The sequence below is a fragment of the Micromonospora sp. CP22 genome (assembly GCF_009712475.1).
Classification (GTDB): Bacteria; Actinomycetota; Actinomycetes; order Mycobacteriales; family Micromonosporaceae; genus Micromonospora.
Genome location: NZ_VCJO01000003.1, coordinates 56,160 through 113,417, shown reverse-complemented (window position 1 = coordinate 113,417; position 57,258 = coordinate 56,160). Strand labels below are relative to the sequence as shown.

The window sequence follows — 57,258 nt, the reverse complement described above, 5'->3', positions numbered from 1 at the left end:
CCGGATCGATCCGGATCTCCAGGGCGCGGGGAAGCAACTGCTGCACCTCCTCCCGCAGGCCGGCGCGGGGCTGCTCGCGCACGTACACCCGCAGCCAACCCTCGGGCGGGGTGATCTCGGCGAGCTGGGCGAGGGTGCCGCGTACGGTGCGCAGGGCGGTCGCCGAGGTCACCGGTTCCTCGCGGATGCGCGCCGCCGTCGTCGCGGTGACCTCGACCAGGGTCACCGCCGGGACGTTCTCCTGCTCGCCGAAGTCCACCGCGAGAGGAGCGCCGCTGTAGCGGATCGGGCACGGCCCCTGCACCCGTTGGGAGCGGTGCAGGTGCCCGAGCGCCACGTAGTGGGCGGTGCCGGGAAAGACCGAGGCGGGCACCGCGTACCCCATGATGGTGTGCGCGTCCCGCTCGCCGCCGCCGGTGGCCGCGCCGACCACCGTGAGGTGGGCGGTGACCAGGTGCACCCGGTCCGGCTCGTCGAAACCCTCGGCCAGCCGGGCGAGGATGCGGCCCAGATGGTCGGCGTACGTCTGGGTGGTCTCGGCGGCGGTCAGCTCGTACATCTCCACCGCGCGTATCGCGTACCGCTGAGACAGGAACGGCAACGCGACCAGCCGCCAACGCTCCCCACCGGCGGTGGTGCCGTCGATGACGTGTTCGGCCGGATCCTCCCGTACGCCGCCGCGCAGGGTGATGCCGGCCGCCTCGGCCCACGGCCGTAGCGCGTCCAGGGCCGGGCCGTTGTCGTGGTTGCCGCCGATCGCCACCACGTCTGCGCCGGTGCGGCGCAGCGCGGTCAACGCCCGGGTGACCAGGCGGGTCGCCTCCGGGGTCGGTGCCGCAGTGTCGTAGAGGTCACCGGCGATGACGACCAGGTCGGGCTGTTCCCGCCGGGCGATGTCGATGACCTCGGCCAGCACCTGCTTGTGCTCCTCGGCCCGCGACTGCCCCTTGAGGACCTTGCCCACGTGCCAGTCGGAGGTGTGCAGGATCTTCATGCTGTCATCCCACCCCGGGGCTAGAACGGAATGTCGTCGTCGGTGCCGCCGCCGGACCCGACCACCGCGAACGGGTCGGCGGACTGGGTGATCGAACGCAGGGTCTGCGACGGCGCGGCCCCCGCCTCGGAGACCCGCGTCGCCCAGGCAGGGAACGGGAACTCCAGGCAGAGCGGCACCGGGATGTCCGGCTGGTTGACGAACATCGTGCCCGGCTTGGCCAGCAGCGCGCGTTGTCGCTGGGCGGGCGGGAGGAAGCCGTACTCCGGGCGGGACGCCTCGGCCGGATCCAGCCGGCCCACCACCCGGATGGCCGAGTTGGTGACGATGCGGCGCTCCACCTCGCTGGCGGTCTGCTGGGCACCGATCAGGATCACCCCGAGCGAGCGGCCCCGCTCGGCGATGTCGAGCAGCACCTCCTTGATCGGGGAGGAACCCTCGCGCGGGGCGTACTTGTTCAACTCGTCGAGCACGACGAAGAGCAGCGGCCGGGCCGTGCCGGACTTCTCCTTGCGCTCGAACTCGCTCTTGAGCGTCACACCGACCACGAAACGCTGCGCCCGATCCGGCAGGTTGTGCAGGTCGACGACGGTGAGCTGGGCGCTCTCCGAGGTGTTGATGCTGTGCGGGCGGCGGGTGGCCAGGTCGCCGCGAATGAGCCGGGACAGGTCCTTCTTGCTGCCGATCAGCCGGCGGGCGAAGGCGTTGACCGTGCCCAGACCGACCGCGCTGCCCGCCCAGTCGCCCCGGGTCTCGTCGTCGCTGAGCTGCTCGACGATGTGGTCGACCAGGTCGCCGTAGCTGCCCAGGCGGACGCCGTCGATGCTGACGCCGCCGTCGGCGGGTTGGGCGTACCGGGCCAGGTGAGCGGCGACGGAGTGGACCACCATCGTGTACTGCTGCCGTTCGTCGTCGGCGTCGGCGAAGACGTACGGCAGGAGACGGTCGGCGCAGAACTCGGTGAGCGTCCAGTAGAAGCTGTCCACCCCGGTGAGCCGGCTGCTCACGTCCGGCGTGCCGGACGAGTCGTTGACCCGTGGCGGCGCGTAGACCCGTACGTCGGGGAAGGCGTCGGCGACCAGGCCCAGCCGGGCGTACGCGGCCCGGGTCGCGTCGTCGAGCCGGGCGTTCGGATGGTCGAGGAAGAGTAGGTCCTCACCCTTGACGTTGAAGATCAGCGCCTTGGCGTTGACCGCGTCGCCGCCGAGCTGCCCGGAACGGAACACCGAGTAGAGCAGGAAGGTGGCGAAACTGGTCTTGGTGGCGACCCCGGAGATGCCGGAGATCGACACGTGCGCGCCCCGGCTGCCGTCGAGGAAGTCGGCGTTCAGGTAGACCGGAACGCCGTCCCGGCCGGTGCCCATCGGGATGCGCCGTTCCATTCGGTCGAAGTGCAACGCGCGGGCCCGGGCGTCGCCCTCCGCCCGGTGCACCACGGCACCCGGCTGCGGCGGCACGTAGAACTCGGGGTCGACCCGGGTGGTGGTGATCTCGGCGGCTTCCTGCACCTGCGCCGGGAGGGTGCCGTCGGCGATGGCGAACACGTCGGAGTCGAACTGCGCACCCTCGTGCCGCGCCCGGACCTGGGTGACGACCCCGGCGATCGTCACCGGCTCCCGGTCGGGCAGCTCCCGCCGGGTCACCACCACGTCGTCAAGCTGGAGGTAGCTGCCCGGGGAGACCGCCGTCCAGAACTGTAGGGGAGTGGCGTCGGCGGTGCCCAGCACCCGGCCCACCCCCTCGTCCGGGCCGTCGAACCCCTGGTCGGTCATCGGGCAACTCCGCTCGGCTGGTCGTCGCGGTCGGCATATCCGCCCTGCATCCTGCCGGAGGAGTACGACAGGCCGCCACGCGACGCGGCGCAGGACACCCCGGCACCTTCCGGTGACCGCGTACGGCGACGATCCGCTGACCGGGTGTGCGGGTGTTCAGCCGTCGTGTCCCGCCGTGGCTGCTCCGCTTCCACTGCCCGTTCGGAGCCGCTCGGCCAGCTCCCGCACCGCCGCCTCGTACGCCTCGTCGGTGTGGTAGGGCCAGTGTCTGTTGATCGGCGGTGGGACCGTGTCGTCGGGCGGCACGGTGAGACTGCGGGGGTCGCGCAGTCGTCGGTCGACCTCGCCGGCCGGGCCGGTGACCTGCGGCGGCTGGCCGGGGCGGTGCGCCGAGAAGATCGGCCCGCCGACCGCGTCGGTGTTACGCCACAGGTTCACCCACCGCCAGCCGATCCGCTCGCCCAGCTCGTGCAGGACCGGGTCGCCGAAGAAGGCCGGGAAGATCCGGGAGTACAGCCGGTGCAGCGGGCTGCCGTGGGTCAGCAACGCCACCCGGTCCAGCACCTGGGGTGGCAACTGGAGCAGGGCGGCGGCGGCGAGCACCGAGCCGTGACTGTGCCCGGATAGGATCACCGCACCGTTGCCGGTCAGCGTGGTGACCCGCTTGGCGAGTTCCGGCACCGCGCGTTCGGCGTAACAGGGTGGCGCGAACGGGTGCACGGTTCGCGGCCAGAAGGTGCCCAGATCCCAGACTGCGGCGACCGAACGCCGGGTCTCCTCCGACCGGTAGGACAACAACCCCAGCAGCAGGATCCCGAGCCCGGTCAGCTCGATGAAGAACACGCCGATGTCGGTCGCGATCGCCACCCGCAGGGCCGCGCTGTCGCCGTGGTCACCCAACCGTCGGGCCAACTCCGACGGGCCGATGCCGAAGATGTCCAACGCGACGATGGCCGCACCGAGCAACGACAGCAGCAGGAACACGGCGACGACCGGGCTGAGCTGCTCGATGACCGCGGCTCGGGCGACGGCCTTCTGGACTGCCGTTCGTCGGGACAGGGCCTCTGGCGTCTGGTCGCCGGGGAAGTCCGACTCGACGACCTGGTCGGCGAGCCGCTGACGGTACCGGCGGGTGGCCACGAGCCGCCACAGCGTGGTCGCGGCGACGGCCAGGATGGCGACCAGACCGGCTACCGCCGCCCAGCGGTAGGAGACCGGCGGCTCCAGCGGCGGCGCGTCGGGCCGTCCCGGCCAGGCCGGATTGGGTACGTCCGCCCGGTCGAGGATGTCGGCGACCCGGTAGACCAGAGCGGCGGCGAACCCGTACGCGGCGGCGAACGCTCCGACGGCGAGCGTCGGGGTGCCCAGTCCAGCCAGCCAGGACGGGGAATCGGCCAGGCTGCGACGTCGCTGGTGCAGGGTGGCGACGAAGAGGCCGACCAGCAGGATCGCCTGGACCGTGATCAATCCGGCCACCCCACCCTCGTACCCGGGCAGTTTTCCCTCTGGCTGCTCCGGCCCCGACGACATCGCGCTGTAGCCGAGGGTCAGCACGGTGAGCACGATGGCGGCGATCCGCAACGGCCGGATACCGCGCAGGTTGACCGGGCCGCGACCGGGAGTGTCCTGCACCAACCGGGCCGGGATGCTGAGCAGGACGATGCCCGCCGCCAGCAGCAGGAACACCGCGCCGATGAGCGCGTACCCCACCGGCGTGGCCTGGACGTGCAGCAGCGCGCCGAGCAGGCTCGCGTCCAGTACGCCGAGCCCGACCGCCATGTGGATGGCGCGCAGTCGCTGCACCACGAGCGAGTCGTTCCAGAAACCCGGAGCGTCGACCCGGTCCTCTCCACCGGTGGCGCGGTCCTGCCCGGGAGAGGCCCGGAACCCTTCGAGGGCCCGGGCGGACAGGGTGCCCAGCCACCAGAGCAGCCGCAGCGCGCCGATCGGCACCAGGGCGAGCAGCGCCAGGCGGGGGCCGAGTGGTAGCTCGACCAGCCAGGACAGGTAGCTGCGCCCGGCGCGGCAGGGCTGGTAGGGGACGCACTGCCAGCCGATGATGTCGATCGTCACGCCGATCAGGGAGAGCGTGAACGCGGCGGTCAGGGTGACGGCGAGCAGTCGGCACAGCGAACCGATCACCCCGCCCGCGCCGCCGGTCGCCGGTCGCGCCCAGGTGGCGACGTTGATCAGCATGAACGGCAGCAGGAACAGCAGCGACAGGGTTCGTACCGCCCGACCGGCGGTCAGCGCACCCCAGCGGTAGACCTCCACCCGCAGGTACGAGGGCCGGTCGCTGATGCCGAAGCCGGGCCGGGGTCGGTAGAAGCCGGCGTGTCGGTCACCCGCGACCCGGATCACGACCGGGTGGTCCAGCAGCTTCTCGGCGGAGGTGCCGGAGAGCCCGTGCACCCGTAGCTCGACCACCTCCTGCGTCAACGCCCCCGCCCTCCGGCTGTCACCCATCCGCGCTTCACGCTAGTGAGCCGACCCCGCTCGCACGCAGACTCCGCCAACTTCGGTGACCGGCACCCGGTCGGGCGGGGCGGTCAGGTGCGGGCGTGGCGCAGCAGCAGGGTGCCGTCGTCGGCGAGCAGTACGTGACGCAACGGCAGGGACCGGGCGGCGGGACTCGATTCGCCGGAGGTGATCCGCCCCGGGCCGGCTCCGGCGAGCAGCGGGGCGACCGAGAGGCACACCTCGTCGACCAGGTCGGCGGCGGTGAGGGCGCCGAAGAGCTGTGGCCCGCCCTCACAGAGCAGTTCAGCGAGCCCACGGCGACGCAGTTCGGCCAGCCCGGCCACCAGGTCGACCTGGTCGTCGCCGCAGCGCACCAGGTCGGCCACGGCGGACAGGCCGGCAGGTGCCACCGCGTCCCGGCGGGTGAGCACCACGGGACGCACGGGAGCGTCGGCGAAGGCGGCCTGAGCCGGATCGAGGTCGAGCGTGCCGGAGACCACGACCAGCGTCGGGTACTCGGTCAGCCCGTGCGCGCGTCGCCACGCCCGGCGTCGCTCGTCCAGCCGGATCGCCCGGTAGCCCTCGTGGCGCAGCGTGCCGGCGGCCACCAGCAGCGCGTCGCAGAGCATCCGGAGCAGCCCGAAGACCCGCTTGTCCGGCGCGCCGGACAGCCCGGCCGAGTAGCCGTCGAGGCTGACCGCACCGTCGACACTGGTCACGAAGTTCATTCGCAGGCGCGGCTGGTCGGCGCGGCCGTAGCGGGCGATGAGCGTGTCGTCGTCCACCGGCCCGGAGGATGGTTCCGGCCAGAGGACGGAAATGGCTGCTCCGTTGCTCATTCGCCGGCCGGACCGGTGACAGGAGGGGTGGGTCGGGGGGTACGGTGCTGGCAGTCACACCAGTTCCGGCCCGGGCAGTCGTCGTGCCGCCGCGCCCGGCACGCTCGGCAGATCATGCTCGCAGCCTATGCCGAGGGAGGATGGGACACCCATGCCGCGTCAGATCTTCCAGCTGAGGATGTCCCTGGCCGGGGTCCGTCCGGCGATCTGGCGCCGGGTGCTGGTACCCGGCGGCTACACCCTGGATCGGGTGCACCGGGTGGTGCAGCACGCGATGGGGTGGCGTGACTGTCACCTGCACTCGTTCGAGATCGACGGCGTGCAGTACGGCGAACCCGACCCGGACGGCGAACTCGCCCTGCACGACGAGTTGGACGTTCGCTTGGACTCGGTGGTCGGTAAGGGGAGCCGGTTCCACTACACCTACGACTTCGGTGACTGGTGGGAGCACGATCTGGTGGTGGAGGACGTCTTCACCGCCGAAGCGGACGAGCGCTATCCGGGTTGCCTCGACGGGGAGCGGGCCTGCCCGCCGGAGGACGTTGGTGGGCCGCAGGGCTACCTCGTGCTGCTCGCCGCGCTGGCCGAGCCGAGCCACCCGGAGCATCAGACGATGCGGGACTGGGTGGGAGCCGCGTTCGACCCGGAGGCATTCGATCCCGGCCGGGCGGACACCCTGCTGCGTCGGCTCTGCTGAAACCCCGCCGCCCGATGCTCGCCGAGCCGGCGATCGAGGGCTGACAGTGTGGCGGAGGCCACAATCTGTCAGCATTTTCCGTGCACAGCCATGGTTAAACGGGCTGCGTGGTAACGATCTGGGATCGCTCCCACTGGCCTATTGACACTCCCGACACCTCCCGGCAATCTCATGGGAGCGTTCCCAAGAGGCGTGGATCACATGCCCGCCCATGGACGTCGACGCCGACACACCGAGTCGGTGCCGGCAGGCGCTGCGGCACCCCCACCACAAATAATCCAGCAGCCTCACCACTGAAAGAGGGGTCAGGATGAGCCTCACCACGCGGCGTTCCCGCATGGCGGCAGCCACCCTGGCCGCGATCACCGCTGTCGGCGGTCTCGCGGCCTGCGGCAATGACGACGACACGCCGGCCGAGGGCGAGAAGCCCGCGAAGCTGGTCGTCGACACCTTCGGCGAGATGGGTTACGACGAACTCGTCAAGCAGTACGAGAAGGAGACCGGCATCAAGATCGAGCTGCGCAAGACCGCTCAGCTCGGCGAGTACCGGCCCAAGCTGGTCCGTTACCTCGCCACCGGTAAGGGCGCGGCCGACGTGACCGCGCTGGAGGAGGGCATCCTCAACGAGTTCAAGGCCAACCCGCGCAACTGGGCCGACCTTACTCCGCTGGTGTCGTCCGAGATCGCCGACGACTACCTGCCCTGGAAGTGGGAGCTCGGCAAGGCGCCGGACGGCCGTCTGATCGGCCTGCCGACCGACGTCGGCAGCCTCGCGGTCTGCTACCGCAAGGACCTGTTCGAGGCCGCCGGCCTGCCCACCGAGCGGGACGCCGTCGCGGCGCTCTGGCCCGACTGGAACGGCTTCCACCAGACCGGCCAGAAGTACAAGCAGGCCACTGGCAAGGCGTTCGTCGACTCGATCACCGCCGTCTCCAACGGCGTGCTCTTCCAGCAGGGCACCGATCTGTTCTACGACAAGGAGAACAACATCATCGCGGACTCCAGCCCCGCGGTGAAGGCCGCCTGGGAGACCGCGACCTCGATGGTCGACATCTCCGCCAAGGCGTCCACCTGGTCGCCGGAGTGGTCCGGTGGCTTCAAGCAGGGCACCTTCGCGGCCACCTTCTGCCCGTCCTGGATGCTCGGCATCGTCGCGGACAACTCCGGCGAGGCCAACAAGGGCAAGTGGGACGTCGCGGCCGTGCCGGGCGGCGGCGGTAACTGGGGCGGCTCGTGGCTGGCCGTGCCGGAGCAGAGCAAGTACCCGGAGGAGGCGGCGAAGCTCGCCGAGTTCCTGACCAACGCCACCAGCCAGGTGGAGGCCTTCAAGGCCAAGGGCCCGCTGCCCACCAACCTGGAGGCGCTGAAGGACGAGGCCTTCCTCAGCTACACCAACGAGTACTTCAGCAACGCGCCGACCGGCAAGATCTTCGGTGAGAGCGTCGCCAAGATCGAGCCGGTGCACCTGGGCCCGAAGCACCAGGCGGTGAAGGAGAACGCGTTCGAGCCGGCGATGCGGGCGTTCGAGAACGGGCAGGCCAGCAAGGACAAGGCCTGGGAGCAGTTCACGAAGGATGCACAGACTCAGGGTGCCTTCTGAGTGATTCCCCTCCGGTGGCGTTCGGGGCTACCCCCGAACGCCACCGGTCGGTCCCCACCGCGCAGTTTCTGCGCGAGGGCCCACCGGGCCTCGCTGGAAAAGGAAATTCGCATGAGCCTGTCGGCCACAACGGCGCCGCCGTCGCCAGCCGCACCACCCCCCGACACCTCTTCTCGACGCCGCCGGGGATACCTCTTCAACCGCCTGGACCTCAAGTACTCGCCCTACCTCTACATCGCGCCGTTCTTCCTGATCTTCGGGACCTTCGGGTTGTACCCGATGCTGCGCACCGCCTGGATGTCCCTGCACGACTGGGACATGATCGGCGACCACACCTTCATCGGGCTCGAGAACTACCGCGAGCTGGTCACCGATGAGTACTTCTGGAACGCCCTGATCAACACGTTCGGCATCTTCGCCCTGTCGACCATCCCCCAGCTGCTGATGGCGCTGTTCCTGGCGAACCTGCTCAACCAGACTCTGCTGCGCGCCAAGACCTTCTTCCGGATGGCCATCTTCGTGCCGAACGTGGTCTCGGTGGCGGCGGTCGCGATCGTCTTCGGCATGCTGTTCCAGCGCGACTTCGGCCTGTTCAACTGGCTGCTCAGCCTCGTCGGGGTGGATCAGATCGACTGGCGCGCCCAGGAGTGGAGCTCCTGGACCGCGATCGCCACGATGGTCAACTGGCGATGGACCGGTTACAACACCCTGATCCTGCTCGCCGGCATGCAGGCCATCCCGAAGGACCTCTACGAGGCGGCGGCGATCGACGGAGCCAGCCAGTGGCGGCAGTTCTGGCAGATCACCCTGCCGATGCTCAAGCCCACCTTCATCTTCGTGGTCATCCTCTCCACGATCGGCGGCATGCAGCTGTTCACCGAGCCGCTGCTGTTCGCCAACGGCAGCATCATCGGTGGCAATCAGCGGGAGTACCAGACGCTGGCCATGTACATGTACGAGAAGGGCATCTACAACCTGAGTACCGCAGGTTACGGAGCCGCGGTCGCCTGGGCGATCTTCATGATCATCGTCTTGGTGTCGCTGATCAACTTCGTACTCGTCCGCCGCGCGGCCAAGTGAGGAGAGATCGATGATCTCGGCTTCCAAGCGCCTGTGGCGCACCAGTCCTCTGACCTACATCGCGCTCGTCGTGGCGGCGCTGATGTCGATCTACCCCTTCTACTACATGGTGGTCATCGGCACCCGCAGCCTGGAGTCCATCAACGACGTGCCGCCGCCGATGACCCCGGGTGGCGCGTTCGGTGACAACTTCGGCCGGGTGCTCGACAACGACGCGGCCAACTTCCTCAAGGGCATGATGAACTCGATCATCGTCTCCTCGGTGGTCACCGTGTCGGTGGTACTCACCGGCTCGCTCGCCGGCTTCGCCTTCGCGAAGCTGCGCTTCCGTGGTCGCAACGTGCTGCTGCTGTCGATCATCGTCACGATGATGATCCCGACCCAGATGGGGCTCATCCCGCTCTGGAGCATGATGCAGTCGCTCGGGTGGTACGACACGCTCTACGCGGTGACCGTGCCGTTCCTGGTCAGCGCCTTCGGCGTGTTCATGATGCGGCAGTACGCCAGCCAGGCGATCTCCGACGAGCTGATCGAGGCCGGCCGCGTCGACGGCGCCAGCACGTTCCGGATCTACTGGAACGTCGTGCTGCCCGCGCTGCGTCCGGCCGCCGGTGTGTTGGGTCTGCTGACCTTCATGGAGACCTGGAACTCCTTCCTCTGGCCGTACGCGATCCTCACCCCGGAGAACCCGACCCTGCAGGTCTCGCTCTCCTTCCTCTCGTACGCCTACTACACGGACTACTCGCAGGTCTTCGCCGCCACGGCGGTCGGCACCATCCCGCTGGTGCTCGTGTTCATTATCTTCGGCCGCCAGATCATCGGCGGGATCATGGAAGGTGCAGTCAAGTCGTGAGCAACCCCGCCACTCCGCCCGCTGTCGGCGTCCTCGACGAGCGTCCGCCGTTGACCTTTCCGCCCGGCTTCCTCTGGGGCGCGGCCACTGCCGCGTACCAGATCGAGGGCGCGGCGAACGAGGGCGGTCGGACCGCGTCGATCTGGGACACCTTCAGCCACACCGAGGGACGGACGGTTGCCGGGCACACCGGCGACGTCGCCTGCGACCACTACCACCGGCTCAGCGACGACGTCCGGCTGATGGCCGAGCTGGGGTTGAAGTCGTACCGTTTCTCGGTTTCCTGGCCCCGGGTGCAGCCGGGCGGATCCGGTCCGGCGAACGCCGAAGGGCTCGACTTCTACCAGCGGCTGGTCGACGAACTGCTGGCCAACGGGATCGAGCCCTGGCTGACCCTCTACCACTGGGATCTGCCGCAGGAGTTGGAGGACGCCGGCGGCTGGCCGGCCCGGGACACCGCCGCCCGGTTCGCCGACTACGCCCTGCTGATGGCCGACGCCCTCGGTGACCGGGTGAAGTACTGGACGACCCTCAACGAGCCCTGGTGCTCGGCCTTCCTCGGCTACGGCTCCGGGGTGCACGCCCCGGGTCGCACCGACGGCGCCGACGCGGTCCGCGCCGGACACCACCTGATGCTCGGGCACGGTCTCGCCGTGCAGGCGCTGCGTACCGCGGTGCCGCAGGCGCAGCTCGGGGTGACCCTCAACCTGTACCCGGTCACCCCGATCAGCGACTCGCCCGGCGACGCCGACGCGGCCCGGCGGATCGACGGGCTGGCCAACCGGTTCTTCCTCGACCCGATCCTGCGCGGTGCGTACCCGGACGACCTGGTCGCCGACCTGGCCAAGGTGACCGATTTCGATCACGTTCACGAGGGTGACCTGGCGGTCATCTCCTCGCCGCTGGACGTCGTCGGGATCAACTACTACAGCCGGCACGTGGTGGCCGCGCCGGTCCCCGGCGAGCAGCCGGAGGCCTACTGGCGGGACCAGGCGTGCTGGCCGGGCAGCGAGGATGTCCGGTTCGTCACCCGAGGGGTGCCGGTTACCGACATGGGGTGGGAGATCGACGCCCCCGGCCTGGTGGAGACGCTGCGTCGGGTGCACGAGGAGTACACCGATCTTCCGCTCTACGTGACCGAAAACGGGTCGGCTTTCGTCGACGAGGTGGTCGACGGTGCGGTCGACGACGTCGACCGGCTGGCGTACTTCGACGCTCACCTGCGCGCCTCGCACGAGGCGATCAGCGCGGGCGTCCCCCTGCGTGGATACTTCGCCTGGTCGCTGATGGATAATTTCGAGTGGGCCTGGGGCTACACGAAGCGATTCGGCATGATCTACGTCGACTATGACAAGCAGACGCGTATCCCCAAGTCCAGTGCCAGGTGGTACGCGGAGGTGATCCGACGCAACGGTCTGGCCGCAGAATAGGGCGATGGCCAGCCAGTAACGGGCGGCCCGGCACCGACGCTGGTGAAGGTGCCGGGGCCGCCTGATGTCGGAGGAGCACACGATGACAACGCAGCGCACCCGGTCGCTCGGGCGGCCGACGCTCGACGCGGTCGCCGCCCGCGCCGGAGTCGGCCGTGGCACAGTCTCCCGCGTGGTCAACGGCTCTCCCCAGGTGAGTCCGGAGGCCCGGGCCGCCGTGCAACAGGCCATCGCCGAACTGGGGTACGTACCGAACCGTGCCGCTCGGGCGCTGGTCACCCAGCGGACCGACTCGGTGGCCCTGGTGGTCAGCGAGTCCGGTGAGCGGATCTTCGCCGAGCCGTTCTTCGCCGGCATCGTCCGAGGGATCAGTTCCGCCCTGCTGGAGACACCGTTGCAGCTGTGGCTGGCCATGGCACAGTCGCCGCTGGAGCGGGAACGGGTCGAGCACCACCTGACCAACCAGCACGTCGACGGGGTGCTGCTGCTGTCGCTGCACGACGACGATCCGCTGCCCACGCTGCTGGAGGAGCGGGAGTTGCCCACCGTGCTCGGTGGGCGGCCCGCACGGATGCTGCACCCCGATGCGCAGCCCGTCTCGTTCGTCGACGTCGACAACGCCGGTGGGGCCCGGCAGGCCGTCGAGTATCTTGCCGGCCGGGGACGGCGGCGCATCGCCACCATCGCCGGTCCGCAGGACATGGGCGCCGGTCTGGCCCGGTTGTCCGGCTACCGGGAAGCGGTCCGCACCGCCGGGTTCGGCGTCGACCCCGACCTGATCGCGTACGGGGACTTCAGCGAGGAGAGCGGCGCGACGGCCATGCGGCAGCTGCTGGAGCGCTGCCCCGACCTGGACGCCGTGTTCGTGGCCGCCGACCTGATGGCGTTCGGTGCCCTGCGGACGCTACGTGAGTCCGGCTGCCGGGTGCCGGAGGACGTGGCCGTGGTCGGCTTCGGCGACGAGCCGATCGCCCGGCAGGCGGTGCCGCCGCTGACGTCGGTGTTCCAGCCAGTGGAGGAGATGGGCCGGCAGATGGCGCGGCTCCTGGTCGCCCGCATCCGGGGCGACGAGGTCCCCGCGCCACACGTGGTCCTGGACACCCAGTTCGTCGAGCGCGCCTCCGCCTGAACTTCGTGGCGGGGCCGCGAAGGCCCGTGACCCCTCCTGCCCCCGCTCCGTGCGTCGACCCTTGCCTCCCTGCGGTTCCGCAGACCCGGCTACGGCCTCACCTCGTCCTCGCGGGCCGGAGGTCTCTGGCGGAGCAGCCGCCGGCCGCCGCCCGTGAGAATGCCGCCTTACGCTCCGTGAGTCTCACGCTCTGCGATCGCCCGCTCGGGTTCCCTGCGGTCGCCCTGGGCCCTTTGCTCTGCTTCAACCAACGCACAAGCCCGTGACCAGGGACGATGCGGGGCCGAATTTGTCCACCCACCGCGCAGCCGACACTGAGCGTGACTGTTGCGTACGTTGAAGCAGAGCAAAGGGCGTACTACTGCATTAGGGGGAGGGGGCGACGGTCACGGTGGGTGGTGGTGCGGATAGTTGGGTGGCTGGGCGTGGTCGATTCGGCGGGCTCGGTCGCCGCAACGGGTAGGTGGGCGCTGTGGCGGGTAGGTGGGCGGCGCAACGGGTAGATGGGCGGTGCGGTGACGGTCTCGTCGCCACGGTGGGACGCCGTACCGGCGTCAGGGGGTGGTCCAGCGGCGTAGTTCGCGCTTGGCGAGGCTGTTCCGGTGCACCTCGTCGGGGCCGTCGGCGAGGCGCAGCGAGCGGGCCTGGGACCAGAGTGCGGCGAGCGGGGTGTCCTGGCTGACCCCGGCGGCACCGTACGCCTGGATGGCCTTGTCGATGACCCACTCGGCCATCGCCGGTGTGGCGATCTTGATGGCCTGGATCTCGGTGTGCGCGCCCTTGTTGCCGACGGTGTCCATCAACCAGGCGGTCTTGAGCACCAGCAGTCGGGCCTGTTCGATGCGGACCCGGGCTTCGGCGATCCACTCGCGTACCACGCCCTGCTCGGCGAGGGGACGACCGAAGGCGACCCGCTCGACGGTGCGGCGGCAGAGCAACTCCAAGGCTCGCTCGGCCATCCCGATCAGCCGCATGCAGTGGTGGATCCGGCCGGGACCGAGCCGAGCCTGGGCGATGGCGAAACCGGCGCCCTCCGCGCCGATCAGGTTCTCCGCCGGTACCCGTACGCTCTTGAAGTCGATCTCGGCGTGACCGCCGTGCGAGGCGTCGCTGTAGCCGAAGACCCGCATGCCCCGGCGGATGGTGACGCCCGGGGTGTCCCGGGGGACCAGGATCATGCTCTGCTGGCGGTGCCGGTCGGCGTCCGGGTCCGTCTTGCCCATCACGATGAGGATCTGGCAGGCCGGATCCATCGCGCCGGAGGACCACCACTTGCGCCCGTCGATGACGTAGTGGTCGCCGTCGCGGCGGATCGACGTGGCGATGTTCGTCGCGTCGGAGGAGGCCACCTCGGGCTCGGTCATGCAGAACGCGGAGCGGATCTCGCCGGCCAGCAGCGGGGCGAGCCAGCGTTCCTGCTGGGCCGGTGAGCCGAACTCGGCGAGCAGTTCCATGTTGCCGGTGTCCGGAGCGGCGCAGTTGAGCGCCTCCGGAGCCAGGTGCGGGCTGCGGCCGGTCAGCTCCGCCAGCGGGGCGTACTGGAGGTTGGTCAGCCCGGCACCGTGGCGCGGATCGGGCAGGAAGAGGTTCCACAGGCCGCGTCGGCGGGCCTCGGCCTTCAGCTCGGCGAGCACGGGGGGCCGGGCCCACGGGTCACCGGCGGCGGCCACCTGGGCGGCGTGCACCTCCTCGGCCGGGTACACGTGCTGCTCCAGGAAATCGGTCAGCTCCGTGCGCAGCTGCTCGGTCCGATCGTCGTACGCGAAATCCATCAGGCCTCCTTCACCGCGGTCAGTCCGTGTGTGACCAGCGGGGCAACGAGGCCGCCGATGGTGTCGAAACCCTCGCCGACGGTCTGGCCGAGGGTGTGCCGATAGTGGATGCCCTCGCAGATGACGGCGAGCTTGAAGCAGCCGAGCGCGATGTGCCAGTGCAGGGGACCGACGTCGACGTCGCTGCGGCCGGCGTACCGGTCGATCAGCTCGGCACCGCTCGGGAACCCGGCCCGTGGACCGAGGCCGTCGGCGACCGGGTTGCCCTCGGACACCTCGCTGCCCCCGAGCACGTCCCAGTACGTCAGCAGCAGCCCGAGGTCGGCCAGCGGGTCGCCGAGAGTGGCCATCTCCCAGTCCAGCACCGCCGTCACCGTCACCGGCGCCACCACGGCGAGGAGGTTGTCCAACCGGAAGTCCCCGTGCACGATCCGACCGGCGTTGGCCCCCTCGGGCGCGGTGGCGGCGAGCCGGTCGCGCAGGTCGTCGATGCCGGGCAACGGCCGGCTGCGGGAGCGTTCGAGCTGCCCCGACCAGCGTCGCACCTGCCGGGCCAGGAAGCCCTCCGGGCGGCCGAAGTCGGCCAGGTCGACCGCTGCCGGCTCGACCGTGTGCAGCGCCGCCAGGGTGTCCATCATCGCCATGGCCAGCCCGTGCCGCTGCTCAGCGGTGAGCCGGTCGGTCCGCGAACGGCTCCGGAAGACCTCGCCCGGCACCCGTTCCATCAGGTAGAACGGCGCACCCAGCACCTCCGGATCGGAGCAGAGCAGCAGGGCCTCGGGAACCGGGACGTCGGTCGTGGCGAGCGCCGAGATGACCCGGAACTCCCGGGCCATGTCGTGCGCGGTGGCCAGCACGTGCCCGAGCGGCGGGCGGCGCAGCACCACCTCCCGTCCGCCCGCGTGCACCAGGTAGGTCAGATTCGACCGGCCCCCGGCGATCAGCTCGGCGCGCAACGGACCGGTGGCCAGGTCGGGGCGGTGCGCCGCCAGGTAACCGCCGAGCCGGTCGGTGTCCAGACCGGCGGGTGAGCCGGCGGTCGGTTCGATCATCCGGACAGTTCAATGGCAGCTCGGGCGGGTTGTCAAGGTCAGGTTTGACGCTCGGGACATGCCTCCGCAACAGGGACGAAATGGTCAACTGTCAGGCTGGGACGGCCTGCCGGCCATGTTGTCGGCCCGCCGAGCGGAGGGGTTTGAGATGTTGCTGCGTGTTCGGGTCACCCTGCCGGATCGTCCCGGCACACTCGGTCAGGTGGCGCGCACCCTCGGCGTGTCCGGGGCGGACATCGTCCAGGTGGTGGTGCTGGAGCGTCTCGGCGGGCGGGCGGTCGACGACTTCACGGTGGTGTGGCCGGGCGTCGCGCGGGTGGAGCGGCTGCTGGCCGGTCTGGCGGCGATTCCCGGCGTACGCGTCGACGGGGTCTGGCGGGCGATCGGCGCGCCCACCACCACCGGTCAGGACGCCGAGTTGCTGGCCCAGGTCGCCGCCAACCCGGCCGACGGGCTGGCCACCCTGGTCGACGCGGTACCCGGGCTGCTCGCCGCCGACTGGGCGGTCGCCGCAGTGGTGCCGGTCGACTGGGCGTCCCGCACCGGAGGTGGCGGCGCGACGGTGGGGCAGGCCAGTTGGCGTACCCCGGTGCCACCGAAGCTGCCGGAGGTCACCCCGTTGCGCGCCCGGTCGATGACCGCGCCCGACGGTGGCCACTTCGCGGTCGCGCCGTTCGGCCGGGCCGGGTTGGTGTTGGTGGTCTGCCGTGAGTACAGCGAAACCCTCACCCCGGCCGCCTTCCACTCCACCGAGGTGGACCGACTCGCTCAACTGGTCCGTGCCAGCGCGGTGATCCTGGGGGACCGGCTCGACCTGGTCGGCGCGCCCCCGGTCAGCGCCAACCCCTGACCGGGGTCTGTGACGTAGACCGCAGGGCCGGTCGCGGCTGGACATGGTGAGGCAACCGTCCGGCAACAGCCGCGCACGAGGGTGGCACGGGAAAGGAGGCGACGATGACGCTGTGGCGGATCCGAGCCACCGTGGACGACCGGCCGGGCTACCTGTCGGTGCTCACGGCGAGCCTCGCGTTGCGTGGAGTCAACATCCTCACCGTGCAGGTGCACACCACCGAGTGTGGCGCGGTCGACGACTTCCTTGTCGACGCGCCGGACACCCTGGACGAGGCGGATCTGCTCGCCGCCGTCGAACGCGGACGGGGGCGTGACTGCTGGGTGTCGCGCAGCGAGGCGCGCGGCCTGGCCGACCAGCCGACCCGCGTCCTCGGGTTGGCGACCCGGCTGGTGCACGACCTGGACGCGACCGGTGAGGTGCTGCGGGCCCTGCTCGGGGCCGACGAGGTGACCTGGCGGGCGGCCCCGGCGCTGCCCCGTCCGGGGATCGACGGGATGACCATGCTGCTGGCCGACCCGAACGGCGGGTCGTACGCGCTGCGCCGGGTCGCGCCGAGCTTCACCCCGGCCGAGTACGCCCGAGCCCAGGCGCTGCTCGAACTGGGGGCCACGGCGGCCCGCCGCAGTGCCGAGCAGGTCACCGTGGTGCTGCCGGACGGTGCGGAGCTGACCGTACGCCCCGCCGTCGCGGACGACGTGCCGGCGGTGGTCGAGTTGCACCAGGCCTGCTCGGCGCGTAGCCGGCAGCGCCGCTACCTGGGGAGTGCGGGTCTGCCCTCCCCGGCCCGACTGGGTCGGCTCCTGGAGCCCGCTCGTGGGCTGACCCTGGTCGCCGCGACGACCGGCTCCGACGGGGCGGCGGAGTCGGTCGTCGCGATGGCGAACCTGCTCGCCGAGGGCGACGAGGCCGAATTGGCGTTTCTGGTACGCGACGACTGGCAGCGCCGTGGGCTCGGCTCGGTCCTGCTGCGTCGGCTGACCCGACAGGCCGAGTCGGCCGGCTACGCGGCGATGGTGCTGCACATCCAGGCGGACAACGCGCCGATGCTGCGGACGCTGGACCGGTTGTCCCGGCCCACCACCGTCGAGCGGGACGGCAGCCTGCTGACCGTCACCGTGCCGCTGACCGTCGAGGTGACGGCGAGGGTGGAGAACGCCGGCTGACTCCTGCGGTGCTCCCTGGCCGGGAGTGGACGTCCACGCTGCGGCGATGTCGTGGCGGTGAAACCTGTCGGCGGGTACGGCGAGGCTGGTCTTCACAAAGCGGTGACCGGAGCATTACATTGCTGACTATCCATGGGAGCGCTCCCGGTCCTGTTTGGAGCCACCTCGCCACCACCGTCGGCAGCCCGTTCCACCCGACCTGGCCTTGCCTTTGTCGACGCTGCCGGCCACGCATCGACAGGAGTCGTCCATGCACGAACCGACCCGGCCGGGCCGCTCCGGCGGTCATCGAGACCGGCCGGACCAGCCTTGGCCGCACCGCCGTTCCGACCAGCCCTGGCCCCGCCGGATGTTGGCCGCCGCCACCGCCCTCGCCGCCGGTCTGGCGCTTGCCGTCGGGGTACCCGCGACCGGGGCCGCCGCCGCGCCGACGTCCGGCGCCGAGGCCGCCGCCGCAGCACCGGACTTCAACTACGCCGAGGCGCTGCAGAAATCACTGCTGTTCTACGAGGCGCAACAGTCCGGGAAGCTGCCGGACTGGAACCGCGTCTCGTGGCGCGGCGACTCGGCGCTCCGTGACGGTTCGGATGTCGGGCTCGACCTCACCGGCGGCTGGTACGACGCCGGTGACCACGTCAAGTTCGGCTTCCCGATGGCCTTCACCACCACCATGCTCGCCTGGGGCGCGGTCGAGTACCGGGCCGGCTACGCCGCCTCCGGCCAACTGACCCACCTGCTGAACAACCTCCGGTTCGTCAACGACTACTTCGTCAAGGCGCACCCGTCGCCGAACGTCCTCTACGGACAGGTGGGCAAGGGCGACGACGACCACAAGTGGTGGGGTCCGGCCGAGGTGATGCAGATGGCGCGGCCCGCGTACAAGATCGATGCGAGCTGTGGCGGCGCGGACCTGGCGGGGGAGACCGCCGCCGCGATGGCCGCCTCGTCGATGGTGTTCCGACCGACCGACGCGACCTACGCCGACAAGCTGCTCACCCACGCGCGGCAGCTCTACACCTTCGCCGACAACGTGCGCAAGAGCTACCACGAGTGCATCACCGACGCCACCAGCTTCTACCGCTCCTGGAGCGGCTACCAGGACGAACTGGTCTGGGGCGCGATCTGGTTGTACCGGGCCACCGGTGACGCCGCGTACCTGGCCAAGGCGGAGAGCGAGTACGACAAGCTCGGCACCGAGCCGCAGACCGACACCCGCTCGTACAAGTGGACCGTCGCCTGGGACAACAAGCAGTTCGGGGCGTACGTGCTGCTGGCGAACCTGACCGGCAAGCAGAAGTACATCGACGACGCCAACCGGTGGCTGGACTTCTGGACCGTCGGCGTCAACGGCGAGCGGGTGCGGTACTCGCCCGGCGGGATGGCGGTGCTCGACTCGTGGGGCGCGCTGCGCTACGCGGCCAACACCGCGTTCGCCGCGCTGGTCTACAGCGACCAGACCACCGACGCGACCCGTAAGGCGCGCTACAAGGACTTCGCCGTCCGGCAGATCAACTACGCGCTCGGCGACAACCCGCGTAACTCCAGCTACATGATCGGCTTCGGCGCCAACTCCCCGAAGAACCCGCACCACCGCACCGCGCACGGCTCCTGGTGGGACAGCATGACCGTGCCCACCGAGACCCGGCACGTCCTCTACGGCGCACTGGTCGGTGGGCCGTCCTCGCCGAACGACGCGTACACCGACAACCGGTCGGACTACGTGATGAACGAGGTCGCCACCGACTACAACGCCGGCTTCACCTCCGCGCTGGCCCGGCTCACCCAGGAGTACGGCGGCACCCCGTTGGCCAACTTCCCGGTGCCGGAGCAGCCCGACATCGACGAGCTGACCGTGGAGACCACGGTGATGCAGAACGAGACCCGGGCCACCGGGCTCAAGGTCATGATCTACAACAAGTCGGCATTCCCGGCACGGGCACTGACCGACGCCAAGTTCCGCTACTACTTCCGCCCCGACGGCACCGGCCCGGTCACCGTCACCCCCGGCTACACCCAGGGCTGCCCAGCGCCGTCCACCGCCCAGCAGGCCAGCGGTGACCTCTGGTACGTGGAGGTCGACTGCACCGGGCACACCATCGCACCGGCCGGCCAGTCACAGCACCGGATGGAGGTGCAGTTCAAGGTAGGGGTGCCCGAGGGCGGCACCTGGAACACCGCCAACGACCCGTCGTTCCAGGCCACCGCCGGGCCGAACCGCAACGTGCCGCTCTACGCCGGCGGGGTGCGGGTGTGGGGTGAAGAGCCGACGTCCAGCGCGGACACCACCCCGCCCACCACCCCCGGTACGCCGGTCGCCTCCGGGCTCACCTCCCGCTCGGTGAACCTGACCTGGGCGCCGTCCACCGACACCGGCAGCGGCATCGACAAGTACACCGTCAGCATTCAAACGATCGGCAGCGACGCGATCATGCTGCGCGACACCGCCACGAACTCGTTGACGATCGACGACCTGACGCCCGCCCGGACGTACGTGTTCGGCGTGTACGCCCTGGACAAGGCCGGTAACCTCTCGGCCATGTCGCCGACGGTGACGGTGACCACCCCCGCCGTCGACGACGGCGACACCACACCGCCGACCGCACCGAGCAACCTGACGGTCTCGGGCATCACCACCTCGGGCGCGACCCTGAGCTGGTCCCCGTCGACGGACAACGTGGGCGTGACCGGTTACCGGATCTACCACACCCTGCTGGTTGATGTGCTGGTCGCCACGGTCACCGGGACCACGTACACGGTGACCGGGCTGGAGCCGGAGACGCGATACAACTTCTACGTGGTGGCGATCGACGCGGCCGGCAACGCCTCGCCGCCGTCGGAGTCGGTGACGGTGACGACCTCGGCGCCGCTGCCGACCTCGCCCTGCCGGATCGCGTACGGCGTCAACGACTGGGGCAGCGGATTCACCGCCAGCATCACGATCACCAATACCGGTACCTCGGCGATCAACGGCTGGACGCTGGCGTTCACCTTCCCGCACGCCGGACAGCGGGTGGGCCAGAGCTGGTCGGCCGACTTCCAGCAGAACGGCACGTCGGTGACCGCGACGAACCTGTCCTACAACGGCAACCTGGCACCGGGGGCGTCGACCAGCATCGGCTTCAACGGTACGCACACCGGCAGCAACCCGCCGCCGACGAGTTTCACGCTCAACGGCTCGACCTGCACCATCGCCTGAGATCTCCACGGCTGAGCCGCTCGCCGGGCCGGGGCTGCCCCGGCCCGGCGAGCGGGGCGTCGGGTATGGCCCGACGGCCGCTGGTCCCCGGCTGGTCAGCAGGTGAGGCGTCGGCAGCGGTCAGTCGCGCAGGTCGTCGGCGAGGAGATCCATCAGCAGGCCGTCGTGCCAGCGGCCGTCCTCGCCCCGCTCGTAGCGGCGCATCACCCCGACCGTGCGGAACCCCACCTTCGCGTACGCCCGGATGGCGGCGGTGTTCGACGCCGCCGGGTCGATGGTGAAGCGGTGGTGGCCGTGGACGTCGATCAGGTGCCGGACGAGGACGCGGATGGCGTCCCCGGCGAGGCCGGCGCCGCGTACCGCAGGATCGAGGAAGATGTCGATGCCGGCGTGCCGGTAGTCCGGGTCGTCCTCGGCGTGCCAGTGGATCGCGCCGATCACCCGGTCGCCGTGCTCGATGGCGTACACCGAGACGCCCTCGTCGGCGAGGTCCGCCTCGACGGCGGCGACCAGGTCGTCGCCGCCGCGCCACCAGCGGCGGACCTCGGGCGTGGCGCGGATCGCCGCCAACGTGGGCACGTCCTCGGCGGTCGCCGGTCGCAGCGTCACCCGCTGTCCGCGCAGCTTCATGCTCAACCTCGTGATTCGCCGTGCTCGACGCAGGTCGCCGTCCAGCCGCCCGGCAACACCTGCACCTTCATCCGGCGTCGACAGTGGGTGCAGTAGCGCGGTGGCTCCCAGGACCGGGCCGCCGCACAGCTGTCGTGCTCGCCGGCCGTGGCGGCTTCGCCGCACCGGTCACACCACGTGCCCGGCGGCCTGCGGTCGCCCATCGGCGTCACAGGGTCGCCGACAGCGCCTTGACCGGCATCTTCAGCTCGTCGAGCAGTGTGAGGTCCTCGGTGGCCGGGCGACCGAGGGTGGTCAGGTAGTTGCCGACGATCACGGCGTTGATGCCGCCGAGCAGTCCATCACGGGTGCCGAGGTCGCCCAGGGTGATCTCCCGGCCGCCCGCGTACCGCAGGATGGTGCGCGGCATGGCCAGCCGGAAGGCCGCGATGGCCCGCAACGCGTCCTTGCCCTCCACCACCGGACGGTCACCCAGCGGCGTGCCGGGCCGAGGGTTGAGGAAGTTCAGCGGCACCTCGTGCGGGTCGAGTTCGGCGAGCTGCGCGGCGAACTCGGCCCGCTGCTCGACCGTCTCGCCGAGGCCGAGGATGCCGCCGCAGCAGACCTCCATGCCGGATTCGCGGACCATCCGCAGGGTCTCCCAGCGCTCCTCCCAGGAGTGGGTGGTGACCACGTTCGGGAAGTACGACCGGCAAGTCTCCAGGTTGTGGTTGTAGCGGTGCACACCCATGTCGACCAACTCGTCGACCTGCTCCTGGGTGAGCATGCCGAGCGAGGCGGCGACCTGGATGTCGACCTCAGCCTTGATCGCGGCGACGCCCTCCCGCATCTGCTTCATCAACCGGGCGTCCGGACCACGGACGGCGGCGACGATGCAGAACTCCGTCGCCCCGGTCGCGGCGGTCTCCTTCGCCGCCTTCACCAGCGACGGGATGTCCAGCCAGACGGAGCGCACCGGTGAGGTGAACAGGCCCGACTGGGAGCAGAAGTGGCAGTCCTCGGGGCAGCCGCCGGTCTTCAGCGACACGATGCCCTCGACCTCGACCTCCGGGCCGCACCAGCGCATCCGCACCTCGTGGGCGAGCTGGAGCGTGGCGGACAGGTGCTCGTCGGGCAGGTTCAGCACGGCGAGGACACCGGCCTCGTCGAGACCGACGCCGTTGTTCAGCACCTGGTCCCGGGCCTGGTCGAGGATCTCTGGCATGGCTCGTACCCTACAAGGCCACTTCGCGGGCGGTAAACGAGCGCGGACGGGCGGCTCGTACCTGCGCCCGGGTGGCGCGGCGAGCCTCGCCACGCCACGCCGGGAGAGGCACGGCGGGTGGTAACTTCGCCCGGCGGAAGCGCCTGACGGCGGGAACCGGTGGGGGAAGGGACCTGGGGTGGCGGACTGGCTGGCGGCACTGGACCGCCGTGCCGCGCTGCGGGCGAAGGCGGGACTGACCCGTCGGTTGCATCCGCGCGCCGCCACCGATGTCGTGATCGACCTGGCCGGCAACGACTACCTGGGCCTGGCCGCGCATCCGGAGGTGATCGCCGCCGCCAGCGGAGCCCTCGCCGCGTACGGTCTGGGTGCGACCGGCTCACGACTGGTCCGTGGCTCCACCGAGGTCCACCACAGCCTGGAGGAGACCCTCGCCGAGTGGCTCGGCACCGACCGGTCCCTGGTCTTCTCCTCCGGCTACCTGGCCAACCTCGGCGCGATCCGCGCGCTGGTGCGTCCCCGGACGTTGCTGGTCTCCGACGCGCACAACCACGCGTCGCTGATCGACGGCTGTCGGATCTCCGGTGCGGAGACGGTGGTGACCCCGCACGCCGACGTGGCGGCGGTCGCCGCCGCCCTCGCCGCCGCCCCGGGCCGACCGGCGGTGGTGGTCACCGAGTCGGTCTTCTCCGTCGACGGTGACCTTGCCCCGTTGGCGCGGCTGCACGCCGTCGCCCGCGAGCACGGCGCGTTGCTGCTGGTCGACGACGCGCACGCGCTGGGCGTGACCGGCCCGGCCGGTGCCGGCGCGGTGGCCGGGGCGGGGCTGGCCGGGGCCCCCGACGTGGTGATCACCGCAACCCTGTCCAAGGCGCTCGGCGGCGCCGGTGGGGTGGTGGCCGGTCCCGCAGAGTTCGTCCGGCACCTGGTGGAGACCGCGCGTACCTTCATCTACGACACCGCCCTGCCACCCGTGGTGGCGGCCGGGGTGCAGGCCGCCGTCGGGCTCGCCCGCACCGGTGCCGGGCTCCGCGCCGAACTGGCCGAACGGACCGTCCTCGCGGTGGATCGGCTACGCGCGGCCGGCCTGGAGGTCTCCGGTGCCGACGCGGCCGTCGTCTCGGTCACCGCACCGGGGCCGGATGCGGCGACGGCGTGGGCCGCCGCCTGCCGGGACAGGGGGGTGGCCGTCGGCTGTTTCCGCCCGCCGTCGACCCCCGACAGCCGGTCGAGGCTGCGCCTGACCGTCAGCGCCGGAGTGCCGCGGGTGGACTTCGAACACGCCCTGGAGGTCATCGTGGAGTGTGCGCCATGACGGATCAGTGGCGTGGACCGGTGCTGGTCACCGGCACCGACACCGAGGTCGGTAAGACGGTGGTGACCGCGGCGATCACGGCTGCGGCCCAGGCGGCGGGACTGCGGGTCGCGGTGGTCAAACCGGGCCAGACCGGCACGGCCACCGGTGACCCCGCCGATGTCGAGACCGTCACCCGGCTGGCCGCGCCGATGACCGGGCGTACGCTGGCCAGCTTCCCGGACCCGCTCGCGCCGCTGGCCGCCGCCCGGGTGGCCGAACTGCCACCGTTGGAGCTGTACAACGTGGTCGACGCGGTGCGGGAGGAGACGGACAAGCACGACCTGGTGCTTGTCGAGGGGGCCGGTGGGCTGCTCGTGCCGATGGGGCTGCGGCCCTCGGGGGAGCCGTGGACGGTGGCCGACCTGGCCGTGTCGCTGGGCGCCTCGGCGGTGGTGGTGGCCCGCGCCGGGCTGGGCACCCTCAACCACACCGCGCTCACCCTGGAGGCCCTGGAGCGGCGGGCCGTACCGTCCGGCGTGGTGATCGGCGCCTGGCCGAACGACCCCGAGTTGGTGCACTGGGCCAACCTCGCTGATCTGTTGCCGAACCTGCTCGGCGCGCTGCCCGCCGGGGCCGGGTCGATGGACCCGGGAGTGTTCCGGCGTTCCGCGCCGGGCTGGCTCACCCCGGCGCTGTACGGGGTCCTCGACGACTGGCGGGCCTGGGCCGACGAGACCGGCTGAGGCAGGTCCCGACGGGGTGGCTCAGCGCCGCACCACGAAGGTGTCAGGCATCCGGAAGGTGAGGTTGTCCGGGTACCAGGGTGCGCGGAGCACACGGACCCCGGCCAGCAGCGGGGCCACCTCGGTCACCACCGTCGCGGCCTCCATCCGCGCCAGTTGGTCGCCGACGCAGCGGTGTGCTCCCGCCCCGAAGGCCAGATGCCGGCGCGACCCGCGTTGGCCGGGTCGGAACTCGTCGGGTGCGTCCACCACTGCCGGGTCCCGTCCGGCGCGGGCCAGCCAGAGCACCACACTGCTACCCGCCGACACCGCCGTACCGCCCAGCGTGGTGTCCACGGCGGCGACCCGCCGCCAGGTGACGATCGGTGGTTCCAGGCGTAGCCCCTCCTCGACCACGTCGGCGACCGCGACCGAGCCGTCCCGCAGCCCGGCGAGCACGGCCGGTTCGCCGACGAGGCGGTGCATCAGCAGGGTGAGGAACTGGGACGTGGTCTCCTGACCGGCGACCAGCAGGAAGAACAGCGCCCCGACCACCACGTCGGGTGGGTGCCCGGCGGCCCGCAGCGCCCCGGCCAGCCCGCCGCCGGTGGCCGCGAACTCGCGCAGCACCCGATGGAAGCGACCCACCTCGACGGCGAGCTGCTGCTGCCGGTCGACGTCCAGCGGGGCCCAGAACAGTTCCAGGGCCGCGCGGGCGAAGGTCTTGACCGCCGTGACCGGGGCGTCGGGCAACTCGACAAGGCGGGCCAGGACCAGCAACGGCAGGTCGGCGGCGAGCCCGGCGTACAGGTCGACCGGTCGGCCCGCGTCCAGGTCGGCGGTCAGCCCGGCCACCCGCTGGCGGACCAGCGCGGTCAGCCAGTCCCGCTGGTCGGCCACCCGCTTCGGGTGCAGCGCGTCGGCGACCAGGGCACGAATCTCCGGGTGGCTCGCCCCACCGTTGTTGGCCAGCGTCGGCGGCAGCCGGAACCGGTGCGCGGCGAGGATCCGCAGCGCGGACACCGGCATCGGGGTCACCGCGTCCAGGGCGTTGTCGGGCCGGAACGTGCCGGGGTCGGTGAGCACCCGCCGGACCAGGGCGTGCCGGGTCACCAGCAGGTGCTCGACGCCCACGTGGTCGGCGACCCGGGCCACGTCGGGCCAGTGGGGGAGAGCGCCACCGGCCCCGGTGCCTGCGCTCGTCGTCGGGACCTGCTCCCAGCTGCGGAACAGCACGGCGTCACGCTAGTCGGCGGCCTCCGCACGACCGGCGCGCAACCGCCACACCGTGGTGCGCTTCACCCGTACGCTCTCCAGGGCCACGCTGACCGGCACGTCGTAGGCGGCGAGTTCGTCGAAGCGTTCCCGAGGTAGGAAGGCCCGCCCCGGGTCACCGACCAGCACCGACGCCCCGCCCCGGGCGGCGCGCAGCAGGAACCGCAGGACCCGGTTGGCCATCGCCCCGCTGTAGAAGACGTCACCGGCGAGGACGACCTCGGCGTCGCCCGCGTCGCCGTCGAGGATGTCGCCGAGTTCGGCGTCGACGCGTACCCCGTTGGCCTCGGCGTTGAGTGCCACGGCCGCGACGGCCAGGTCGTCGACCTCCACCGCGCGGACGCTGGCCGCGCCGGCCCGAGCGGCGGCGATGGCCACCAGGCCGGAGCCGGAGGCCAGGTCGAGCACCCGGCGACCGGCGACCGTCTCCGGATGGTCGGTGACGTAGCGCGCCAGGGCCTGGCCACCGGCCCAGGCGAAGGCCCAGAACGGTGGCGGCCGGTCGCTGCGGAACTCGCCCTCGGTCAGCTCCCACAACCCGATCGGCTCGTCCGCCTGGTGCAGCCGCACCTCGGGTACGAAGGCGACGGGCGTGAGCCGGGCGTGTAGCCGGACGAAGGCGGCGGAGAGCGCGGACATCGGTTGATTGTCCCCCGCCCCGGTGCACGGCGTGTCGCGGGTGATCCGTTACCGGTTCAATACCGTACGTGAAATCGGGCATCTCGCTTCACGGTCCATGCGAACACGCCCGTCTACCGGGTGGCCTGCCGCGCTCCTAGCGTTGCGACTGGAGGCAACCGACGGGAGGACGGATCGTGAAGAGGCTGTGGCGTTACACGCTACGGATCGGGGTGGCACTGGTATGTCTCACCGGGGTGGACGTGACCATGGCCGCGCCGGCGCACGCGGCGTTCGCCACCGAACTCGGCGGTCTGCCGGACCGGTTCACCGCCGGTGGGCGGGCGGTGACGGTCTCCGCGGTGGTGTCGCGGACGGACCGGGGTGACTGCATCAAGGTGCGTTGGTCGATGGTGCTGGCTGTGCAGGGGCTGCGCCTGGACCAGGTGCGGGTGGACCGGATCGAGGAGACCGGTTCGTTCCCGGTGGAGGTGCGGATCGACGGTGACGCGGCCAGGTTGACCGACCGTCAGCTCGACCCGGGCACGCTCTGCCCGGGGCGTACCGTCACCGCCCAGTACCGGATCGCGTTCGCCCGGGACGTCGACCGGGGCCGGGTGAGTATCGCCGCCGAGGCGTACGACCGGAACCTGCGGTTGCTGTCGCGTCAGACGGCGACCCGTGAGGTGGTGGGCCGGGGCGTCGAGGCTCGCCCCACGACCGCGTCGCCCACCCCGTCCCAGGTGCCGACGGTGGATCCGACGGAGGAACCCGTCGAGGTGCCAACGGTGGATCCGACCGAGGAGGAGGACGATCCCGCCGATGACGCGGGGTACGCCGGTGGGGCGGCCGATCCACCGGCCGCCGACGCGGCGGGCAACCGGTTGTCGCAGACCGGCACCGGGCTCGGGCTGACCGAGGTGGCGTTCCTGCTCGGTGGTCTGCTGCTCTTCCTCGGTGTGGGTCTGCTGCTGCGACTGCGGCAGCTCACCCGTGAGCCGGAGGCCGCGACCGACGCGGTCGGCCCGGCGCCCGGACGGTGGGACCGGCCGGGCGGCCCGCGCAGTCGGTGGCGGACGGTACCCCGCGACGGCGGTTACCTGAGTTGACCCGGGCCACGGTGGGGGCGGTCAGGCCGGCCCCACCGTGGCGGTGGGTCGGTCCCGGCCGGGGCGGTGCGGCCCCACCCGTGGCGGGTCACGGTGCCCAGTCGGGGTCGCGGCCGAACGCGGCCAGGAGCCGATCCTGCTCGCTGACCCCGGCGGGCAGTTCGACCTCGGGTTCGACGAGCCCGTTACGTCGGTAGTCCGCCATGCGGTGGGAGTACCAACGGGCCACCTCGGCGACCGCGTCGGCGTCCGTCGAGGGGTCCGCACCGATCGCCACCGCGAGGTCCCAACCGTGCACGAGGTGTTCGGCCAGCAGTTGGCGCAGGTACTCCTCGACGGGGATGGCACCGGCCGAGGTGTGCACGGTGCGGTCCAGGGCACCCGGGCTGGTGGCGGCGACCTCGGCCTGCGACGCCGCCTCGCGGGCGGCCGCGATCGGGTCGGCGCCGAGTTGGTCGCCGTCGTAGCGGTCACCGACCTCGTCGAGGGTGCGCCCGGCCAGCAGCGGCACGCTCCAGCGTTCCTCGCTGACCACGTGGTTGACCAGTGCGCGGACGTCCCAGCCGGGGCAGGGGGTGACGGCCGACCATTGCCCGGGGTGCACCTGCTCCACCCGCTCGGTGAAATCGGCCAGGCTGCGCCGGTATGTCTTCAGCAGCTCCATGCGGCCCTTGTTCCCGTCGCTGGCGTGGGTAACCGCCGGGATCCGGTGGCGTGGGCAACTTCCGGCGAACGTGCCCCGGTCGGCGCAAGGCCCCGGCTACTCCAGCTGGGCCGGGTCCAGCCCCAGCTCGCGGGCGGTCACCAGGCGTACCCACTCGGCGAACTGCCGACGGGAGATCACCCGGTCGTGTACCGCGAGCTGCACCGCGAGGCCGTCCATCACGGCGCTGATCCGCCAGGCCGCGCCGGCCGGGTCGGTGCAGACGAAGACGCCCTCACGGACCCCATCGGTGATCACCGAGGCGAGGTCCTGCCGCCAGCGGAGGTCCAGCTTGCGGGAGACCTTCTCCAATTCGGGGGTACGCAGGGACTCCGCCCAACCGTCGATCCACATGGACCAGGAGGTGGCGCGCCCGGTGGGGGTGTAGAGGCGCAGGATCCGCCGGAGCTTGGTCAGCGGCGGGGCGTTGGACCGGGTCACCGCGTCGAGCCGGGCCAGATCCTGTTCGACCGCGTACGCGAAGGCCTGGGCGAGCAACCGCTCCTTCGTGGCAAAGTGGTAGAAGACCAGCGCCTGGCTCACCCCGGCGGCCTGCGCCACATCCGCCGTGCGGGTGTTCGCCAACCCGCGTTGCCCGATCACGTCACATGCGGTGCGCAGCAGGGCATCCAGGCGGATTTCCGCCGCACGTCTCGTCACGCTCGTCACCGTATCCGATCGAGCCGGATACGGCCCGTCACCAAACCCCTGTTGATCTGGCTCTCCAGAGTCGGAAGCCGGACAGTTTCCGGCTCGCCGGGGTGGGAGCCCGATTTGGCATCCGTTCGACCGCTCGGCTAGAGTTCTCATCCGTCACCGGGAATGCCCGGGGCGTGCGGACGTAGCGCAGTTGGTAGCGCATCACCTTGCCAAGGTGAGGGTCGCGGGTTCGAGTCCCGTCGTCCGCTCGGAGCTGCCGCCACGCGTGACGGGGGCAACCTCGGTGGGGTGGCCGAGAGGCGAGGCAACGGCCTGCAAAGCCGTGTACGCGGGTTCAAATCCCGTCCCCACCTCGGAACAGCAAGGGCGATTGGCGCAGTGGGAGCGCGCTTCCTTGACACGGAAGAGGTCACTGGTTCAAACCCAGTATCGCCCACCATCAAGATCCAACAGACAAGGCCCGTTACCGGAGATCCGGTGGCGGGCCTTTCTCGTGTCTCCATGTCGTCTCGGACCGGGTTGACGGCTCCATAGTCAGTCCTGGATAGTCAGTGCTGACTAAAGGAGTTGTGGTGGAGCGACGCCGGAGAGTGCCCAACCCGCTGGCCCTGGCCGTGCTGGCCTGGTTGCTGTGGGAGCCGATGCATCCCTACGAGTTGGGTCGACGCCTCAAGCAGACCGGCAAGGACCGGCACATCCGGTACACCCGCAGCTCGCTCTACATGGTCATAGAGCAGCTCGCGCGGGCCGGTTTCGTCACCGCCCAGGAGACGGTCCGGGACAGCGCCCGACCCGAGCGCACGGTGTACGCGATCACCGAAGCGGGCCGGCACGAGGTGCACGACTGGCTGCGCTCCCTGCTCGCCCAGCCCCGCGAGGAGTACCCGCACTTCGCCGTCGCACTGTCGTTGCTCAGCCTGCTCCCGCCCGACGAGGCGGTCGAGGTGCTGCGCCGCCGGTCGGCGGCGCTGGCCGGCCGGATCGAGGAGACCCGCACCACCGTGGACGAGGCCCGGGCCGACGGCGTCGCGTGGATCTTCCTGGTCGAGGAGCAGTACTCGCTGGCGCTGCTGGAGGCGGAGCGCCGGTTCGTCATCGAGTTGATCGAGTCACTGAAGCAGCCGGACTATGCGAAGTCCTGGCAGGAGACCATGGGGGGCCGCACATGACTGCCGTCCGAACCGCGCTGGTGATCGGCGGCGGGATCGCCGGCCCGGTGACCGCGATGGCGCTGCGTCGCGCCGGGATCGAGGCCACGGTGTGCGAGGCGTACCTGGCGTCGGCCGAGGGGAGCGGGGTGACCCTGACCCTCGCCCCCAACGGGCTGGCCGCGCTGCGCTGCGTCGACGCCGAGCAGTCCGTCGAGGGCGTCGGCCTACCGATGCGACACACCGTGGTCACCGACGGCGGCGGGCGCCGCATCGGCGCCTTCCCGCACGTGGCGGTGGAACCGGTCACCCTCGGACTGTGGCGGGACGACCTCGCCCGGGTGCTCCGGGAGCGGGCCGAGGCGCAGGGCGTACGCATCGGGTACGACAAGCGGCTGGTCGATGCCGAGCAGCACGGGGACGGGGTGCTCGCCCGGTTCGCCGACGGCTCCACCGCCAGCGCCGACGTGCTGGTCGGTGCGGACGGCATCCGGTCCCGGGTGCGTACGCTCATCGACCCGCAGGCCCCCGGGCCGCAGGTGCTGCCCCTGCTGAACCTCGGCGGCGCGGCCCGGTACGCGGTGCCCGACGCCGAACCGGACGCGATGTACTTCGTCTTCGGCTCCCGGGCCTTCTTCGGCTACTGGGTGCAGCCGGACGGCCGCACCGCCTGGTTCGCCAACGTGCCGGACCGTCGGCCGACCAGCTACGCCGAGGCGAGCCGGATCCCACGGCAGCAGTGGTTGCACCGGCTGCGGGAGGTGTTCGCCGACGACGTGCCGGCCGGGCAGGTGCTCGCGCACACCGAGCCGGACGACCTGGTGGCCATCGGGTCGATCGAGAGCATGCCGTCGGTGCCGCGTTGGCACGGCGGCCGGATGGTGCTGGTGGGCGATGCGGTGCACGCCCCCTCACCCAGCTCCGGTCAGGGGGCGTCGTTGGCCGTGGAGAGCGCCGTGCAGCTGGCCCGCTGCCTGCGGGACCACTGCGAGGTGTCGGCCGCGTTCGAGGCGTACGAGCGGCTGCGCCGCAGGCGCGTCGAGCGGGTGATCCGGCGAGGTCGGCAGACCACCTCCACCAAGACGGTCGGCCCGATCGCGAAGCGGATGATGCGGCTGATGATGCCGTTGGCGTTGCGGACGTTCCTCGATCCGGAACGCACGCTCGGCCCGGAGCAGCGATACCGGATCGACTGGGACGCGCCGGTCGCCACGGAACTGACCGCCGGGCGCCCCTGATCCGGCGTGCGGCGGTCGACGGCCACCCTCCGGTGACCGTCGACCGCCCACCGGTCACAGCGGCGGTGCGACGTCCCGGCGCTCCTCGACCCGGCGGTACTCCACCGGCTCGTCGGTGGTGGCGACCGTCTGGCGACGGCGGCCCCAGACCAGCGTCGTCATGATCAGACCGAGTACGCCGGCGGCCATCAGGATCCAGCCGACGACGTCCAGGTCGAGGCCACCGATGCTGGCGTTGACCGCGAAGGTGAGGATGGCGCCGAGCGCCAACAGAAAGATGCTGGTGCCGATACCCACGACAGCCTCCTTTGTCCGGGGGTGCGGTGTGCTGTCGAGAGAGGTCTGTACCCGGGGGATGAGCGGCGCAATCACGTACCTGCCGGGGGCGGCACTCCCCGCGATCTTGTCATCGGGTAGAGTTGCCTGCGTCGCCGGCACTGCCCGGGGGCATGCGGACGTAGCGCAGTTGGTAGCGCATCACCTTGCCAAGGTGAGGGTCGCGGGTTCGAGTCCCGTCGTCCGCTCGCAATCCGGCCGCACCTGTGGGTGCCGCCGATCACCACGGGCGATTGGCGCAGTGGGAGCGCGCTTCCTTGACACGGAAGAGGTCACTGGTTCAAACCCAGTATCGCCCACCATGTTTCGCGAGGCTGGCCCCGCCGGGCGCGATCGCGCCGGGTTCGACGGGCCGCACGCGGCCACACAGACACTCGATTCCGTGCCTGGGCGCGCGGCTCGGGAATGTCGCTCAGGCACGCGACAGTCGACGGTAGCTGTGCGGCGGTCTCGGCCGCACAGCTGAGCCGGTGGTCTCGACGGGCGGCAGCGGGTCGGGTGCCCTCAGCGCGCGTCCGCGCCTGCGGGCAGCGCGAAACGCCAACCCTCCGCGCGCAGTTCGGGGATGGCCCGGTCGACGGCGTCGACGGTCTGGCTGCGGTCACCGCCGCCGTCGTGCAGCAGTACCACCGCACCGGGTGCGACACCCTCGACGAGCCGCCGCAGCAGTTCGTCCGTGCCGGGTGTCTCCCAGTCCATCACGGCCAGCCGCCAACCCATCGGCCGCATCCCGAGCGCCGTCGCCACGCCGGGGGTCTGACCCCAGGCGCCGTACGGTGCGCGGAAGTAGCGGACCCGGACGTGCGGTACGGCGTGCCGGATGACCGCGTTGGTCTCCAGCAGGTCCGAGGCGATCCGGCCGGCGGCCCAGGTGCTCATGTCGTCGTGGTGCATGCTGTGGTTGCCCAGCGTGTGTCCGGCCGCGACGATCCGGCGCACCAGCTCGGGGTGCTCGATGACACGGTCACCCTGCACAAAAAAGATCGCCTGGACGCGGTGTGCGGCCAGGACGTCGAGGAGGTGTGGGGTGTGTTCCGGGTGTGGGCCATCGTCGAAGGTGAGACAGACGGTGTGGTCGGCGCCGATGACCTCGGTCGGTCGTACCGGTGGCGGTCCGGCGCCCAACCCGGACGCGGCACGCGGTGGGCGTAGGGGATGGGTTGTGGACGTCATCGGTCGGACCTCCCGCTTTAGGTGGGCCGTGTGGGGCGGTTGACCGCCCCACACGGCCCGCTGGTGGTGGTGGATGGCTGGTCCGCCCGCCGTGACGAGGGTCAGCGGCGGGGCTTGGGTGCGATGCGGGGCAGGACGTACGGCGGGCCGGCGAGGATCAGGTCGGACTTGATCTCGTGGTAGGCCAGCTTGGGCTGGTAGTTCTCATCCATGATGGTGGCCAGGCCCTCGGGCGGGTCGCTGAACCAACCCGGCACCCAGGAGTGCTTGTCGCTGAAGCCCCAGACGGTGTACGAGAGGCAGCTGCGGACGGCCAGGCACGCCTTCATCAGCACGCTGTGGTTGGCGGCCGAGGCCTGCAACCTGGGGTTGATCTCCTCGGAGTTGCCGTCCTGGACGGCTTCGGTCATCTGGCTGCGGACGTCGACCTCGGTGAACGCGGTCGCCACCCCGAGCGCGGTGAACTTCTTCAACGCCTCGGTCACCTGGAAGGTGCTGAAGTTGCCGTACTGGGTGCCGAGGTGGCCCTGCGCGCCGACGCCGTCGATCGGTACGCCCTGGGCGCGCAGCCGCTTGACCATGTCGTAGACGAACTGGGTCTTGTCGTCGGCGGGGTTGCCGGAGCCGAACGCCTCGATGTTGTAGTCGTTGTAGAACAGCAGCGCCTTGGGGTCGGCGGCGCGGGCCCACCGGAAGGCGTCAGCGAGGTAGCCGGGGCCGAGGTGCTCTGCCCAGAAACCCTTGTAGTGCAGGGTGGGTGGGTTGTCCCACGGGTCGCTGACCGCCTCGTTGACGACGTCCCACTGCCAGACCTTGCCCTTGTAGCGCTTGACCACGGTGGTGATGTGCTTGCGCAGCAGCTCGCGCAGCTCCTGCTTGCTGATGGAGCCGTCGGCGACCCCGTCGGTCAGCCACTGCGGGAGCTGGTTGTGCCAGACGAGCACGTGTCCGCGTACGCTCTGCCGGTTGCGCTTGGCGAACTCGACGAGCTGGTCGGCCGGACCCCAGTTGTAGGTGCCACGGGTGGGTTCGAGGCTCTCCCACTTCATCGCGTTCTCGGCGGTGACGGAGACGAACTCGGATGCGGTGATCTTGCGGTACTCCGGGTCGGCCTTGTCGTTGAGGGCGTCCATGCTGACCGCGGTGCCGATCTGGAGGCCGTGGCGCAGGCCGAGAGCGCCGAGGGTCTGCGCGGTCGGGTCGTACGGCCGACCGGCGGTGGCCGGCACCATGTTCAACGTCGCCGCGGTCACCACGGCGACCGTGCCGACGGTCATCCACCGTCTCAACTTCATCTGCAGTCCTCTCGATCTCCGATCGACAGATGTCGATCATGAAGTGCAGGTTCCGGGCCGGTGCTGAGCAGGTCGGAGGCGGTACGAGGGGCGGTGGCCGGTCGCGAGCGGTCGCGGAAGCCACCGATATTTTTCCGGATGTCGATCGGTAACTTGGCCGAAACGTTAGGGCCATCGATGCCCCCCGTCAACCTCGAAAAATTCCGGAAGTTGCCCGTGTGCACTGCGGGAACGTCCGGATTCGAACCGGAAACTTCCGGATCCATCCCCGCGTTTGTGGCGGTCGGTCAACCTCCCGACACACCTTGTGAACGAGGCCGGGCCGGCTCGCTCCCGAGGGTTCCGTGACGGGTTCGAGCCGGCCCGGGTCAAGGGCCCGCGACAGCGGGTGGGTCGCCCCGACGGTCGTGCGCCGCCGGGCCGACCGGATCAGTGTTCGAGATAGGTGGCGTAGTCGAAGTCGGCGTAGCGGCCGTCGCCGCCGATGTCCTGCACCCAGATGCCGAGCAGGGCGCCGGTGAAGCCCCAGGCCGCCGGTTCGCCGTCGACGATCCGGGCCGCGTGTTCGTCGGAGAGGATGGTGGTGTCCAACTCCACCGGCAGGTCCTGCCAGCCGTCACCCAGGTCGTACGCGAAGCGTAGCGCCGGGCCGTCGAAGGTGACCCGCAGGCCCACCCGCAGTCGGCCTCCGGTGTCGACGGTCAGCTGCGGGTACGCGGTGCGGTGCCCCCCGTCGCAGGTGAGCAGCTCCAGCACGGCCCGTCCGTCGTCGGCGCGGGTCAGGTAGAGATGGTGCCAGTTCTCGGTGTTGTAGTAGCCGGTGATCCCCGCCAGGTGCCGGTGGTCGCCCGGGTCGAACTCGACGAGGGTCTCCAGCGAGCAGCGGACCGCTCCCACCGGCCGCGCCACCAGGCTCGGGGTCTGCTTGCCGACCGGGGACTGGCCGCCGTACACGCGCAGGTGCGACGGGCGGGAACGCAGGTCGATCCAGTCGTCCGTGGCCGGCCGGCGCAGCGTCGACCAGCCGGGGCCCAGTTGGGGGGCGTCGAAGTGATCGGTGGTCGGCTCGTCGGGCCACGGATGGGCCGGCAGGTCCGGGGCCGGGATCTCGTCGGCCGGAACCCGGCCGGGAACGCACGGCCAGCCGCCCGGCGACCAGTCCACCTTCTGGATCGCGGTCTCCCGGCCGAGGACGCAGTTGCCGAGCGGACTGTAGGGGCGGGCCACCAGGTGGGCCAGGTACCACTCGCCGCGCTGGGTGCGGACCAGGCTGCCGTGGCCGGCCTTCTGCAACGTCAGGTCGGGCCGACCCACCGAGGTGATCAGTGGTCCGGCCGGGTCCACCTCGTACGGTCCGAACAGGTCCCGTGACCGGGCGACGGTGACCTGGTGTTCCCAACTGGTGCCGCCCTCGGCGGTGACCAGCCAGTACCAGCCGTCGTGGCGGTAGATGTGAGGTCCCTCGGTCAGCCCCGCCTCGGTGCCGGTGAAGATGATCCGGGGTCGTCCGACCAGTTGCCGCTTGACCCGGTCATACTGCTGAATCTCGATACCACCGAAGCGGTCGCGGCCCGGCCGCCAGTCAGCGCTCATCGCCAACAGCCAGGAGGTGCCGTCGTCGTCGTGGAACAGCGCGGCGTCGAAGCCGTGCGAGTGCAGCCGTACCGGGTCCGACCACGGTCCCGTGATGGTCGGCGCGGTGGTGAGGAAGTTCTGCGCGTCCCAGTACCCGCTGGCGAAGCTGGCGACATCGCTGTAGACGAGGTGGAACAACCCGTCGTGGTACGTCAGGTCCGGCGCCCAGATCCCGTTGGAGTCGCCGCAGCCGCGCAGGTCGAGCAGCCGTCGTTCGGTGATGATTCCGCCCAGTTCCCGCCAGTGGACGAGGTCCTTCGAGTGGTGCACCCGGACGCCGGGGTACCACTCGAAGGTCGAGGTTGCCAGGTAGTAGTCGTCGTCGACCCGCAGAATGGACGGGTCCGGATGGAAGCCGGACAGGACGGGGTTGCGGATCGACCGGCCGATAGCCACGTCTGCGATCTCGGTCGACATGTTCGACTCCTTCAGGTCACGATCCCGGTTTCTTCCCGGAAATACTCCGGAAGTGCCAAGATTGGGCTCACGGTATCGGCTGGCGTCCGCTCGCGACACCCCCTTGACCGGCGACGTAGGGCCGTCGTAACGTGCCCGCAATCATCTCGAAAATATCGGTATCGAAGCGAAACTTGCGATCCCGTTTTCATGGCCGCCGCCGATCGCGGCGGTGTTCCCTCCGCGCATCACGCCTCCCGAAGGGATGAACCATGACATCGCACCTCTCCCGCCGGTCGCTGCTGGGGCTGGCCGGCGCAGGCGCCGGCGCGCTCCTGCTCGGCGCCTGCGGGGATGGGGACAGCGGCGCTTCCGCAAGCCCGCAGAAGATCAGGTGGTGGCACGTCCAGGACGCCGAGCCGATGCTCAGCGTCTGGGCTGATATGGCACGGCAGTACGAGAACGCACACTCCAACGTCACGATCGATGTGCATCCGCTGGAGGTCGAGGCGTTCAAGACCAAACTGAACGGCGCGGTCGAGGCGGCCATGCCGCCGGACCTGTTCCAGTCATGGGGTGGCGGCGCACTGCGACAGCAGGTCGAGGCCGGTCTGGTCAAGGACATCACCGGCGAGGTCCAGGGATGGATCGGGCAGCTGCTGCCCGCCTCGTTGCAGCCGTACACGGTCGACGACAAGATCTACGGCATCCCGTTCGACATCGGCATGGTCGGCTTCTGGTACAACCGGGACCACTTCGCCAAGGCCGGTATCGAGACGCCACCGAAGACCTGGGGCGAGCTGCTGGAGGCGGTCACGAAGCTCAAGGCCGTCAACATCGCCCCGATCGCGCTCGGTGGCAAGGACAAGTGGCCGGGTCACTACTACTGGGCGTACCTGGCGATGCGGATCGGCGGGCTGGAGGCGCTGCAGGCCGCGGCAGAGGACAGCAACTTCAACACCCCGGTCTTCATCGCCGCCGGCGAGCGCCTGCGGGAACTGGTCGAGATGGAGCCGTTCCAGAAGGGCTTCCTGCGCGCGGAGTACGGGTCCGAAACCGGGCAGGCCGCGACGATGGGCAACGAGGACGCCGCCATGGAGCTGATGGGCCAGTGGGCCCCGTCGGTGCAGGCCTCCTCGTCGAGCAGCAAGCGTGGCCTCGGCGACCGGCTCGCCTTCTTCCCCTTCCCGGCGGTGGAGAACGGCAAGGGCTCGGCCACCGACGCGTTCGGCGGCGGAAACGGCTTCGTGGTCGGCCGCGACGCGCCGGCCTCCACGGTTGACTTCCTGCGGACGCTGCTGCAGGCGAGGAACCAGCGGCGGGCCGCCCAGACCGGTGCGGTGCTGCCCACCAACCAGGCCGCGGCCGGTGGCATCAAGGACCTGAACAACCAGGTCGTGGCGGCTAACCTCGGCATCGCGACCGGCTTCCAGCTCTACCTCGACCAGGCGTACCCGCCGGCGGTGGGTCAGCAGGTCAACGAGAGCGTGGCCGAGCTGATCGCCGGCAAGAAGCGGCCGGACCAGATCGTCAAGGACATCACCAGGGTCGCGAAGAAGCAGAAGTAGCGGGTGTGCCGGGGCACGGACGCCATGCCGCCGATTGTCAGCGCCGGCACCTCGCCGGCAGCGTCAGTGGATGAGCGAGAGAGGGAGGCGCATGGCTGCCAACGACAACCGGACGGTGACCATCGCGGCCATCGCCCGCCTGGCGGGGGTGTCGGTGCCGACGGTTTCCCGGGTGATCAATGGTCGTTCGGATGTGGCTCCGCAGACCCGTGAGCGGGTGGAGGAGTTGCTGACGCGGCATGGTTACCGGCGTCGGCCGCCGAGTATGCGGGCTAGTTCGGGGTTGGTGGACCTGGTCTTCAATGATCTGGACAGCCCGTGGGCGGTGGAGATCATTCGGGGTGTGGAGGATGTGGCCCACGCTGCCGGGGTGGGCACCGTGGTGTCGGCCATCCACCGGCGTTCCTCCTCGGCCAAGCAGTGGCTGGACAACATCCGGACCCGCTCCACCGAGGGGGTCATCTTCGTGACCTCCACGCTCGAACCGCCGCAGCAGGCGGAGTTGCGTCGGCTGAACATCCCCGCCGTGATCGTCGATCCCGCTGGTGTTCCCGCTCAGGACGCGCCGACCATCGGTGCCACCAACTGGGCGGGAAGCCTGCGGGCGACGGAGTATCTGATCGGGTTGGGGCATCGGCGGATCGGGTTCATCGCCGGGCCGCCGCAGTTGATGTGCAGCCGGGCCCGGATAGACGGCTACCGGGCGGCCCTGGAGGCCGCCGGGATCTCGATCGACGACCGGCTCATCCAGGCGGGCAACTTCTACCACGAGGCCGGGTTCTCCGGCGGGGTGCGGTTGCTCGGGTTGAGCGAGCCGCCGACGGCGATTTTCGCGTCGAGTGACCAGATGGCGTTGGGTGTGTACGAGGCGGTTCGGCAGCGGGGTTTGCGGGTGCCGGACGACATCAGCGTGGTGGGTTTCGACGACCTGCCGGAGGTGCGGTGGTGTTCTCCGCCGTTGACCACGGTGCGGCAGCCGCTGGCCGAGATGGGGATGTTGGCTGCTCGGACGGTGTTGCGTCTGGCTCGTGGGGAGAAGGTGGAGAGTCCTCGGGTGGAGTTGGCGACCGAGCTCGTCATCCGGGACAGCGCCGCCGCGCCACGTGTTGATCAGGGGTCTTCGGAGTGAACTGCGCCAACTACCGATAGTCGAGTGAAATTTCCGGCACTAGGGTGTGGGCGGGCGGCTAGTTGCCCGCCCTAGCCGTACCGGGAACGGTGCGGGCTGTCGCCGTACCGGTTGGTAGGGGAGTGCCGTGGTTGCCAGAGACACCCGGAAGATCACAATCTCCGCGATAGCGGACCTGGCGGGGGTGTCGGTGCCGACGGTTTCCCGGGTGATCAATGGTCGTTCGGATGTGGCTCCGCAGACCCGTGAGCGGGTGGAGGAGTTGCTGACGCGGCATGGTTACCGGCGTCGGCCGCCGAGTATGCGGGCTAGTTCGGGGTTGGTGGACCTGGTCTTCAATGATCTGGACAGCCCGTGGGCGGTGGAGATCATTCGGGGTGTGGAGGATGTGGCCCACGCTGCCGGGGTGGGCACCGTGGTGTCGGCCATCCACCGTCGGACCTCCTCGGCGGAGCAGTGGCTCGACGGCATGCGCCGCCGGGGCACCGAAGGCGTGATCTTCGTGACCTCGATGGTGGAGCCGCCCCTACAGGACGAGCTGCGCCGGCTGAACATCCCGGTGGTGATCGTCGACGCGGACGGCCTCCCGGCCCGGGAGGCGACGACGATCGGTGCCACCAACTGGGCCGGTGGCCTGCGGGCGACGGAGTATCTGATCGGGTTGGGGCATCGGCGGATCGGGTTCATCGCCGGGCCATCGCAGTTGATGTGCAGCCGGGCCCGGATGGACGGCTACCGGGCCGCCCTGGACGCCGCCGGCCTGCCCTTCGACGAGGACCTGATCTGCCCGGGCGACTTCTACCACGAGGCCGGGTTCAACGGTGGGCTGCGGTTGCTCGGGTTGAGCGAGCCGCCGACGGCGATTTTCGCGTCGAGTGACCAGATGGCGTTGGGTGTGTACGAGGCGGTTCGGCAGCGGGGTTTGCGGGTGCCGGACGACATCAGCGTGGTGGGTTTCGACGACCTGCCGGAGGTGCGGTGGTGTTCTCCGCCGTTGACCACGGTGCGGCAGCCGCTGGCCGAGATGGGGATGTTGGCTGCTCGGACGGTGTTGCGTCTGGCTCGTGGGGAGAAGGTGGAGAGCCCTCGGGTGGAGTTGGCGACCGAGCTCGTCATCCGGGACAGCGCCGCCGCTGTCTGACCGGGTACCGATATTTTTCCGGAAGTTATTGACGTGGCATCCGGGCGGGCACGACGATGGGACTTGCCGTCCTTTCACCAAGGAATTGGCTGGTGGTGCCCGCCGTGCCCGCGGCACCGCCCTGCCGTGTCCGGCGGACGCCCACGCCGTCCGCCGGGCACGGCACCTACCGTCTTACCTGCTCGCCCGTGAGTCGTCGACCGTCGCGGCTGCCGTCGGTCGGGTACACCGGCAGGTCCAGCACCTCCGACACCGGGCGGCGCGGGGTGGGCCGACCCGGCTGGCCGTACCCGATCCGCATCACCATCTGCGGCGTGCCGAACCGCCCCAGCGACACCCGGATCTGTTCCCGGGCAGAAGGCACCTCGATCGGTTGGGACAGCAGCGACACGGACAGCCCGGCCTCGGTGGCGGTCAACAGCACCCGCTGCAACGCCTGACCCGCCACCACCTGGTCGACGGCGGTGTTACCGGCCGAACCGAGCACCGCCACGAGTGGCTCCGGCTCGAAGTCGCGGCCGGGCAACCGCTGGGTACCGCCGAAGTCACGCGACGGCAGCAGGTCCTGCGACTCGGCCCGGGGGCCGCTGGCGGTGACCGGGACGCCGTCCGGCTCGGGTCTGGCGCGTACCCATGCCTCGCGCTCCGCCCGGTAGGCGGGATCGCGTTCGAGGACCCGGTGCGCGCTGCGGGCGATCTCGGCGAACGCGTTGACCGCACTCACCCCGATCAACAGTTCCAGCCAGCAGTGCTCGGCACGGGCCGCCTCGCCCAGCCGCCAGCGGGAGTCGGCCGGGACCGGTTCGGGCCAGAACGGGGCGCGGTTGCTGAACCGGCGCGGAATGGCCGCGTAGAGGTTCTGCTCGGCGGGGCTGGGACGCTGCGGCAGGTCCGGTACCAGCCGGGCCAGCACGTCCGGCTCCGCCGGGTACGGACGCAGCCGTACCTTCGCCGGGATGCCGGCCACCGCCAGGGCGAGGCGCAGATTGAACAACGCCGCCCCACCGGCGATGCGGGCACCCCAGCCGCTCGGGTCGGTGGCGGGCAGCCGCCGGGTCGGGTCCAGCAGGACCTCGATCCCACCGTCGCGCAGCCGGAACCGCCACGGTTGGACGTTGTGCATGGACGGTGCGCGGATCGCGTCGGTCGCGGCGGCCCGTAGCTGATCGACGGTGTAGCCGGTTTCCATGGTCGGCCCCCTCCCTTCGCCCTGGTACCCCCACGGTGCGCCCCGAGTCCCCTTGACCAGCAGGGCCACACGTCCCGAAACCGCAGGCCACCCCGCCCACACCGGGCGCGTTGATCAAGGAAATGCGGCCGGATCGGGGGCCCGGCGCAGCCCCGAAGCCGGGTGGGTTGGGACCTTTGGCCCGTGCGGTGGGTGGGCGGAGGCGGGTAGAAAGGGAGGATGATCCGGGTGTTCCTGCTTGACGACCACGAGGTCGTACGTCGTGGTCTCGCCGACCTGCTGCACGCCAGCGGTGACATAGAGGTCATCGGCGAGTCCGGCTCGGCCCAGGAGGCGGCCCGCCGGATCCCGGCGTTGCGTCCCGACGTGGCGATCCTCGACGCCCGGCTGCCCGACGGCAACGGCATCGACGTGTGCCGGGACGTCCGGGCCGTGGACTCCACGATCAAGGGACTGATCCTCACCTCGTACGAGGACGACGAGGCGCTGTTCGCGGCGATCATGGCCGGTGCCTCCGGGTACGTGCTCAAGCAGATCCGCGGCACCGACCTGGTCGACGCGGTACGCCGGGTGGCGGCCGGTCAGTCGCTGCTCGACCCGGCGATCACCACCCGCGTGCTCGACCGCATCCGCAGCGGGGTGGAACAGCCCCGCGAGTTGCAGTCCCTCACCGAGCAGGAACGGCGGATCCTGGAGTACGTCGCCGAAGGGCTGACCAACCGGGAGATCGCCGGCCAGATGTTCCTGGCCGAGAAGACGGTGAAGAACTACGTCTCCAGTGTGTTGGCCAAGCTCGGCCTGGAGCGGCGTACCCAGGCTGCGGTGCTGGCCACCCGACTGCTCGGCAAGACCCGCTGACCCGTCCACCGGGCAAGGACGGCCCCGGCCCGCAGCGCGCTCAGGCGGGCAGTGGGATCGACCAGAGCAGTTCGGTGCCGTGCGGTTCGGCAGCGCGTACCTCGAAGGTGCCCCCGTGTCGTTCGGCGCGCTCACGCAGGTTCACCAACCCGCCCCGGGCGGCGGCCGGGTCGCATCCCACCCCGTCGTCGGTGACGGTGACGGTGACCTGGGCGGCGTCGACGCGTACCGCCACCGACACCGTGGTGGCCTGGGCGTGGCGTACCGCGTTGGACAGCGCCTCGCGGAGCACGGCGCTGAGTTCGGGGTGGACCTCGTCCGGCACCGCGCTGTCGATCGGCCCGGTCAACTCCAGCCTGGGCCGGAAGCCCAGCAACTCGGCGGCGGCCTCCACCGCCTCGCGGATCTCGGTGCGCAACGCCGCGCTCATCGGGGTACGCAGCTCGAAGATGGTGCGGCGGATGTCCTTGATCGTGGTGTCCAGGTCGTCGACCGCGGCGTTGATCCGCTTGGCCACCTCCGAGCGCGCCGCCAGCGGCACCGCGCTCTGTAGTTGCAGGCCGGTGGCGAACAGCCGCTGGATCACCACGTCGTGCAGGTCCCGGGCAATCCGCTCGCGGTCCTCAAGGACCACCAACTGCTCGCGTTCCTCCTGGCCCCGGGCACGTTCCATGGCCAGCGCGGCCTGGTTGGCGAAGCTGCCCAGCAGGGTCATGTCGTCGTCGGAGACACCGCTGTGGTCGACGCGGTGCGCGATCACCAGCGCACCGTGCAGGGTGTCGGCGGTGGCCAGCGGCGAGATCACCGCCGGCCCGGTGCGCAGCACCGCCGGCCACGGCGCGGCATGGGCCAGGTCCTCCACCAGGTCGTGTCGCCCCTGGGCCACCGGAGCGGCGAAGCTGGTGTCGGCCGCTGGCAGCACCGTGCCGACCAACGCGCGGGGCTGGGCGCCGACACCGTCGACGACCTCCACGGTGAAATGGTCCGCCTCCTCGTCGTAGATCAGCACGAGGGCCAACTCGGCCTCGGCGACCTCCCGGGCACGGCGCGCCACCAAGGTCAGCGCGTCGGTGCGGCGTACCTCACCGAGCAGCAGCGAGGTGATCTCCGCGGTGGCGGAGAGCCAGCGTTCCCGGCGGTGGGCCAGCGCGTACAGCCGGGCGTTCTCGATCGCCACCCCGGCCGCCCCGGCGAGCGCCACGACGATCTCCTCGTCGTCGTCGGTGAACTCGGTCCCGCCCTGTTTCTCGGCGAGGTAGAGGTTGCCGAAGACCTGGTCGCGGATGCGGACCGGCACGCCGAGGAAGGTGTGCATCGGCGGATGGTGCGGCGGGAAGCCGTAGGAGTTCGGATGCTGGGTGATGTCCGGCATCCGCAACGGCTTCGGATCGTCGATGAGTAGGCCGAGCACGCCCCGGCCGTGCGGCAGGTCACCGATCTTGGCGTGCAGCTCGGGGGAGATGCCGTGGGTGATGAAGTCGTGCAGCATCCGGTCGGAGCCGATCACCCCGAGCGCGCCGTAGCGGGCGCCGGCCAGGTCACAGGCCGCCTGCACGATGCGCGTAAGGGTGCTGCGCAGATCCAGATCGGTGCCGATGCCGACGACCGCGTCGAGCAGCGCCCGTAACCGTTCCCGGCTGGTCACCACCTCGCCGACCCGGTCCAGCATCTCCTGGAGTAGCTCGTCCAGGCGGACCCGGGACAGCGGGCTGAGGCCGAGCGACGGAGGCTCGTTCCGGGGGTTGGGCGCGCCGACGGTCACCCGGCGATGCTAGCCGGGGCCCGGTGATACGGAAACGTCCCGGTGTGGTTTATCCGGCGTCGCCGGTGACGGCGGAGGTGTCCACCACCTGCTCGCGAGGCAGTCGCGGGGTGTGCGGCGGACCGGCGTGGTCCGGGTCGGCGATCCCGAGGCGCAGGACGAGGTACGGGTAGCCGAGCCCGGAGAGCACCCCGCGTAGGGTCTGCCGGGTGGTGCTCACCTCCACCACGCCACTGAGCGGCACCACCGAGACCCCCAGCCGGGTGGCGGTCAGCCAGGCGGCCGACAGCGCCTCACCGGCGCGGAGCCAGGCGACCGGCTCGTCCTCGTCGCCGTAGAGCACCCCGTAGGACGCCGCCTGGTCGTGCCCCGGCCCGACCGGCAGGGTGCCGGGACGGCCGAAGTCCCGACCCGGCACGGTGGTCTGTGCGGGCTGTTCCGGCAGCACCTCCGGGGTGAGCCCGGTGCCGCCCGAGCGGCTCGTCCAGTACTCCAACTCCTCCCGCAGCCCGGAGTCGTCCGCCTCGATCGTGGCGGCGCGGGACGCGGATGCCGCCAGGTGCAGCACCTGATCGCGGTCGAGGATCTCCAGCCGGGCACCCTCCCGGCCGGCAGCCGACACGATGCTGTTCAACGCCTCGGCGGGGACCTGCTCGTCACTGACCGGCCGCCGGTCGGTGTGGCGTACCTGCATGCACTGCACCGACCGCATCGCGTCCGGGTCGGCCCCGGTGGCCCGTGGCTCGGTGAGCCGGGCGAGCAGGTCCGGGTCGCCCGGGTCGGGCATCCGCTGCACACTGGTCGTCCAACCCTCGGCGGCCAGCGCCAGCCGGGCGTGGTGCAGTGCCGCACCGCAGCTGAGGGTGACCAGCTCCCCATGCGGGTCGGTGGCGGCCAGCCGGTCGTCCGGCGCCACCCGCAACTCCAACGCGTCGGGCAGCACGCGCCAGCGCCACGGCTGACTGTTGTGTACCGACGGCGCGTGACCGGCCATCGCGGCGGCCTCCGCGAGGGCGGTGGTCAGCGGGCGGTGGGTAGCCGGCGTCTGGTGGATCATCCTCACGACCTTTCCGTCTCTGCCATGGTGCCGCACTTCGGTACGGCCGTGGGTACGGTCTGGTTCATCCTGCTGCATCGGTCGCCGGCCCGCACGACCCGCCTGCCCCGAACGGGCGGGACCTGCGCCGGCGACTTCTGAGCCGGACCACCCGACGGGACACCCCACGTGTTGGGACGATCCGTAGGTGGGAAAGCGAGACGCCAACGAGTGCCTGCCGGCGCAACCGGCCCGGCCCGGGACCGACGGTTCGCGGCGTCGGAGCTGGTGGCTGTGGACTCCGCTGACCGCACTCACGCTGCTGGTGGCGACGGGTGCGGTGGCACGACTGGCCGGATACCCGGGCGTCGCCGACGCCGGGTGGGCGGTGGCGACCCTCGCCGCGTTGCTGCCCGCCGCCGGGTCGGTGCTGCGCGAGCTGCTGCGACGGCAGTTCGGCGTGGACGTGATCGCCGTGCTGGCGCTGGGCGGCGCGCTGGTGGTCGGCGAGTACCTGGCGGGCGCGGTGGTCGCCGTGATGCTGGCCACCGGTCGGAGCCTGGAGGCGTACGCACAGCGTCGGGCGACCCGTGACCTGCGGGCGCTGCTGGAGCGGGCACCGCGTACCGCACGACGGCGCAGCCCCGACGGCGGCGTCGAGGTGGTGCCGGTGGACCAGGTGACGGTCGGGGACCGGCTGCTGGTCGGCCCGGGTGACGTGGTCGCCGTCGACGGTGTCACCGAAACCGCCGCGACGCTCGACGAGTCGGTGGTCACCGGGGAGTCCCGGCTCGTCGAGCGGGCAGCCGGGGAACGGCTGAGCAGCGGTGTGGTCAACGCCGGGGCCGCCTTCGGGCTGCGGGCGGTCGCGAACGCCGAGCACAGCACGTACGCCGGGATCGTGCGGTTGGCCGAGGAGGCGACGGCCCGCAAGGCGCCGATGGTGCGGCTGGCCGATCGCTACGCCGCCGCCTTCGTGCCGTTCACGCTGGTGCTGGCCGGGGTGGGCTGGCTGGCCTCCGGCGAGTTCCTGCGGGCGGTGGCGGTGCTGGTGGTGGCGACCCCGTGCCCGTTGCTGCTGGCCACCCCGATCGCCATCGTCTCCGGGCTGTCCCGGGTGGCCCGGCGCGGGGTGCTGGTGCGCGACGGCGGCTCGCTGGAGGTCCTGGGGCGGGCACGGACCTTGCTGGTGGACAAGACCGGCACGCTCACCGCCGGGCGTCCCCGGGTCGTCGACACCGTCGTGGCGCCCGGCGACGACCCCGAGGAGGTGCTGCGGCTGGCCGCCTCGGTGGAACAGTTGTCCCCGCACGTGCTCGCGGCGGCGTTGGTGCGCTCCGCCGCCGACCGTGGTTTGCGCCTGGTCACCCCGACGGAGATGACCGAGGAGCCGGGCCGGGGGGTCAGCGGGCGGGTGGACGGCCGACAGGTCCGGGTCGGGCAGTTCCACGGCGAGCTGCCCGGCTGGGCCGAGCGGGCCCGCCGCCGGGCCGAATCGGCGGGACAGTCGTCGGCCTGGGTGGCCGACGAGCACGGGCTGCTCGGCGTGGTCCTACTGGAGGATCCGGTACGCCCCGACGCCCGCCGGACCGTGGACCGGCTGCGTGCCGCCGGGCTCACCAGGATCGTGATGGTCACCGGGGACCGGCCCGAGGACGCCCGCCGGGTCGCCGCTGCGGTGGGCGTCGACGACGTGCTGGCCCGGTGCACCCCGCAGGAGAAGGCGGGCCGGGTCCGTGCCGAGGCGGACCACGCGGTGACGGTGATGGTCGGCGACGGGGTGAACGACGCCCCGGCACTGGCGGAGGCGAGCGTCGGTGTGGCGATGGGCACGACGGGAGCTACCGCCTCGGCCGATGTCGCCGACGCCGTGTTGAGCGTGGACCGCCTCGACCCGCTGGCCGACGCGGTCGAGGTGGCCCGGTATGCCCGCCGGATCGCGGTGCAGAGCGCCACCGTGGGCATGGGTCTGGCGTTGCTGGCGATGGGCTTCGCGGCGGCCGGGCAGCTACCGCCCGTGGTGGGCGCGTTCGTCCAGGAGGGCATCGACGTGCTGGTGATCCTCAACGCGTTACGCGCACTCGGTGCCGGACCACGCGGGTCGACCTGACCCGCGTGGTCCGCGTGGTGTCAGCGTTCCCGGACCACCGCCACCGGACAGTGGGCGTGCTGGATGAGTTGTTGGCTGACCGAGCCGAGCAACATGCCGCGCAGCCCACCGCGCCCTCGGGTGCCGACCACGATCAGGCGGGCGTTGCGGCTGGCGTCGACGAGCAGACCGGCCGGTGCCGCAGCCGCCGTCTCGACCGTCACCTCGACGTCGGGGAAGGTGTCCTGCCAGCGACGCAGCGCCTCGTCCAGCTCGGCGCGGTGCTCGGCCAGCGCCGCGTCCCGGGCCTGCTCGCCGCCGAGGTTCCACTGGTCACGTCGGGGCTGCCAGGCCCGGACCACGTGCAGCGGCACCCGGTGCAGGGCCGCCTGTTCGAAGGCGAAGCCGAGGGCCAGCAGGGAATGCTCCGAGCCGTCCACGCCGACCGCGACGTGCCCGGCCCGGTCGCCCTCGGTTGGGCGGCCACGGACCACCACCACCGGGCAGTGCGCGTGTGCGGTGACGGCGACGGCGGTCGAACCGGCGAGCAGGCCGGCGAAGCCGCCGTGCCCCCGGCTGCCCAGCACCAGCAGGCCGGCCTGCCTCGACGCCTCCTCCAGCATCAGGGCGGGTGGGCCGTCCAGCACCTCACCGCGTACGTCCAGGCCCGGGTGCGCGGCGGCGGCGTCCGCCGCGGCCTTGCCGACCAACTCCTCGACCTGCCGGCGGGCCTGCGCGTCGGGCCAGATCCCCGGCGTCACGCCCGGGCCGACCCAGCCGGCCACGGTCAGCCATTCGAAGACGTACGCCAGCCGGATCGGCCGACCGTCGCGGCGGGACTGAGCTAGCGCCCAGTCCAGCGCCGCCGTGGCGTCGGGCGAGCCGTCGTAGCCCACCAGGATCTCCGCGTGGTTCGACGGTACGGTGCTGTGTTCACCCATCACGGGCACCTCCTCACCGGTCGGTCGGATCGGTCTCGCGGACCCAGCGCCACTCGGCCACCCGGGGGTCGTCCTCACCGAACCGGCGGGTGTAGTCGCGGGCGGCCTGGCGGGCGTCGGTCATCTCCTGCCGCAGGTGCGCGGCACGGGCGGCCAGCCCCGGCACCCGGTCGATCACGTCGATCACGAGGTGGAACCGGTCCAGGTCGTTGAGCATCACCATGTCGAACGGCGTGGTGGTGGTGCCCTCCTCCTTGTAGCCACGGACGTGGAGGTTGTGGTGGTTGGTCCGCCGGTAGGTGAGCCGGTGGATCAGCCACGGGTAGCCGTGGTAGGCGAAGATGATCGGCTTGTCACGGGTGAACAGGGTGTCGAACTCCGAGTCCGGCAGGCCGTGCGGGTGCTCGGAGTCCGGCTGAAGCCGCATCAGGTCGACGATGTTGATCACCCGTACCTTGAGGTCGGGAAGGTGCTGGTGCAGCAGGTCCGCCGCGGCGAGGGTCTCCAGCGTCGGCACGTCGCCCGCGCAGGCGAGCACCACGTCCGGCTCGCTGCCCCGGTCGGTGCTGGCCCAGTCCCAGATGCCCACCCCGCGACGGCAGTGCGCGATGGCCTCGTCCATGTCCAGCCAGCTGGGCGCGGGCTGCTTGCCGGCCACCACCACGTTGATGTAGTGCCGGCTGCGCAGGCAGTGGTCCATGGTGGACAGCAGCGTGTTGGCGTCCGGCGGCAGGTAGACCCGCACCACCTCGGCCTTCTTGTTCATCACGTGGTCGATGAAGCCCGGGTCCTGGTGTGAGAACCCGTTGTGGTCCTGCCGCCAGACGTGGCTGGAGAGCAGGTAGTTCAGCGACGCGACCGGCTGCCGCCAGGGAATGCCCCGGGTGACCTTCAACCACTTGGCGTGCTGGTTGACCATCGAGTCCACGATGTGGATGAACGCCTCGTAGCTGGTGAAGATGCCGTGCCGACCGGTCAGCAGGTAGCCCTCCAACCAACCCTGGCACAGGTGCTCGGAGAGGACCTCCATGACCCGCCCGTCGGGGGAGAGGTGGTCGTCGCCGTCGACCGTGCCGGCCACCCAGGCCCGGTCGGTGACCTCGAAGGCGGCCTGGAGCCGGTTGGAGGCGACCTCGTCCGGCCCGAACAGTCGGAACGTCTGCGGGTTGGCGCTGATCACGTCCCGGACCCACTTGCCGAGTTCGCCGGTGGCGCTGGTGACCGTCGCACCGGGGCGGGGCACCTCCACGGCGTAGTCACGGAAGTCGGGCAGGGTCAGGTCGCGCAGCAGGACGCCGCCGTTGGCGACCGGGTTGGCGCTCATCCGCCGGGTTCCCTTGGGCGGCAGGTCGGCCAGCTCGGCCACGGGCGCGCCGGTGGCGTCGAACAGCTCCTGCGGACGGTAGCTGCGCATCCACCGTTCCAGCTCGGCCAGGTGGTCCGGGTTGCTGCGGACCTGGGACAACGGCACCTGGTGTGCCCGGTAGGTGCCCTCGACCGGCTTGCCGTCGACGTCGCGGGGCCCGGTCCAGCCCTTCGGAGTACGCAGGACGATCATCGGCCAACGCGGGCGTTCGACGGTCGCGCCGGAGCGGGCGCGGCGCTGGATCCCGGCGATCTCGTCGAGCGCCCGGTCCAGGGTGGCGGCCAGCCGCTGGTGCACCACCGTCGGGTCGTCACCGGCCACCACGTACGGCTGGTAGCCCTGGCCCCGCATCAGGTCGAGCAGGTCGGACTCGGGGATGCGGTCCAGCACCGTCGGGTTGGCGATCTTGTATCCGTTGAGGTGCAGGATGGGCAGCACCGCTCCGTCGCGGGCCGGGTTGAGGAACACGTTGGACAACCAGCTGCCGGCCAGTGGGCCGGTCTCCGCCTCGCCGTCTCCGATCACGCAGGCGACCAGCAGGTCAGGGTTGTCGAAGGCGGCGCCGTAGGCGTGGCTGAGGGCGTACCCCAGCTCGCCGCCCTCGTGGATGGAACCCGGCACCTCCGCCGCGACATGGCTCGGGATGCCGCCGGGGAAGGAGAACTGGCGGAACAATCGGGCCATCCCGGCCTCGTCCCGGCCGATGTCGTGGTTGAGTTCGCTGTAGGTGCCCTCCAGCCAGGTGTTCGCCACCAGCGCCGGTCCACCGTGTCCGGGCCCGGTGACGTAGATGGCGCTGAGGTCCCGCGCCACGATGACCCGGTTCAGATGGGCGTAGATCAGGTTCAGCCCGGGGGAGGTGCCCCAGTGCCCGAGCAGGCGCGGCTTGACGTGCTCCGGGGCCAGCGGTTCGCGCAACAGCGGGTTGTCCAGCAGGTAGATCTGCCCGACGGTGAGGTAGTTCGCTGCCCGCCAGTAGGCGTCCAGTTGGCGCAGTTCGTCATCGGTCAGGGGGCTTCGCAGGTCTACGGCGGTGTCCATACTGCCTGAGCCTCTCGCGGGTCGGTGAATCCTGCATCCGCAACGCGCGGTTTCCACTGTCAGCTTCGCCGAATCGGCGAACCTCAATCAGGGCCGTTGGTCCCGTCAACCCGGGTGCCACGGCCCGTCACCTCCGGACCGCCGCACACGCCGCGGATCACCATCACCGGGGACGGGGCGTGGTAGAGCAGCGTCTGACTGACCGCGCCGAGCATCCCGCGCAACGGCTCCTCGCCTCGGGCGGCAACCACCACCAGCTGTGCCGAGCGCGACTGGTCGACCAACACCTCGTCCGGCTCACCCTCGATGACGTGGCACTCGACGGCGGTGTCGGGATGGTCGACCCGGTAACGGGTCACCGTCGCGTCGAGTCGCTCGGTGGCGTCCTCGACACTGCCGTCGGAGTCGACCACCCAGAGCGTCAGAAGCCGCGCCTGGTGCCGGTCGGCACAGGCGAGCGCCCATTGCAGGGCGACCTCGGCGGAGGCCGAACCGTCGATCCCGACCAGGATCGGGCCGGGCGGTGGTGGTTCTCGCCGGGCGACCAGCACCGGGCAGTCGGCGCGGGCGGCCACCTGCACGGCCCGACTGTCGGACGGGATGCACCGGTCGCAGCGGACGATGCCGCCGTCCCCGACCGTCACCAGGAAGGCGGACGACGACCTGCGGAGGATGTTCTCCACCGCCGAGCCCTCGACGACTTCGGCGGTCACCGGCACGCTCGGCTCGTTCTTGTTGATCGCTGCGGTCGCCTCGGCGATCAGTTGTTCGGCCTCGACGCGGGAGTGGGAGATGTCCGGTTCGTCGAAGGCGGCCCAGTTGAACGCGTGCAGCAGGTGCAGCCGACGTCCGTGCGCCGCGGCCGCCCGGGCGGCGAGGCGGGCCACCGGGAGCGCGTCCTGCGGCGCGATACCGGCGAGCACCGGCTTCTGGTCGGCTGCGGCCATCCGACATCACCCCCGCAGCTGTGGCACCCGGCCTGGGTCTGAGGCTAGTCGGGGTGATGCCGCCTGGGGGCCGGATCGCCGCAGCTCAGTGGGCCGATCGGGCGTGCGCGCCCCCCGTTGAGCGGTTAGGGGTGCCGTCACGCGTCCCCGGGTGGCCGACCGCCGAAACGTCGACGCCGGAGTCGGTGCGGTGAATCGAGGCACACCGGCTTCGAGTCGCCCGACACGGCACGGTGCTGCACACTGACGCCGTGGATGCTGGACGGCACGAAGATCCGCTGCGGAGCGCGGTGGTGGTCAACCCGGCCAAGGTCGCCGATATCGACGAGTTGCGCCGCACCGTCGGTGACGTGCTCGGCGCGGCCGGCTGGCCGGAGCCGCTGTGGTTCGAGACAACCGTCGACGATCCCGGTCGGGGCCAGACCGCGAAGGCGCTCGCCGCCGGGGTGGACGTCGTCTTCGCCTGCGGTGGCGACGGCACGGTGATGGCCTGCGTCGACGCCCTGGTCGGCACCGAGGCGGCGCTTGCCGTGCTGCCCCAGGGCACCGGCAACCTGCTCGCGGCCAACCTGGGCCTCTCCGACGACCTGACCGCCGGGCTGGCGGTGGCCGTCGAGCGTGGCCGACGCCTGCTCGACGTCGGTGAGGTGGACGGGCAACACTTCGCGGTAATGGCCGGCATGGGCTTCGACGCCCAGATGCTCGACGCCACCAGTGAGACGACCAAGCGGCGGATCGGCTGGCCGGCGTACGTGGTGGGAGCGACGCGACACCTGCGGGATCGCCCGATGCGGGTGTCGATCCGACTGGACGACCAACCGCCGTTGCGCCGTCGCGTCCGCTCGGTGCTGGTCGCCAACGTCGGTCGGCTGCAGGGCGGGTTGACCCTGCTGACCGAGGCGGAGCCCGACGACGGCTACCTCGACGTCGCCGTGCTGACCCCGCGCACGCTGCGGCACTGGGTCTCCCTCGGCTGGGCGGTGCTGCGCCGCCGTGACCGGGTGCCCCGGATGGAGGTGTACCGCGCCCGCCGGGTGGAGATAACCAGTAACCGGAACCAGCCCCGGGAACTGGACGGCGACCTCATCGCGCCGGGCCGCGAACTACGGGTGCAGATCCGCCGCCGGGCGTTGTGGCTGTGCGTTCCGCGACCGGCGCAGGCACCCGACCTGGCCGAGGACGCCACGGCCGCCGCCGAGCGGGGTGAACGCCTGGCCGAGCAGGGCGGAGGCGAGGGGTGAGCCCCGAGCCCGCCGCGGGAACGAGGTGAGCGCGCCACGGGCCGGTGGGCCCGCCGGCCGCCGGTGAAGGGGCCGCACCATGAGCAGCACCCGGATGGTGCCGGAGACCCGGCTGATGTCCGACGAGCAACTCTGCGCCGACCACGCGTGGCAGACGCTGCGCCGGGAGGGCGGCTGGCACCTGCTGCGCGACGCCTTCACCCGCTTCCGGTACGGCGACGGGTTCAGTCACTCCCGCGCCTTCGCGTTCCAGCTCTGCCTCGCCGTGGTGCCCTTCCTGATCGCCCTCACCGGGCTCATCTCCGAACTGGGTGTGGCCGAGGGCGGCGAGGTGGTCGCGGACACCGTGCTGGCGTTGACCCCCGGGACGAGTGAACAGGTCGTCGCCGACCTGCTCCGGGACGGCGACGACGCGGGCGCCGAACGGGTCGAGCGGGCCGGCGAGGTGGCGCTCACCCTCGGCCTCATCACCGGCCTGGTGGCGTTGACCAGCACCATGGCCCAGATCGAGCGGGGCGCCAATCGCATCTACGGCGTCGAACGGGACCGCCCGGCCGGTCGGAAGTACCTGCGGGCGGCGGTGCTCGCGGTGACCGCCGGTCTTCCGGCACTCGCCGGGTTCCTCATCCTGGTCGGGGGTGGACCGATGGGCGACTCGGTGGAACGCCACTACGCCTGGGGCGACGTCGCCAGCCTGCTGTGGGACCTGGTGCGTTGGCCGCTCAGTCTGGGTCTGACGGTGCTCGCTGTCGCGGTGCTGTTCCGCCATGCGCCGCGCCGCCACCAGCCCGGCCTGTCCTGGCTGCTGTTCGGCGCCGGCATCGCCACGGCCCTGTGGTGGCTGGCCAGCCTGCTGCTCGCCGGCTACGTACGCTTCAGCGAGGACTTCGGACAGACCTACGGCGCGTTGGCCGGGATCATGGCGCTGCTGCTGTGGGCCAACCTCACCGGCGTCGCGCTGTTCGGCGGGCTCTCCTTCGCGGCGCAACTGGAGGCGGTACGCATCGGTGTGCAGGAGCCGGCCAAGCCGGACCTGTGGGAGCCGAGCGCTCAGCGGTCCGCGCTGCACGACACCGGCGAGATGACCTCGCTCTGATCCGCGCCGGGTGTACGGCAGCGGCGTACCGGGTACTGCGCCACGCCAGAAGCGAAGGAGGCTGCCGTGGGCGCGGTCAGGGACGTACTGCGACGACCCGTCGGGCACTTCACCGAACGTACGCTCGCCGGTCTGGCGCTCGTGCTCGGTGCCGGGGTCGGCTTCGGGTTGCTGCTGGTGCTGGTCCGGGTGCGATGGTCGCCGTTGTACGACGTGGACCACGGTGTGGCGCGGTGGCTCAACGACCAGGTGGCGCCGATCAGCCCGCTGGTGACGGTGCTCAACGCCATCACCGATCTCGGTGGACGTCCGGTCATCATCTGGCTGGTGACCGTCGCCGTGGTCGGGTTGCTGATCCGTCGGCAGGGTCGCCTCGCGGTGTTCCTGCTCGTCACCGGCGCGGGCGCGGTGATCCTCGACCTCGCGCTCAAGACGCTCGTCGACCGGTTGCGTCCCGAGGTGGACGTGCCGATCGGCGAGTACGCGGGACAGAGCTTCCCCAGCGGTCACGCCCTCGGATCGATGGTGGCCTACGGCGCGCTGCTGCTGGTGTTCCTGCCGGCGATGGCTGCCCGCTGGCGTCGCCCGGCGGTGGCCCTGACCGCCACCGTCGTCCTGTTGATCGGGTTCACCCGGGTCGCGCTCGGCGTGCACTTCCTCTCCGATGTGCTCGGTGCCTGGCTGCTCGGCGCGGCCTGGCTGGGCGTCACCGCGTACGCCTTCCGGTTGTGGCGGCTGGAGCGGGGGCGGCCCGCGGCGCCGCTGACCGACGGGCTGGAGCCGGAGGTCGGGCACGAGGTGGCGCCCGCCCCGGACGAGGAGAAGCTGCTGCCGCACGCCCGCGCCGGAATCGCCGAGATCATCGTCGGCTGGGTGCTGGTGTTCGGGGCCCTCTACGGGTTCGGGATGTTCGTCAGTTACCACGCCGACAGCACCTTCTTCGCCCGCCTCGACGAGACCGTGCCCGCCTGGTTCGCCGACCATCGCACCGCCTCGCTCGACGAGCTGAGCTGGTGGTGGAGCAAGGTCGGGGACACCCACGCCATCCTGCTCATCTCGATGGTCTTCTGCCCGCTGGTGCTGGCGATCTGGCGACGGTGGCGCCCGGTGCTCTTCGTGACGTTGACCATGTTCGGCGAGCTGACCCTCTTCCTCGCCAGCGCGGCGGCGGTGGACCGGCCGCGCCCGCCGGTGGAGAACCTGGACGGTCCGATGCCGACGTCGTCGTTCCCGTCCGGGCACATCGCGGCCACCCTCTGCCTGTGGGTGGCGATCGCCGTCATCGTCTTCGTCCGCACCGACCGGTGGTGGCGGTGGGTCTTCGTGGCGCTCGCCGTGGTGATGCCGGTCGGGGTGGCGATCTCCCGGATGTACCGGGGCATGCACCACCCGACCGACTTCATGGGCGCGATCCTGCTCACCGCGCTGTGGATCGGGCTGTTGTACTGGGTGGTGCGCCCCAACGAGGACGTGCGGCAGGGCAACCAACCGGCCATCGAGTCCGAGGACGTGGACACCCTCGACGACGAGTTGGCCCGGGCCGGTCAGCCGGGCTGAGCCTGCCGTGCTGAGGGTGATGACCTGGAACATCCGCACCGGCGGCCGGGACCGGGGCGGTCCGGATCGGCGCGCGCTGGTGGCCCGGGTCATCGCGCGCCAGCGGCCGGACCTGCTCGCGTTGCAGGAGTTGGGTGGTCTCGACGTCGCGGGGTTCGCCGCCAGTGTCGGACTCCGGCCGTACCTGGCCCGTTCCTGGCTGGGGCAGCCGGTCGCGCTGCTGGTCGCTCCGGCATGGCCGGTGCTGGCCGCCGCGCCGGTACGCCGGCCGTTCCACCACGCGGCCCAACGGGTGGTGGTGGGCACCGACGCCGGTCCGTTGACGGTGCTCGGCACCCACCTCTACCCGTACTCGGGCACCCGTCGGCTGGTCGAGGCGCGGTGGGCGGCCGCCGCCCTGCGCCGCAGCCGGGACGACCTGGCGCTGCTCGCCGGTGACCTGAACACCCTCGACCCGTACGCCGGGCACGCCGACCGGGTGGGTCGGCTTCCGCCCGCGTACCGGCGTCGGCATCTGCGCCGTGACGGGCGGACGGTGGAGACCCGGGCGGTGGCCCGGCTGCTCGCGGCCGGGCTGGTGGATCTCGGGGTGAGTGCCGGGCCCACGGTGCCGACCGCCCACGGTGGCGCCGAGTTCGCCGACATGCGCCTGGACTACCTGCTAGCCACCCCGAAGCTGGCCACCCTCCACCCGCACGTATCAGTTATCCGTACCCCCGACACCGCCCACGCCTCCGACCACCACCCCCTCCAAGCCGACTTCCCCCTCACCCCCCTCACCCCTTCGCGTTGATCAAGAAGTTTTGGTCATCGGCAACGGCGTGGCGTGACCAAAACTTCTTGATCAACACGGGTGGTCGGGTGGGGGGTGTGTTAGAGGAGGAGGTTTAGTAGGAGGGTTAGGACGATCGAGGCGACGATGGAGAAGAGGATCATCAGGAGGCAGCCGAGGCCGCCGCCGGCGGGTCGGATCTCCGTGTTACCGATGCGCATGGGGTTCGTCTTCCTGTCGGGGTCGGGCGGGTCACAGCTCGCGCAGTCGGGGCAGCAGTTCCTCCCTGGCCCAGTCCAGGAACATCGGCTGGCGGTCGCCGCCCACCTGGATCAGTGCCACGTGGGTGAAGCCTGCGTCGACGAACTTCTTGACCGCCGCGACGTGCTTCTCCACGTCCGGACCGCAGGCGATCCCGGCCGCCACGTCCTCCTCGCGTACGCCCTGGGTGGCCGCCTCGAAGGAGTCGGTGTCGGGCAGGTCGGTGTTGACCTTCCAGCCCATCCCGAACCAGCGGAACTGGTCGTGGGCGATCCGGCGACACTCGGCCTCGTCCGGGCCGTAGCAGACGGCCACCTGACCGTACCGGGGGCGGCCGGTGCCGGCGGCCTGCTCGTACATCTCGACCAGGTGGGGCACCGGCTCGGTGGCGATCAGGCCGTCGGCGTACTCGGCGGCCAGCGTCACCGACTGCCGGCCGGAGGCGGCCACCGCCATCGGCACCGGCGTGTCCGGCCGGTCCCAGACGTAGGCGTCCGGCACGTCGAAGTGGTTGCCGGAGAAGGTCAACGTCTCCCCGTTCAGCAGCGGACGGATGATCTGCAACGCCTCCTCGAACATCTCGTGGCGCTGCTGCACGTGTGGCCAGCCGCCCACGACGTGCTCGTTGAGGTTCTCACCGGCACCGAGGCCGAGGGTGAACCGACCGTCGGAGAGCACCCCGATCGTGGCCGCCTTCTGCGCCACCACCGCCGGGTGGTAGCGGCGGATCGGGCAGGTCACGAAGGACATCAGCGCCGCGCGGGAGGTGGCGTGCGCGACCGCGCCCAACACCGACCAGGCGTACGGTGAGTGGCCCTGTGACTCCAGCCAGGGGTAGTAGTGGTCAGACGTGACGAGATGGTCGAAGCCGGCCGCCTCGGCCCGTACGGCGTAGTCGACGAGTTCCTTCGGGCCTGCCTGCTCGCACAGCAGGG

The 57,258-nt window shown here is 71.0% G+C and carries 47 protein-coding genes and 5 tRNA genes (2 of these 52 running past the window's edge); 28 read left to right on the top strand and 24 right to left on the bottom strand.

From position 1 onward, the window contains the following. The 4 genes from FF096_RS06475 to FF096_RS06460 form a co-directional block, all read right to left on the bottom strand. On the bottom strand, window positions 1–994 hold the 5' portion of the coding sequence (locus FF096_RS06475) for an exonuclease SbcCD subunit D (RefSeq protein ID WP_155215508.1). Its footprint begins 155 nt before the window's first position; 994 of the gene's 1,149 nt are visible here — the first part of the coding sequence; the start codon lies at window positions 992–994; the stop codon falls past the left edge of the window. A gap of 20 nt (window positions 995–1,014) precedes the next feature. Next, on the bottom strand, window positions 1,015–2,766 hold the full coding sequence (locus FF096_RS06470; RefSeq protein ID WP_155215507.1) for an ATP-binding protein: 1,752 nt from the start codon (window positions 2,764–2,766) through the stop codon (window positions 1,015–1,017). A gap of 156 nt (window positions 2,767–2,922) precedes the next feature. After that, window positions 2,923–5,232 (bottom strand): hypothetical protein, encoded by a 2,310-nt coding sequence (locus FF096_RS06465; RefSeq protein WP_155215506.1) that lies wholly within the window; start codon window positions 5,230–5,232, stop codon window positions 2,923–2,925. A gap of 83 nt (window positions 5,233–5,315) precedes the next feature. Further along, window positions 5,316–6,065, bottom strand: coding sequence for a pyrimidine reductase family protein (locus FF096_RS06460; RefSeq protein WP_155215505.1), 750 nt, complete (start codon window positions 6,063–6,065; stop codon window positions 5,316–5,318). Window positions 6,066–6,216: 151 nt separating this feature from the next. On the opposite strand from FF096_RS06460, the gene FF096_RS06455 reads away from it, so the two are divergent. From FF096_RS06455 to FF096_RS06430, 6 genes are all read left to right on the top strand, one after another. Beyond that, window positions 6,217–6,762 carry a plasmid pRiA4b ORF-3 family protein gene (locus tag FF096_RS06455; RefSeq protein WP_155215504.1) on the top strand — a complete coding sequence of 182 codons (546 nt, stop codon included), beginning with the start codon at window positions 6,217–6,219 and terminating at the stop codon, window positions 6,760–6,762. Between the two features lie 310 nt (window positions 6,763–7,072). Beyond that, window positions 7,073–8,362, top strand: coding sequence for an ABC transporter substrate-binding protein (locus FF096_RS06450; protein ID WP_155215503.1), 1,290 nt, complete (start codon window positions 7,073–7,075; stop codon window positions 8,360–8,362). Window positions 8,363–8,473: 111 nt separating this feature from the next. Then, window positions 8,474–9,442, top strand: coding sequence for a carbohydrate ABC transporter permease (locus tag FF096_RS06445; RefSeq protein ID WP_155215502.1), 969 nt, complete (start codon window positions 8,474–8,476; stop codon window positions 9,440–9,442). A gap of 10 nt (window positions 9,443–9,452) precedes the next feature. Further along, on the top strand, window positions 9,453–10,295 hold the full coding sequence (locus tag FF096_RS06440; protein ID WP_155215501.1) for a carbohydrate ABC transporter permease: 843 nt from the start codon (window positions 9,453–9,455) through the stop codon (window positions 10,293–10,295). Further along, window positions 10,292–11,725 carry a GH1 family beta-glucosidase gene (locus FF096_RS06435; protein WP_309222794.1) on the top strand — a complete coding sequence of 478 codons (1,434 nt, stop codon included), beginning with the start codon at window positions 10,292–10,294 and terminating at the stop codon, window positions 11,723–11,725. The genes FF096_RS06440 and FF096_RS06435 overlap by 4 nt, the downstream gene beginning before the upstream one ends. A gap of 82 nt (window positions 11,726–11,807) precedes the next feature. Continuing rightward, window positions 11,808–12,854, top strand: a complete 1,047-nt coding sequence (locus FF096_RS06430) for a LacI family DNA-binding transcriptional regulator (protein WP_155215500.1) — start codon at window positions 11,808–11,810, stop codon at window positions 12,852–12,854. Window positions 12,855–13,408: 554 nt separating this feature from the next. Here FF096_RS06430 and FF096_RS06425 read toward each other — a convergent pair. Further along, window positions 13,409–14,626 carry an acyl-CoA dehydrogenase family protein gene (locus tag FF096_RS06425; RefSeq protein ID WP_155215499.1) on the bottom strand — a complete coding sequence of 406 codons (1,218 nt, stop codon included), beginning with the start codon at window positions 14,624–14,626 and terminating at the stop codon, window positions 13,409–13,411. Beyond that, on the bottom strand, window positions 14,626–15,678 hold the full coding sequence (locus tag FF096_RS06420; protein ID WP_155215498.1) for a phosphotransferase family protein: 1,053 nt from the start codon (window positions 15,676–15,678) through the stop codon (window positions 14,626–14,628). The genes FF096_RS06425 and FF096_RS06420 overlap by 1 nt, the downstream gene beginning before the upstream one ends. 148 nt (window positions 15,679–15,826) lie before the next feature. On the opposite strand from FF096_RS06420, the gene FF096_RS06415 reads away from it, so the two are divergent. The 3 genes from FF096_RS06415 to FF096_RS06405 all read left to right on the top strand — a co-directional run bounded on the left by FF096_RS06415 (window position 15,827) and on the right by FF096_RS06405 (window position 20,890). Then, a complete protein-coding gene (locus FF096_RS06415; RefSeq protein ID WP_155215497.1) occupies window positions 15,827–16,528 on the top strand; it encodes an amino acid-binding protein in 702 nt (233 codons plus the stop codon). 104 nt (window positions 16,529–16,632) lie between these two features. After that, window positions 16,633–17,694, top strand: coding sequence for a GNAT family N-acetyltransferase (locus FF096_RS06410; RefSeq protein ID WP_155215496.1), 1,062 nt, complete (start codon window positions 16,633–16,635; stop codon window positions 17,692–17,694). Window positions 17,695–17,944: 250 nt separating this feature from the next. Next, window positions 17,945–20,890: a glycoside hydrolase family 9 protein gene (locus FF096_RS06405; protein WP_155215495.1), complete on the top strand. Its 2,946-nt coding sequence runs from the start codon at window positions 17,945–17,947 to the stop codon at window positions 20,888–20,890. 120 nt (window positions 20,891–21,010) lie between these two features. On the opposite strand, the gene FF096_RS06400 is transcribed toward FF096_RS06405, so the two are convergent. From FF096_RS06400 to bioB, 3 genes are read right to left on the bottom strand one after another with little or no spacing between them, the layout of a single operon-like run. Next, window positions 21,011–21,520: a GNAT family N-acetyltransferase gene (locus FF096_RS06400; protein WP_155215494.1), complete on the bottom strand. Its 510-nt coding sequence runs from the start codon at window positions 21,518–21,520 to the stop codon at window positions 21,011–21,013. 2 nt (window positions 21,521–21,522) lie between these two features. Continuing rightward, window positions 21,523–21,723 (bottom strand): hypothetical protein, encoded by a 201-nt coding sequence (locus FF096_RS27230; protein ID WP_155215493.1) that lies wholly within the window; start codon window positions 21,721–21,723, stop codon window positions 21,523–21,525. 5 nt (window positions 21,724–21,728) lie between these two features. Further along, complete coding sequence (gene bioB, locus FF096_RS06390; protein WP_155215492.1) at window positions 21,729–22,724, bottom strand: biotin synthase BioB; 996 nt, start codon at window positions 22,722–22,724, stop codon at window positions 21,729–21,731. 178 nt (window positions 22,725–22,902) lie between these two features. On the opposite strand from bioB, the gene FF096_RS06385 reads away from it, so the two are divergent. Then, window positions 22,903–24,039, top strand: a complete 1,137-nt coding sequence (locus FF096_RS06385) for an 8-amino-7-oxononanoate synthase (RefSeq protein WP_309222793.1) — start codon at window positions 22,903–22,905, stop codon at window positions 24,037–24,039. Then, complete coding sequence (gene bioD / locus FF096_RS06380; protein ID WP_155215491.1) at window positions 24,036–24,764, top strand: dethiobiotin synthase; 729 nt, start codon at window positions 24,036–24,038, stop codon at window positions 24,762–24,764. Before FF096_RS06385 ends, bioD begins: the two co-directional genes overlap by 4 nt. A 21-nt stretch (window positions 24,765–24,785) precedes the next feature. On the opposite strand, the gene FF096_RS06375 is transcribed toward bioD, so the two are convergent. Continuing rightward, entirely contained in the window at window positions 24,786–25,979 is a 1,194-nt protein-coding gene (locus FF096_RS06375; protein WP_309222792.1) for a cytochrome P450, read from the bottom strand. Window positions 25,980–25,988: 9 nt separating this feature from the next. Beyond that, complete coding sequence (locus FF096_RS06370) at window positions 25,989–26,657, bottom strand: methyltransferase (protein ID WP_155215490.1); 669 nt, start codon at window positions 26,655–26,657, stop codon at window positions 25,989–25,991. A 176-nt stretch (window positions 26,658–26,833) separates the two neighbouring features. On the opposite strand from FF096_RS06370, the gene FF096_RS06365 reads away from it, so the two are divergent. Further along, window positions 26,834–27,745 carry a hypothetical protein gene (locus FF096_RS06365; RefSeq protein ID WP_309222791.1) on the top strand — a complete coding sequence of 304 codons (912 nt, stop codon included), beginning with the start codon at window positions 26,834–26,836 and terminating at the stop codon, window positions 27,743–27,745. 88 nt (window positions 27,746–27,833) lie between these two features. Here the strand turns inward: FF096_RS06365 and FF096_RS06360 are convergent, their stop codons facing one another. Together FF096_RS06360 and FF096_RS06355 are read right to left on the bottom strand one after the other, a co-directional pair. Beyond that, window positions 27,834–28,409, bottom strand: a complete 576-nt coding sequence (locus FF096_RS06360; protein WP_155215489.1) for a TIGR03086 family metal-binding protein — start codon at window positions 28,407–28,409, stop codon at window positions 27,834–27,836. A 96-nt stretch (window positions 28,410–28,505) separates the two neighbouring features. Further along, on the bottom strand, window positions 28,506–29,108 hold the full coding sequence (locus FF096_RS06355; RefSeq protein ID WP_309222790.1) for a TetR/AcrR family transcriptional regulator: 603 nt from the start codon (window positions 29,106–29,108) through the stop codon (window positions 28,506–28,508). 175 nt (window positions 29,109–29,283) lie between these two features. On the opposite strand from FF096_RS06355, the gene FF096_RS06350 reads away from it, so the two are divergent. From FF096_RS06350 to FF096_RS06330, 5 genes are all read left to right on the top strand, one after another. Next, window positions 29,284–29,356 (top strand) — tRNA-Gly (locus tag FF096_RS06350). A gap of 34 nt (window positions 29,357–29,390) precedes the next feature. Continuing rightward, window positions 29,391–29,461: transfer RNA gene (locus FF096_RS06345), tRNA-Cys, on the top strand. 11 nt (window positions 29,462–29,472) lie between these two features. Next, window positions 29,473–29,547: transfer RNA gene (locus tag FF096_RS06340), tRNA-Val, on the top strand. Between the two features lie 133 nt (window positions 29,548–29,680). After that, window positions 29,681–30,277 (top strand): PadR family transcriptional regulator, encoded by a 597-nt coding sequence (locus tag FF096_RS06335; RefSeq protein ID WP_309222789.1) that lies wholly within the window; start codon window positions 29,681–29,683, stop codon window positions 30,275–30,277. After that, entirely contained in the window at window positions 30,274–31,494 is a 1,221-nt protein-coding gene (locus FF096_RS06330; protein ID WP_155215487.1) for an FAD-dependent monooxygenase, read from the top strand. The genes FF096_RS06335 and FF096_RS06330 overlap by 4 nt, the downstream gene beginning before the upstream one ends. 54 nt (window positions 31,495–31,548) lie before the next feature. Here FF096_RS06330 and FF096_RS06325 read toward each other — a convergent pair whose 3' ends face one another. Then, a complete protein-coding gene (locus FF096_RS06325; protein WP_309222788.1) occupies window positions 31,549–31,791 on the bottom strand; it encodes a DUF6458 family protein in 243 nt (80 codons plus the stop codon). A 154-nt stretch (window positions 31,792–31,945) separates the two neighbouring features. On the opposite strand from FF096_RS06325, the gene FF096_RS06320 reads away from it, so the two are divergent. Both FF096_RS06320 and FF096_RS06315 read left to right on the top strand, forming a co-directional pair. After that, window positions 31,946–32,018, top strand: a tRNA-Gly gene (locus FF096_RS06320). 39 nt (window positions 32,019–32,057) lie between these two features. Then, window positions 32,058–32,132 (top strand) — tRNA-Val (locus FF096_RS06315). A 202-nt stretch (window positions 32,133–32,334) separates the two neighbouring features. Here the strand turns inward: FF096_RS06315 and FF096_RS06310 are convergent. From FF096_RS06310 to FF096_RS06300, 3 genes are all read right to left on the bottom strand, one after another. Continuing rightward, window positions 32,335–33,003 (bottom strand): polysaccharide deacetylase family protein, encoded by a 669-nt coding sequence (locus FF096_RS06310; RefSeq protein ID WP_155215486.1) that lies wholly within the window; start codon window positions 33,001–33,003, stop codon window positions 32,335–32,337. Between the two features lie 101 nt (window positions 33,004–33,104). Further along, the gene (locus tag FF096_RS06305; RefSeq protein ID WP_155215485.1) at window positions 33,105–34,298 is read right to left on the bottom strand and encodes an endo-1,4-beta-xylanase; all 1,194 of its coding nucleotides are present in this window, start codon (window positions 34,296–34,298) and stop codon (window positions 33,105–33,107) included. Between the two features lie 429 nt (window positions 34,299–34,727). Beyond that, window positions 34,728–36,350, bottom strand: a complete 1,623-nt coding sequence (locus FF096_RS06300) for a glycoside hydrolase family 43 protein (RefSeq protein ID WP_155215484.1) — start codon at window positions 36,348–36,350, stop codon at window positions 34,728–34,730. 251 nt (window positions 36,351–36,601) lie between these two features. Between FF096_RS06300 and FF096_RS06295 the strand changes: the two genes are divergently transcribed. The 3 genes from FF096_RS06295 (at window position 36,602) to FF096_RS06285 (ending at window position 40,167) form a co-directional block, all read left to right on the top strand. After that, complete coding sequence (locus tag FF096_RS06295) at window positions 36,602–37,897, top strand: extracellular solute-binding protein (protein ID WP_155215483.1); 1,296 nt, start codon at window positions 36,602–36,604, stop codon at window positions 37,895–37,897. A 91-nt stretch (window positions 37,898–37,988) separates the two neighbouring features. Next, window positions 37,989–39,026 (top strand): LacI family DNA-binding transcriptional regulator, encoded by a 1,038-nt coding sequence (locus FF096_RS06290; RefSeq protein ID WP_155215482.1) that lies wholly within the window; start codon window positions 37,989–37,991, stop codon window positions 39,024–39,026. 127 nt (window positions 39,027–39,153) lie between these two features. Then, window positions 39,154–40,167 (top strand): LacI family DNA-binding transcriptional regulator, encoded by a 1,014-nt coding sequence (locus FF096_RS06285; protein ID WP_309222787.1) that lies wholly within the window; start codon window positions 39,154–39,156, stop codon window positions 40,165–40,167. A gap of 166 nt (window positions 40,168–40,333) precedes the next feature. Here FF096_RS06285 and FF096_RS06280 read toward each other — a convergent pair whose 3' ends face one another. Next, a complete protein-coding gene (locus FF096_RS06280; RefSeq protein WP_155215481.1) occupies window positions 40,334–41,356 on the bottom strand; it encodes an Acg family FMN-binding oxidoreductase in 1,023 nt (340 codons plus the stop codon). Window positions 41,357–41,575: 219 nt separating this feature from the next. Here FF096_RS06280 and FF096_RS06275 point away from each other — a divergent pair, with 219 nt between their 5' ends. Continuing rightward, window positions 41,576–42,214, top strand: coding sequence for a response regulator transcription factor (locus FF096_RS06275; protein ID WP_155215480.1), 639 nt, complete (start codon window positions 41,576–41,578; stop codon window positions 42,212–42,214). A 40-nt stretch (window positions 42,215–42,254) separates the two neighbouring features. On the opposite strand, the gene FF096_RS06270 is transcribed toward FF096_RS06275, so the two are convergent. Both FF096_RS06270 and FF096_RS06265 read right to left on the bottom strand, forming a co-directional pair. Continuing rightward, a complete protein-coding gene (locus FF096_RS06270; protein ID WP_230462364.1) occupies window positions 42,255–43,883 on the bottom strand; it encodes a GAF domain-containing sensor histidine kinase in 1,629 nt (542 codons plus the stop codon). 142 nt (window positions 43,884–44,025) lie between these two features. Continuing rightward, complete coding sequence (locus tag FF096_RS06265; protein WP_155215479.1) at window positions 44,026–45,033, bottom strand: Acg family FMN-binding oxidoreductase; 1,008 nt, start codon at window positions 45,031–45,033, stop codon at window positions 44,026–44,028. A gap of 187 nt (window positions 45,034–45,220) precedes the next feature. Here FF096_RS06265 and FF096_RS06260 point away from each other — a divergent pair, with 187 nt between their 5' ends. Then, window positions 45,221–47,122, top strand: coding sequence for a heavy metal translocating P-type ATPase (locus FF096_RS06260; protein WP_375335299.1), 1,902 nt, complete (start codon window positions 45,221–45,223; stop codon window positions 47,120–47,122). A gap of 20 nt (window positions 47,123–47,142) precedes the next feature. Here FF096_RS06260 and FF096_RS06255 read toward each other — a convergent pair whose 3' ends face one another. The 3 genes from FF096_RS06255 to FF096_RS06245 form a co-directional block, all read right to left on the bottom strand. Beyond that, complete coding sequence (locus tag FF096_RS06255) at window positions 47,143–48,042, bottom strand: universal stress protein (RefSeq protein ID WP_155215478.1); 900 nt, start codon at window positions 48,040–48,042, stop codon at window positions 47,143–47,145. 13 nt (window positions 48,043–48,055) lie between these two features. After that, complete coding sequence (locus tag FF096_RS06250) at window positions 48,056–50,449, bottom strand: phosphoketolase (protein WP_155215477.1); 2,394 nt, start codon at window positions 50,447–50,449, stop codon at window positions 48,056–48,058. 83 nt (window positions 50,450–50,532) lie between these two features. Continuing rightward, window positions 50,533–51,396, bottom strand: a complete 864-nt coding sequence (locus tag FF096_RS06245; protein ID WP_155215476.1) for a universal stress protein — start codon at window positions 51,394–51,396, stop codon at window positions 50,533–50,535. Window positions 51,397–51,647: 251 nt separating this feature from the next. Here FF096_RS06245 and FF096_RS06240 point away from each other — a divergent pair, with 251 nt between their 5' ends. The 4 genes from FF096_RS06240 (at window position 51,648) to FF096_RS06225 (ending at window position 56,083) form a co-directional block, all read left to right on the top strand. Continuing rightward, window positions 51,648–52,637 (top strand): diacylglycerol kinase family protein, encoded by a 990-nt coding sequence (locus tag FF096_RS06240; RefSeq protein ID WP_309222786.1) that lies wholly within the window; start codon window positions 51,648–51,650, stop codon window positions 52,635–52,637. 79 nt (window positions 52,638–52,716) lie between these two features. After that, window positions 52,717–53,733 carry a YihY/virulence factor BrkB family protein gene (locus FF096_RS06235; RefSeq protein ID WP_155215475.1) on the top strand — a complete coding sequence of 339 codons (1,017 nt, stop codon included), beginning with the start codon at window positions 52,717–52,719 and terminating at the stop codon, window positions 53,731–53,733. Between the two features lie 66 nt (window positions 53,734–53,799). After that, on the top strand, window positions 53,800–55,290 hold the full coding sequence (locus tag FF096_RS06230; protein WP_309222785.1) for a phosphatase PAP2 family protein: 1,491 nt from the start codon (window positions 53,800–53,802) through the stop codon (window positions 55,288–55,290). A gap of 7 nt (window positions 55,291–55,297) precedes the next feature. Then, window positions 55,298–56,083, top strand: coding sequence for an endonuclease/exonuclease/phosphatase family protein (locus FF096_RS06225; protein WP_309222784.1), 786 nt, complete (start codon window positions 55,298–55,300; stop codon window positions 56,081–56,083). 231 nt (window positions 56,084–56,314) lie between these two features. Here the strand turns inward: FF096_RS06225 and FF096_RS06220 are convergent, their stop codons facing one another. Further along, window positions 56,315–57,258, bottom strand: the 3' portion of a protein-coding gene (locus FF096_RS06220) for a TIGR03557 family F420-dependent LLM class oxidoreductase (protein ID WP_155215474.1). It continues 19 nt past the right edge of the window; 944 of the gene's 963 nt are visible here — the last part of the coding sequence; its start codon lies off the right edge, out of view; its stop codon occupies window positions 56,315–56,317.

What these genes read in the sequence shown, in the direction of transcription:
- FF096_RS06265 (WP_155215479.1), bottom strand. Translation starts at nt 45,033, where the DNA reads ATGATCCACCAGACGCCGGCTACCCACCGCCCGCTGACCACCGCCCTC.
- FF096_RS06455 (WP_155215504.1), top strand. Translation starts at nt 6,217, where the DNA reads ATGCCGCGTCAGATCTTCCAGCTGAGGATGTCCCTGGCCGGGGTCCGT.
- FF096_RS06235 (WP_155215475.1), top strand. Translation starts at nt 52,717, where the DNA reads ATGAGCAGCACCCGGATGGTGCCGGAGACCCGGCTGATGTCCGACGAG.
- FF096_RS06450 (WP_155215503.1), top strand. Translation starts at nt 7,073, where the DNA reads ATGAGCCTCACCACGCGGCGTTCCCGCATGGCGGCAGCCACCCTGGCC.
- FF096_RS06295 (WP_155215483.1), top strand. Translation starts at nt 36,602, where the DNA reads ATGACATCGCACCTCTCCCGCCGGTCGCTGCTGGGGCTGGCCGGCGCA.
- FF096_RS06360 (WP_155215489.1), bottom strand. Translation starts at nt 28,409, where the DNA reads ATGGAGCTGCTGAAGACATACCGGCGCAGCCTGGCCGATTTCACCGAG.
- FF096_RS06445 (WP_155215502.1), top strand. Translation starts at nt 8,474, where the DNA reads ATGAGCCTGTCGGCCACAACGGCGCCGCCGTCGCCAGCCGCACCACCC.
- FF096_RS06400 (WP_155215494.1), bottom strand. Translation starts at nt 21,520, where the DNA reads ATGAAGCTGCGCGGACAGCGGGTGACGCTGCGACCGGCGACCGCCGAG.
- FF096_RS06310 (WP_155215486.1), bottom strand. Translation starts at nt 33,003, where the DNA reads ATGACGTCCACAACCCATCCCCTACGCCCACCGCGTGCCGCGTCCGGG.
- FF096_RS06255 (WP_155215478.1), bottom strand. Translation starts at nt 48,042, where the DNA reads ATGGGTGAACACAGCACCGTACCGTCGAACCACGCGGAGATCCTGGTG.
- FF096_RS27230 (WP_155215493.1), bottom strand. Translation starts at nt 21,723, where the DNA reads ATGGGCGACCGCAGGCCGCCGGGCACGTGGTGTGACCGGTGCGGCGAA.
- FF096_RS06305 (WP_155215485.1), bottom strand. Translation starts at nt 34,298, where the DNA reads ATGAAGTTGAGACGGTGGATGACCGTCGGCACGGTCGCCGTGGTGACC.
- FF096_RS06465 (WP_155215506.1), bottom strand. Translation starts at nt 5,232, where the DNA reads ATGGGTGACAGCCGGAGGGCGGGGGCGTTGACGCAGGAGGTGGTCGAG.
- FF096_RS06300 (WP_155215484.1), bottom strand. Translation starts at nt 36,350, where the DNA reads ATGTCGACCGAGATCGCAGACGTGGCTATCGGCCGGTCGATCCGCAAC.
- FF096_RS06410 (WP_155215496.1), top strand. Translation starts at nt 16,633, where the DNA reads ATGACGCTGTGGCGGATCCGAGCCACCGTGGACGACCGGCCGGGCTAC.
- FF096_RS06460 (WP_155215505.1), bottom strand. Translation starts at nt 6,065, where the DNA reads ATGAGCAACGGAGCAGCCATTTCCGTCCTCTGGCCGGAACCATCCTCC.
- FF096_RS06270 (WP_230462364.1), bottom strand. Translation starts at nt 43,883, where the DNA reads ATGCTGGACCGGGTCGGCGAGGTGGTGACCAGCCGGGAACGGTTACGG.
- FF096_RS06290 (WP_155215482.1), top strand. Translation starts at nt 37,989, where the DNA reads ATGGCTGCCAACGACAACCGGACGGTGACCATCGCGGCCATCGCCCGC.
- FF096_RS06275 (WP_155215480.1), top strand. Translation starts at nt 41,576, where the DNA reads ATGATCCGGGTGTTCCTGCTTGACGACCACGAGGTCGTACGTCGTGGT.
- FF096_RS06430 (WP_155215500.1), top strand. Translation starts at nt 11,808, where the DNA reads ATGACAACGCAGCGCACCCGGTCGCTCGGGCGGCCGACGCTCGACGCG.
- FF096_RS06245 (WP_155215476.1), bottom strand. Translation starts at nt 51,396, where the DNA reads ATGGCCGCAGCCGACCAGAAGCCGGTGCTCGCCGGTATCGCGCCGCAG.
- FF096_RS06405 (WP_155215495.1), top strand. Translation starts at nt 17,945, where the DNA reads ATGCACGAACCGACCCGGCCGGGCCGCTCCGGCGGTCATCGAGACCGG.
- FF096_RS06370 (WP_155215490.1), bottom strand. Translation starts at nt 26,657, where the DNA reads ATGTCCGCGCTCTCCGCCGCCTTCGTCCGGCTACACGCCCGGCTCACG.
- bioB (WP_155215492.1), bottom strand. Translation starts at nt 22,724, where the DNA reads ATGCCAGAGATCCTCGACCAGGCCCGGGACCAGGTGCTGAACAACGGC.
- FF096_RS06250 (WP_155215477.1), bottom strand. Translation starts at nt 50,449, where the DNA reads ATGGACACCGCCGTAGACCTGCGAAGCCCCCTGACCGATGACGAACTG.
- FF096_RS06440 (WP_155215501.1), top strand. Translation starts at nt 9,453, where the DNA reads ATGATCTCGGCTTCCAAGCGCCTGTGGCGCACCAGTCCTCTGACCTAC.
- FF096_RS06425 (WP_155215499.1), bottom strand. Translation starts at nt 14,626, where the DNA reads ATGGATTTCGCGTACGACGATCGGACCGAGCAGCTGCGCACGGAGCTG.
- bioD (WP_155215491.1), top strand. Translation starts at nt 24,036, where the DNA reads ATGACGGATCAGTGGCGTGGACCGGTGCTGGTCACCGGCACCGACACC.
- FF096_RS06330 (WP_155215487.1), top strand. Translation starts at nt 30,274, where the DNA reads ATGACTGCCGTCCGAACCGCGCTGGTGATCGGCGGCGGGATCGCCGGC.
- FF096_RS06415 (WP_155215497.1), top strand. Translation starts at nt 15,827, where the DNA reads ATGTTGCTGCGTGTTCGGGTCACCCTGCCGGATCGTCCCGGCACACTC.
- FF096_RS06280 (WP_155215481.1), bottom strand. Translation starts at nt 41,356, where the DNA reads ATGGAAACCGGCTACACCGTCGATCAGCTACGGGCCGCCGCGACCGAC.
- FF096_RS06470 (WP_155215507.1), bottom strand. Translation starts at nt 2,766, where the DNA reads ATGACCGACCAGGGGTTCGACGGCCCGGACGAGGGGGTGGGCCGGGTG.
- FF096_RS06420 (WP_155215498.1), bottom strand. Translation starts at nt 15,678, where the DNA reads ATGATCGAACCGACCGCCGGCTCACCCGCCGGTCTGGACACCGACCGG.